The following is a 57671-nucleotide window of genomic DNA, read 5'->3' on the forward strand; positions in this document are numbered from 1 at the left end:
ATATTGGAAACAGCGCCGTGACTTCGAGCATTGAAGAAGAAGTTGAAAAAGCTGTTTGGGCTTGCCGCTGGGGCGCTGATACAATTATGGATTTATCTACCGGAAAAAACATTCATGAAACCAGAGAATGGATTATCAGAAATTCTCCGGTTCCAATTGGTACGGTTCCAATTTATCAGGCTTTAGAAAAAGTAAAAGGAATTGCTGAAGATTTAACTTGGGAAATTTTCCGTGATACATTAATCGAACAGGCTGAACAAGGCGTTTCGTACTTTACAATTCATGCTGGAGTTTTACTTCGTTATATTCATTTAACCGCCAATCGCGTTACGGGAATCGTTTCTCGTGGCGGATCGATTATGGCAAAATGGTGTTTATTTCATCATAAAGAAAACTTCCTGTATACGCATTTTGAAGAAATCTGCGAAATCATGAAGCAATATGATGTTGCATTTTCTCTTGGAGATGGCTTGCGTCCGGGTTCGATTGCAGATGCGAATGACGCAGCACAATTTGCCGAATTAGAAACGTTAGGCGAATTGACAAAAATTGCCTGGAAACATGATGTTCAGGTTTTTATTGAAGGTCCGGGCCACGTGCCAATGCACATGATTAAAGAAAACATGGACAAACAATTAGAACATTGCCATGAAGCGCCATTTTATACTTTAGGCCCTTTAACTACTGATATTGCACCAGGTTACGACCACATTACTTCAGCAATTGGCGCCGCTATGATTGGTTGGTACGGTTGTGCGATGTTGTGTTATGTAACTCCAAAAGAGCATCTTGGTTTACCAAACAAAAAAGACGTTAAAGACGGTGTAATCACCTATAAAATTTCTGCCCATGCTGCAGACTTGGCTAAAGGTCATCCCGGAGCACAATATCGCGATAATGCTTTGAGCAAAGCCCGTTTTGAATTCCGTTGGGAAGACCAGTTTAATTTGGCTTTAGATCCAGATACAGCTCGAGAATTCCATGATGAAACACTTCCGGCAGACGGTGCAAAAGTGGCGCATTTTTGTTCGATGTGCGGACCAAAATTCTGTTCTATGAAAATATCTCAGGAAATCAGAGATGTCGCGGCGGCTGAAAAAGGAATGCAGGAGAAATCAGAGGAATTTATTGAGCAAGGGAAAGAGATTTACATCTAAGAGAAAATAGATCCAAGAAGAAAGAGAAAAGATATGATTGTAATCTCTAATCCTTTTGCTGTCGCAGATGAAATCAGAATAATTCATTCTTTATTTGAAGAAGGATTATCGATGCTTCATATTCGGAAACCTGATTTTTCTGAATTGGAAATGGCGGATTTTATTTGTCAGATAAAATTGGAATTTCAGGCAAATTTGGTTTTACACAATCATCATCATTTAGCTGAAGATTTTGGTATTAATCGCTTTCATTTTTCTGAAAAAGAAAGAAAAAGCAATTTTGATCATCCTGCAAGGTTTTCAAAACCTTGTAGGTATAATTCAACATCAACACATTCTATTGAAGATTTTAATTCATTAGAAAGCAATTTTCATTATGCCTTCTTAAGTCCTGTTTTTAAAAGTATTTCGAAGGAAAATTATCATCCGAAAAAAGATCTATTCGAAGAAATAAAATCAAGAACAAATCACAAAACAAAAGTTGTCGCTTTAGGCGGAATTAATTCAGAAAACATTCAGGAAACTTTGGAAAAAGGTTTTGATGATGTCGCTCTTTTGGGAAGTATTTGGAATAACAAAAATCCATTAAATCAATTCAAATTATGTCAGCAAATCGCCCAATCGTACTCGCTATAGCAGGTTTTGATCCTTCGGGAGGCGCTGGTGTTTTAGCCGATGCCAAAACTTTTGAAATGCATCAGGTCACTGGATTTGCAATTACAACGGCAAATACCATTCAGACCGAAAATAAATTTTATGAGATTCAATGGACAAACTTAAGTTTCGTGATTCGCTCTCTTGAAACACTTTTCTTAAGTTATAAAATTGAAGTGGTAAAAATTGGAATTGTTCCAACTGTTCATTATTTAAACCGAATTCTTTCGACCATAAAACTTTTATCTCCGTCAACAAAAATTGTTTGGGATCCGGTTTTAAAATCGACTACCGAATTTGAGTTTATGACAATTGAAGATCATTTGAACTTAGACAAGGTTTTGTCCAAAATTGATTTGATAACGCCAAATTACAATGAAATCGAAATAATGTTTCCTAATTTTTTCATAAACAAAATTTGGCAACAAAATAAAATCCCAACTTCCATTTTATTAAAAGGCGGACACTCTACTTCAGAACCTGGTACAGATCGTCTTTTTCTAAAAAATAAAATAATTGATTTATTGCCCTCTGAAAAAAAATGCTTTGAAAAACACGGTTCCGGCTGTGTTTTATCTGCATCAATCGCCTCAAATCTTGCGTTAGGACAAACTTTGCCTGAAGCTTGTCACAATGCCAAAACCTACATAGAAAAATATCTAAGTTCAACCTCAACCTTAATAGGATATCACTATGTACAATAAACTGCAATACATTTCACAAGGAAATACAATCGAAGAACAATTGTATAATATTCATCAGGCGCTTGATGCCGGCTGTGACTGGATACAAATGCGATTTAAAAATCAGACCGCTAAAGATACTTTTGCCCTTGCAGAAGCTGTAAAATTTTTATGCGAAGAATATCTGGCGAATTTTATTGTAAATGATGATTTACATCTTGCCGAACTAATTGCGGCAGATGGAGTACATCTTGGTTTAACTGATATGAAAATTGATGAAGCCAGAGCTATTTTAGGAAACACAAAAATTATTGGCGGAACGGCAAATACGTTTGAAAACATTCAAAACCATGCAAAAAATGGCGCTGATTACATTGGTTTAGGCCCTTTCCGATTTACAAATACAAAAGAAAAATTAAGTCCGATTTTAGGTTTGTCAGGGTATTTTGAGATTCTCCAAAAAATGAAGAAAAATAAAATCACAATTCCTGTTTTTGCAATTGGCGGAATTACTTTAAAAGACATAAATCCGTTGATGGAAACCGGAATTTACGGTATTGCTGTTTCTGGGCTTATCACAGAAAATGATGAAAAGGAAAAATTAATTCAACAATTAAACGAAAAATTATATGCAAAAGTCATTGTTTAATATTGGTGATAAAACCTTCAAATCCCGCTTATTTATAGGAACGGGAAAATTTGGTTCAAATGAAGAGATGGAAAAAGCCATTTTAGCCTCAGAAAGTGAATTGGTCACAGTCGCTTTAAAACGCATCGATCTGGAAACCAATACTGATGCTATTTTATCGCATTTAAAACATCCAAATATTAATTTATTACCAAATACTTCGGGCGCAAGAAATGCGAAGGAAGCTGTTTTTGCGGCGCAATTAGCTCGTGAAGCATTAGAAACAAATTGGGTAAAACTAGAAATTCATCCTGATCCAAAATATTTAATGCCAGATCCAATTGAAACTTTAAAAGCAACAGAAGAATTGGCTAAACTTGGTTTTATTGTCCTTCCATACATTCACGCTGATCCTGTTTTGTGTAAACATTTAGAAAGTGCTGGAACTGCTGCAGTAATGCCTTTGGGTTCCCCAATTGGAAGCAATAAAGGTTTAAAAACTATGGATTTTTTAGAAATTATAATCGAGCAAAGTACAGTTCCGGTTATTGTTGACGCTGGAATTGGAGCTCCGTCCGACGCCGCAAAAGCAATGGAAATTGGTGCCGATGCTGTTTTGGTAAATACTGCTATTGCGGTTGCCGGAAATCCAAGTTTAATGGCTGAAGCATTTAGGGAAGCTGTCATTGCAGGAAGAAAAGCTTTTGAAGCTAAAGTAGGCAATCAACAGAATTATGCTGTGGGTTCTAGCCCGCTAACATCATTTTTGTATGAATAATTTTTAATCTCTCGCAGATTTTGCAGATTGAACAGATTTATTTGAATTAAAATGCGCAAAAAAAATCAATCCAATCTGCAAAATCCGCAAAAGAATATCTTATAAAAAGTAAGTATTTTCGTTAATTTTGATTTGAAATCAAAATCGCTATTATGTCAGAAAATGAAATTTCATATAAAGTTAGAGGAGCAATTTTTAAAGTTTATAACAATCTAGGTCCTGGACTATTAGAATCTGTTTATGAAAGTGCCCTTTTTTATCAATTAAAAAAAGATGGATTAGCAGTAATTAAACAAATTGATTTACCCGTGAAGTACGATGACATTTACTTAGATATAACTTTCAGACTGGATATTTTAGTAGAAGACAAAGTAATTATAGAATTAAAATCAGTAGAGGAGATAAAATCTATTCACTTTAAACAATTAAATACTTATTTAAAATTGACTAACAAAAAACTTGGATTGTTGGTCAATTTCAACTGTTCTAATATTCTTGAAAATATCCATCGCGTAGTTAATAAAATTTAATCTGTATGATCTGCAAAATCTGCGGGAAACAAATAAAAAATGAACACATTCAAATCTATTTTCGAGCAATATAATTGGGATGAAATCCAATCCAAAATATATAAAACCACATCAAAAGATGTCGAGCGAACTTTATCCAAAACCAAATACAATCTAGATGATTTTCTGATTTTGATTTCTCCTGTTGCTCAAAACTATTTAGAGCAAATGGCACAAAAATGCCACGAAATCACCAAAAAGCGTTTCGGAAAAACCATTCAAATGTATGCGCCGCTTTATTTAAGCAACGAATGTCAAAATATCTGCACCTATTGTGGTTTCAGTTTAGACAATAAAATCAAACGAAAAACGCTGACTGATTCCGAAATAAAACTCGAAGTTGAAGCTTTAAAAAATACTGGTTTTGACCACGTTCTATTGGTTACAGGCGAAGCGAATTATACGGTAAACATCAATTATTTCCTGAATGCTATTAATTTAATCAAAGAAGATTTTTCGATTATTTCTGTTGAAGTGCAACCACTTTCTACAGAAGATTATGAACGTTTACATAACGCTGGAGTTTATTCAGTTTTGGTTTATCAGGAAACCTATCATCAGGAAGTTTATAAAAAGTACCATACAAAAGGTAAAAAATCAAACTTCGATTATCGATTGGAAACGCCCGACCGAATTGGAACCGCAGGAATTCACAAAATTGGTTTGGGCGTTTTATTAGGTTTGGAAGACTGGCGGACAGATAGTTTTTTCAATGCTTTGCATTTAGATTATTTGCAGAAGAAATATTGGCAGACGAAATATTCTGTTTCTTTTCCACGCCTTCGTCCTGCTGAGGGAATTATTGAACCGAATTTCATAATGGACGACAAAGATCTAACCCAATTAATCTGCGCTTACAGATTATGGAATGAAGATTTAGAAATCTCCATTTCAACAAGAGAAAACGAAAAATTCAGAAACAATATCATCCCAATTGGTGTTACAAGTATGAGCGCAGGTTCTAAAACAAATCCGGGCGGTTATGTTGTCGATCCGCAATCTTTGGAACAATTTGAAATCAGCGATGAACGTTCTGCAGAAGAAATTTCAAAAATTATAAAAAAAGCTGGCTATGAACCCGTTTGGAAAGATTGGGACAAAGTTTATAGTTGAAACGTTTCAGGTTTCAGGTTTGTGAACTTAACATTTTACAATTCATAATTCATAATTAAAAAAATGAGTATTATACAAGAATTTCTCCGTTACAACAGACAAACTATTCTTCCTGAAATTGGCGATGAAGGTCAGGAAAAATTTAAAAAAGCACGAGTTTTAGTAATTGGTGCTGGCGGTTTAGGCTGTCCTATTTTGCAATATATTGCGACTGCAGGAGTAGGTTTTATAGGAATTATGGATTTTGATACTATTGAAATTCACAATCTTCACCGACAGATTTTATACACCGAAAATGAAATTGGCGAACAAAAAGCGATTGTTGCACAAAAAGTAGTTTCAAAATTAAATCCGTTGATTGAAGCTGTGGCGATTAATGAGAAATTAACCGCCAAAAATGCATCAAAAATCATTGAACAATTTGATATTATTGTTGATGGTTCTGATAACTTTTCAACTCGTTATTTAGTGAATGATATTTGTGTGAAACTAAAGAAATCTTTGGTTTACGGGAGTATTTTAAAATTTGAAGGACAAATTGCGGTTTTCAATCATAACGGGAGCAAAAATCTTCGCGATTTGTTTCCAGAAATGCCAGATCCGAAAGATGTTCCGAATTGTAATTTGAACGGCGTTTTAGGAACTCTTCCTGGGATTATCGGAAATATGATGGCGCACGAAACGCTAAAATTGATTTTAGAATTACCAACTTTAAAAAATGAACTTGTTATTTTTAATACGTTAAATTGGAATTTTACAAAGCTAAGTTTCTAAAAAACAACTTCATCACCAACAGCAATAATTCCCGAATTCAAACTCACAATATTGGTTCCGAATAAAACCGAATTATCGACATTTCTATATTTACTCAACGTTTTTAGAGGTTCTTTTTTTAAACGTCCATTTTCCGGATCATTGTTAACCATAACACATCTTCCGCAAGGTTTTATGTTTTTAAATTGAACTTCTCCAATTGTAAAAGTCTTAAAATCATCTTCTTCATGAGGATTTTTAGTGCTTACTACAATGTTTGGACGAAATCTTTTTATGGTAATTTTTTCGTCCAATTTATCATTTAAAAAATCAAGGCTTTCTGTTCCAATCAATAAATACGGGTAACCATCTGCCAAACTCACATTGAATGTTTCTTTTAATCTAGAGCTTTCATGTTTACGAGCTCCATTTCTTAATATTTTGACTAATTTACATTCAAAACCTAAATGTTGGCTGAACCATTTTGACGTTTCAGGGTTTACCTCAACAACTTCGCTTTTATCATCCCAAACATTTACTTCTATTGCGTTTTCTAAATGTTCGTTAATAGAAAATTGATGCTCTTGATTCTGAAAAGTAATGCTAATTTTTCCATTTGAAATCTGCGGATAAAACTGACTCATTATTCGATGTTCTCTCTGCGTCAGCATTTGATTTTCCGCATCAATCAACATATAACGGCGGTCGTTTTCAAATCCCATTTCTTCTGCTTTTGCAGATTCAAGACTTATTCCTGCCAAACTTTTTATCGGATAAATATAAATTTCTTTTACACTGTAAACTGCACTCATTTTTATTTACTTTTTAAAATGGACATAAATTCCTCGCGATCAATTTCCCGACAGCCTAAACTCTCTAAATGCGCATTATAAACTTGACAATCCAATAATTTGTAATTTTCTTTTTTCAAATATAACGCTAAAGCGATAAAAGCTGTTTTTGATGCATTTGAAACTTTAGAAAACATACTTTCTCCACAAAAAACATTTCCTTTTCCCAAATCTATTCCGTACAAACCACCAACTAAAACGTCATCCTGCCAAACCTCAACCGATTTTGCAAATCCTTCTTCATTCAGTTTGCAATAAGCTTCTATCATTTCATCAGAAATCCAGGTTCCGTTTTGTCCATCCCGTTTTATTTGCTGGCAATTCAAAATTACTTCTCTGAAATTTTTATTGTAAGTCACCTTGAACATTTTCTGATTCAGAATCTTCCGCATACTTTTAGATATTACGAGTTCATCAAAAAACAGAACCATTCTCGGATCTGGCGCCCACCACAAAATTGGTTCTCCTTCATTAAACCAAGGAAAAATACCGCTTTTATAGGCTAATTGTAAACGTTCTGAACTTAAATCGCCACCAATTGCTAAAATGCCTTCTTCATCAGCTTCCGTTACTGGAGGAAAAAATAAATCGTTGAATAAATAATACATTTTTTTAGTATTCAATAATAAAAATCCTAAATTTCAGGTTCTTGAAATTTCAAATAAAAAATTCCAAATCCCAAATTCAGTCGAATGAATTGGAATTTGGAATTTATCTTTTGGATTTTAAACCTTTATTAGAACGGTAAATCGTCTGGTTCGTCTTCGTTTATGCTTGTTGCTGGTGCAAAAGTTTCTGCAGCTGGCATTGGCGCGCCTTGTGCAGGACCTTCTGGTGCTAATCTTTCGATTCTCCAACCTTGAATACTATTGAAATATCTAGTTTCTCCTTGCGGATTAACCCATTCTCTTCCTCTTAAATTGATAGAAACTTTTACTGCTTCACCTAGTTTATAGCTGCTTAATAAATCGCATTTATCTTGTGTAAACTCGATTAAAATATGCTGTGGATACTGCTCATCTGTAGTTACTACTAATTCTCTTTTTTTGAATGAAGCACTAACTTGTTGCTCAGGATTTACCACTTTTACTTTTCCTATAACTTCCATCTTCTTCTATAATTAATTATTGTTTCTATTCTTATTTTTTGGCTAAAAGCACTTTCCAAGCCGAGGCAACATCGTCATTATTGAGATATTTTTTGGCTTCTAAGTGAATTTTTTCCTGATCGTCTGAGCTTAAAACGCCTTTCACAGAAAAATTTTCTTTCACAAATATACTAACTTCTTCCGTTGTAGGCAAGGACTCTATATTTCCTAATTTTCCGAGGTCATTCCCATTAAACACAGGGCTTTCCTTGATAAAATTCGGAATTGCATCTACTCCAACACCTAAAGTTGTAAGTGGTTTTGGCACTTCAAAAAGTCCTTCATTCGATCTTGAATACCAATTTGCTCCCAATCTTGAAACCAAATCAATTTTGTGCTGATCGATTGCTCCGTTTTCATCTAAAATTGATTCGTGGATATGCATTTTCACTACTTCGCACAAAACCAGATTTCCAGCTCCTCCTTCTGTTCCTAACGGAATAATCTGCGTAACCTTGCATTCAAACTGAACCGGAGATTCTTTTACGCGATACGGCTTTACAATATCAGACGGAATTTGAGTCAAACCCGCTTTTATAAATTCGTTTACGCCTTCTGCATATTCTGTACTTGCCAGCGAAGTCTGTTGTACAATGTCGAAATTAACCACATTTATTACAACTTCTTTTGTTGCTTCAACGTTGATTAAAGTGTGTTTTACCGTATTGTCGCGAACGCGTCTTGCAGGCGAAAAAACCAAAATTGGCGGATTAGCACTAAACACATTAAAGAAACTGAAGGGAGATAAATTAGGAATTCCTTTTGCACTAATTGTACTCGCAAACGCAATTGGACGTGGCCCTACTGAACTTTGCAGATAACCATGCAATTTTGCTGTTGGTATCTCTTTTGGATCGATGCTAATCATATATTTTCTTTTTAACCAAACCTCATTTTGGTAACTGCAAAAGTATAGAAATCGTTTAATTCGAAGAAATACTTTAGGACATAAAAACAAAAATCTTTCAGGAACTGCAAAATATAAAATGCGTATATTTCGTTATATTTATACCTCAAAAATTAATTTATGCATTTTTCTGAACGCAGAAATACAACTCGCTGGGTTATAATTCTTATTTCCTTTTTAATCATTACCTTGATTCTCTGGAACACCTATACTTTTTTTCAGATTTTCAAAAATGAAGAACGTCTGAAAATGAAGCTTTTTGCCGATGCACAAATTACAATTGTAAACGCAGACGAAAATACTGATGTTGAACTGCCTCTTCAAATTTTTAGCAATAACACTTCTATTCCCGTAGTATTAATGCTTTATGATAATGTTGTAAGTTCAAAAAATGTTCCTGATGAAATCTTGAATGACAAGAAAAAACTAAAAACTTTTTTAAAAAATTTAAGTAGCGAAAATGAACCCATAACTTTTGAATATGCACCAGGAAAGTATCAACATTTATATTATGGTAATTCGGCATTGCTTAACAAATTAAAATATTATCCAATTGCTTTATTGCTTATTGTTTTTCTATTTGTTGCTTTGATTTATAATTTTTACAAAAGCACGAAAATGGCCACTCAGAATAAACTTTGGGCTGGAATGGCAAAAGAAACGGCACATCAAATTGGTACGCCTTTATCATCCTTAATTGGCTGGATTGAGATTTTAAAAACAGAAGACATTGATTCATCGATAACTTCTGAAATCGAAAAAGATATTAACCGATTGCAAACGATTACGGATCGTTTTTCTAAAATTGGTTCTGTTCCTGTTTTAGAAACGCATGATATTGTTTCAGAAACCTTAAATGCGTTTAAATATTTGCAATCACGTTTTTCAAAACAAGTTGCTTTTTCATATCATACGCCAAACGAACCTATTATGGTACAGATAAATCCAATTCTTTACAGCTGGACAATCGAAAACTTGGTAAAAAATGCCATCGATGCAATGAAAGGAAAAGGAAATCTGGAACTGCAAATTGAACAGGATCTCCATCATGTAAAAATAAATGTAAAAGACTCTGGAACCGGAATTCCTAAAAAACAATTCAAAACCATTTTTGAAACTGGTTTTACAACCAAAAAACGAGGCTGGGGATTGGGACTTTCTTTAACTAAAAGAATTGTTGAAGAATATCATAGCGGCAAAATCAAAGTTTTACATTCTGAAATTGGAAAGGGAACTACTTTTCAGATTCAGTTAAATAAAAATTAATTTACACTCTAAGTATATCGTTTCAAAACCATAAAAAGCCTTTACAATTCTGTAGAGGCTTTTTTTTGCGCAAGTAATTCCACATCTATAAAAGTCTAAAATGTCTTATTGTGTTGTTTTTTAAACTTTTAAATACTAAGTAACGAGTTTTCATTTTCTAAGTTCGGTTAAACAAAAAAATTGAGAGATTTTTCTGTATTAACTATTAACCGAAAACTTTAAAAATGAAGAAAAATTTAAAAACCTATTTCGAGTCATGCTTATTTTGTGCATTACTTTACTAGCGTCAAATTGTGCAAATGAAGAAATCTCAGACAAGCAAAAAACAACTGTTGCAATTGACAAAGCACAAAAATGGTTTAACGCCTATAAGGCAACAGAAGAATTTCATCCGGCATTCAAAAACATTAATTATTATTGGGAAAATGCCTCTTTGGTCAAATTGGAAAATAATTCTATTGCAATTGCGATTCCGATGAAGGACAATCCTGAAAATCCCGATTATCATGGAAAGAAAATGTTATATTTATATCCAGCAGACAATGGATATAATACTGTAGTACATGAAATATTTCCAAAGTCAGAAACTGATTTTGGTGTTGAAAACAAAAAAGATGATTTTCAAAACTTAGATGTTTTTACTGGTTACATCCTAACATGGAATTTAACAGAAGGATTCGTAAAAGGAGCAGAATTTGAGAATGGCGTGGCTATTAAAAATATTTCATATGCGGCTATATTGTCTGACGATGAAAAAATCAAGGCATTTAATTTAACCCGCAAAGCACCTCCTAACTGGCAAATGGAATTGGATTCTGTAATTGTCACCGGAGGTAGCGGTAGTGGAGGATGCGCAGGATGTGGGGGCGTGATAAGAATTACCCCAACTATAGGCGGAGGCGGAACCGGAGGCGGAACTGGTGATTATATTGGTTCTCCAGGTGCCGGAGGAGATTCAAGCTCAGGATCAGGAAGTCAACCCATAGGCGATCCATGCAGCAGAATAAGAGAGCAGTTGACTAGTGCAAATTTTTTAGCCAAACAAGACGAACTTAAAAAGAAAACAAATTTAAAAGTAGAAACTGGATACTTGCAGAGTAAAAATGGTCCCTTTACCGCACTTAGTCCCGGTTCAGGTACTGATAATACAGATTCCTTAAATTTCCCATTCGATGCAAACACAATAGGTTATATGCATGCTCATCTAGACCCTTATGAAAAAGTAAAGGCAAATGGCGATATAGACCCTGTTGAACCTATAAGAATGCATTCGCCTGAAGATGTAAAACAGTTTATAATTTTGATTCTTAATGCAGGTAGAAACAGCATTCCTATTAGCGAAGTTTATGGAGATATGGTATCTAGCGCAGGAACTTATCAATTGAGATTTACAGGAAATATTGCTGATCTCAGTTCAAAAGCTAGCAGTATTAATTGGCGTGATGGTCTTGATAAAACTTACACAGAAATAATGAAAAAAAGTAGTAGTTTGGAAAAAGGATTTTTAAAATTTTTGAATGAACAAATAGGAATCAATGGCATCGAACTATATAAAATAGAATCTAGTGGAAACTCAAAAAAAACATTAGATGCTACTGGAAAAGTAACAAGTAGTAACTGTAAATAAAACCAAAATGAAAAAAATATTTTTTTTAGGATTTATAATCCTATCAGTGATATCCTGCAAGGCACAATCTATTCAACCAATTAAAAAAGCCATAGATTATAGACGAGCTGGGGGCATCCCAGACAATACTTATTTGAAGGATGTAAACAATTTGCTTACCAAATATATAGGTACTTGGAAAGGAACTTACCAAGACAAAAACTATACATTATATATTACGAAAGCAACTTCAAAATATGAAACGATAACTTGGGATATGTTATTGATTCGCTACCTAATCACTACCAGCAACGGCAATGTATTAGAAAACACACAGAATCTTCCCGATAATAATACTTATATTATTGAAGGTTCTTATTTTGGCAAGGATCTAGCAGTTTATGCATTGGATTTTACTGGCAAAAATGCAATGTGCGGTAATGCGGGAACAATATTTATACGTACAAAAAATGCAACAAATACTTTAATGTCATTTGGTTTTGAACCAAATAAAACAATGATTTCAGAAGACACTTGCCCTGGTTTCAAAACCGCTGAGCTAACTTTTCCGAAAGATGGCTTGATGCTAACAAAACAATAGTTTATTCCTAAATCCTCAAGTATAAAATACTTGGGGATTTTTAAATACGACAAGAACTTAATGAATTTAATAACTTAACAGAATGAAAAAAATATTTATACTATTATTTTTAATATTATATCAAAATAATTTTTCACAAAATAGCGATATCGATCGATTGTATGAAATTTCTTTTTGTGGAAAACCACAAACCATTCAATTTATTGAATATAGCAATGGCACAGCCGAGGGATGTTTACGAACTGAACTTTCAGAAGAAATACCATATAGAAAAGATAGAGAAATTATAAAAGAAATAAGTCTTGACAATACACTTGCTAAAAAAATAATAGTCGAATTAAAAAATGCAGGAATTGAAACTTTAAAAAAGTGTAATGAAGATGCTGATTGTGAAGCATTAGGTTTTCTAGATGGTGATTATCTATCAATTAATATTCAAATTAAGAATATCAATAAACACATTGAGTTTTCAGAAATCTATCCTGAATCACAAACTAATGGAAAAATTGAAGAAATTGAATTAAGAAGAAAGGTTCAATCTTTGGCGACAATTATTGACAAAGAAATAGATTTAGAAAAACAATTTTCAGATCTAATTAAGAGCTTGAAAAGAGGAAAGTATTGCTATTGGTCAGGAATTTCAAAAATATGTATAAAACACAAATAATTTATACTCGCTGAATATTTGTATTTCTTTTTAGAAATTCTACTCGTTAGATTACATAACATATTAGGAGGATATTCAAAAAACATGTAAAATAACATAGTATTTAAACTAAAAAAAACCTCGAAAAAATATTTTCGAGGTTTTTTTAGTTTTATAATTTTACTTAAAGATTCTCCGTTATACTCTTTGCCAAAGCTTCAAACTCCTCTTTAGTAAGTGAAACTTTATCTATGAAACGCATTTCATCCATATGATTCAACGGAATCAAATGCACATGCACATGAGGAACTTCTAATCCAACAACGGCAACTCCTACTCTTTTGCACGGAACTGTTTTTTCTAAAGCAATTGCTACTTTTTTAGAAAACTTCATCAAGCCTAAATACAGTTCATCATCCATATCAAAAATCTTGTCGATTTCTTGTTTCGGAATACAAAGCGTGTGTCCTTTTGCGTTCGGATTTACATCTAAAAAAGCCAAAAAGTTTTCATCTTCAGCGATTTTATATGCAGGAATTTCTCCGTTTACTATTTTAGTGAATATTGATGCCATTGTTTATTTATTTAATCGTTGATTCGTTTAACCGATTAAACAATTAACCGATTAAACAAAAGAAAATTTAGTCTCTTGAAATTTCAAGAATTTCAAATTTCAAAACACCATTTGGAACTGTAATTTCGGCTACTTCTCCAACAGATTTTCCAAGCAAACCTTTTCCAATAGGAGAAGTCACTGAGATTTTTCCAGTTTTCAAGTCGGCTTCGCTTTCAGCTACAAGCGTATATTTCATTTCCATTCCGTTACTTTGGTTTTTAATTTTTACATTAGATAAAACCAATGCTTTCGAAACATCCAATTGTGATTCGTCAATTAATCTTGCATTAGAATACACTTCTTCCAGCTTAGCAATTCTCATTTCTAATAAACCCTGTGCTTCTTTTGCTGCATCATATTCTGCGTTCTCAGATAAATCACCTTTATCTCTCGCCTCTGCTATATCTTGAGATGCCTTTGGACGCATTACACTTTTTAAATGCTCCAATTCATCTTTCAACTTTTTTAATCCTTCTGCTGTATAATAAGATACTTTACTCATAACTTCATCGTTTATATAAATACAAAAAATCCCATCGGGACGGGATTTTGTATTACAAATATACTATTATTTTTAATAGAACATAATTATATGTTAATCATATAAAAATCAAAACTAAATATTTTATTTTTGTTTCATTAATCCTTACTAAAAGAATGAAAAAAATCTGGCTCTTAATCGTCTTTGTTTGTGCACTTTCTGCTTGTAGCGACAGTGAGCGCAGCAATAAAAATCCTTACATTCCTAATTACTCTGTTAATTTGTCTGTAGATATGAATTTGCCTGCTTATTCCAACCTTAAATTTGTAAGTAACGGAGTTATTGTTCCAAATTTTGGAGCAAAAGGAATTATCATTTTTAATGCTGGAAACTCTTATAATGCTTTTGATGCCGCGTGTCCAAATCAGGAAATTAATTCTTGTACAGCAATGACAATTGATGGCATATATGCAGTTTGTTCTTGTGACAAAGTACAATACAGCTTATTTACGGGACTTGGCTCAAAAGAATATCCGCTCAAACAATATAAAGTCGAAGTTGTAGGATCTGTGATTCACGTATATAATTAAAAAGAAAAAGCCTGAAAGTTTAGATTTTCAGGCTTTTTCTTTTTTTAGAATTTCAAAGTCAATCCGGCTAAGAAATTAATTCCTGCCTGTGGATAATAATACGGATAAACATCCCACATGTATCCGTTTGAAACATATTTTTTATCTAAAATATTATTTACCATACCTGTAATCATAATCGATTTGAAAACCGATTTAGGCTTAATTTCATACGAAACATTCAAATCGTTCACAAAATAATCGGCCAGTTTTGCTGATGGCAATTCAATATTATTCATGTATTGTTCTCCAACATATTTCTGCAATAATGAAATATGCAGATTCTGAATCGGGCTGTAAACAATTATATTTCCGGCAATAACTTCTGGTGAATAAGCAATTTTAGTTGTTCCGTAATTTTGGCCTTCAACAGCTAAATCAACATTTTTATTACTGCTTAAAGTAAAGTTTGGTCGAAGAATAAATTGTTCCGAAAGTTTAATTGTAGCATCAAATTCAAATCCTAAACGGTAACTTTTGTCTGTATTAGAACGAATTGGCGCTCCAACATCATCAAGCGTTCCTGTCAAAATTAACTGATCTTTGTAGGCCATATAATAGAAATTAGAATTCAACTGAAAATTCTCTGAGTTAAATCTCCATCCTAATTCAAAATCATTCAATTTTTCTGGTTTTACATTTCCACCTTCATAATCGGTTCTGTTTGGTTCACGATTCGCACGAGCGTATGAAAAATATAAAGTGTTTTTATCATTAAAAGCATAATTCAAACCTGCTTTTGGATTAAAGAAATTGAAATTATCATCAACTAAACCTGTTTCAGCACTATTAGCTTTATATTTTACATTTCTATATTGAAGATCTCCATAAAAGCTCAATTTTTCTGTAAACTGATAATTCGCTTTCGCGAAAATATTTCCATCTGTTTTTGTCGAAAAATCATCGTAATAATGATCTCCCAATTCTGAGTTTGAAGCATATCTCGCCCAAATCACTTTTCCGTAATGATCGCCTTCGTATTTATTCCAGCCTCCGCCAAAAATAACATCCAGTTTTTCATCTTTATATTTTACAGAAAAAGTAGTTCCGTAAAAATCATTATCCAACCATTTTTGACGAACCAAATCTGTCGTTGTAACTGCTCCAACTGGATCTAGATTATAATCGGCCATATCGGCATCTTCTTTATAATTTTCATAGTAGCCTTTTCCTTTTGTATAATGAACAGCCAAATTGCTGCTCCATTTATCTGAAAATGATTCACTCCAATGCAATTGATAATGGTCTTGTTGGTAATTATCAGTTTCATTATCGTAAAAACGAACATTTCCTGATTCATCAGTGTACATTCCAGCTGAGTTGAAAGTACGATTTTCGTTCATAGTTTCAGCGTCAATTCCGTTCCAGGATTGATATGTTTTTTCAGTTCCACCAAAAACTAAAGCTTTGATTAATGTTGTTTTTCCAACATAAGTTCCTTGTAGAAAATACGATTTTAAATCAGAACTTGCTCTGTCTATATAACCGTCAGATTTAATTCTGGATAAACGTCCAGCCAATTCAAAATGGTCGTTTAACAAACCTGTACTGAATTTTACTGTGTTTTTCTGCGAATTAAAACTTCCAAAAGAGCTTGAAATCTCTCCATTAGCCTTAGATGCATAATTATCTGTCAACATGTTTAAACTTGCTCCAAAAGCTCCAGAACCATTTGTTGATGTTCCTACTCCTCTTTGCAATTGCAGACTTTCTACAGAAGAAGCAAAATCAGGCATATTTACCCAAAAAGTTCCTTGACTTTCGGCATCGTTGTATGGAATTCCGTTGATCGTAACATTCACACGAGTTGCATCGCTTCCGCGGACTCTGATTCCGCTATAACCAATTCCGTTTCCAGCATCAGAAGTTGTTACTACAGATGGAAGATAATTCATCAAAGTAGGAATATCTTGTCCAAGATTTCTGAATTTGATTTCTTTTTTATCCATATTACTAAAAGAAACCGGAGTTTTTGAAGTCACACGAACCGCAGAAACCAAAACATCATCAAGCTTATTAACTTTAGTAGAATCCTGCTCTTGTGCGAAAGAAAATAGTGTGAAGAAACCAGAAGAAAGAAGAAAGAAAATAGATTTGGTTCTGCTCATTTTTTGAACCTTAGAACCTTTGTAACTTAGTACCTCAGTACCTTTAAAAATAGTTTTCATTCGTAAAAAATTACGAATAAAAGGGGGAATTATTCTTTGTTAAATTAATAAATTGTTTCACGACAAAATAAAGTGTGCACGCTTAATAGTGTCGTTTTTTCCCTTAGCAACATTACTCGCTCAGGTTCTTTGGGTATGATCTCAGCTCGTTATTTAGAGCACCCCTTTGAGACAATGCAAATGTAATGTTAAAAAATCAAACTCCAAAAAAACAAATTCCAAATTCCAAAAAAGTCATTTTGATTTTTGGAATTTGGAATTTAATCTAAGTTTGGTTTTCGTCTTGATTGTTTTATTTCAGAAACATTCTTTTTGTCTTTAATTCTCTTTTTAATTACAGATTTCGGGACTTTTGTAGCTTTTCTGACTTTCGGAACAAACAATCCTTTTTTTATGATTTCCAAAAATCGTTTGGTAACTATATCTTTATTTTTAAGCTGACTTCGATCTTCATCACAATTTAAAATTAAGATATTTTCAGAAGTTAAACGTGCTGCAATATTAGTTTGCAAAAGCAGTTTTTCTTCATCAGACAAAGCTTGTGAAACATTCAGATCAAAAGACAAAACTACTTTTGATGAAACTTTGTTCACGTTTTGTCCGCCGGCGCCACTGCTGCGAACGGCTTTAAAACTTAATTCTGATATAATTTTATCAATATCCATTATTGTGGCTGATGTGGTGCTTTTAACAAATCATTTACCGTTTTCACCGGATTAAAAGTAATTAACGGAACAGCAACAAAAATAGTTAACCAATGCGCCATTGACCCATTCCATAAACCTGGAAGTTCATAATTTTTCACCGTTTTGCCTTCAACACTTTTCTCTACTATAAAACCTGCTTTATGATCTACAAACTGCTGCAAATCAAATTTTTGATTTTTATAATTTCTAATTCCGCAAACTAAATCTACTGGATTAAAATGTGTCGATTCAGCTAAAATCTTAGCCTGTTTTTTATCCGATAAATCAACTTGAGATGTTTCAACAATCTGAAGTGATTTTATTCCTTTATTGCTCATAACCCAAAACGGTCCTCCCCCTGGTTCTCCTTCATTTTTTACCATCCCACAAACTCTAATCGGACGATCTAAAAGTTCTTTTACTTTGCTGATTTTATTATCAAAAGTAAACATACTGAAATCACTTGAGATTTCGATATTTAACTCTTTAGTCAAAAAAAGAACTATTTCATTTAATTCTTTTTCTCCTATTTTTTGTTCATCAATCGCATTCAAATAACCGAAAACCTTTTGTTGTGCTTCGATCAAAATTCCTGCCAGTGCTTTTTTATACAAAGTAATTTTGTCGATATGATTCTGAATCACATTGTCAATATTTTTAATAAAAATAACATCGGCTTCTAATGTGCTTAAATTCTCAATTAATGCACCATGTCCGCCCGGCCTGAAAACCAAAGCTTCATTTTTATCTCTTACTAATCTGTTTTTTGTATCAACCGCAATCGAATCGGTACTTGCATTTTGATACGAATAACCAATATTTATTTGAATTCCAGAATCCTTCTCTACTTTTTCTTTAAGAACCTCAATTTCTTTTTCGAATAATTCCTGATGCGCTTCGGTTACAGTAAAATGAAGGTTCGAAACTTGATTTGAAGATGCATAATGTACACATTCGTTCAAATGTTCTTCAATCGGATTTGCGATATGATCTTTATATTTATGAAAAGGCAATACTGCTTTTGGTTTATCTGCGAAAGCAAAATAATCCTGCGAAAGCAATGTTTTTATAAAATAATAATTTTTGTAATCGCGCTCTAAATTTTCAAAATCAGGATAAATCGATCTTAGCTTTTTATCAACTGCCTTAAAAAAAGGAAACTTGTCCATTCCAACAATAAAAATCGGAAGTTCTTTGTCCTTTTGTCTGTTTATATAAGCGTTTATTGTTTCTTTTTCAATATCAAAGTCATTCAAAAAAGCTCTTAAAAACTTAAACATTCTTGTTGCAGCTCCAGAAGCGGGAACAAATTTTTTAATTTTCAGATTTTCTTTTTGAGCGTCAAAAAAGGCAGCTTTTCCTTCAAATTCTATTTCTGAAAAAGCCAAAATCCCATTTTCTGTTGTTGCTGGGCTTACTAAATTGCTTTTTGTAATTCCTTTTTTGAAAATTTTTAATTGTTTCAAAACACTTTCAATAGAAATTCCTTGCTCATAAAGCTGCACAAAATCTTCTGACGAAAAACCACGTTCTTTAGCAATAGTAAGCTCTTCAATAATTGCAGTTGCTTTTGCTAAACGACTTTCTTTATTCCCTGAAAGAATTATAAAGGGCTTTTTTGTTTGTATCAAGCTTTGTTTAAAAACAGAAAAAACAGTTTCTCTGCCGTCTGGTGTATCTCTAATATCATCTTTTTCCCAAGGAACATCAATATCTGTCAGAAAAAACAAATCATATTCGTGTTCCAGCGCTGCTTCATTTAAAAGCGGATCACAGAAACCGTAATACATTTCAGAGAAAACTTTGGTCACCATCAAATTCGTATCGCAGAACAAATATTTTTTTGCCTGAGAAAGTTTTTCATTTTCCAAAGCGGTTTGTCCGTATGCAATAGGCATCATATCATCAGCCACACAAATGTGCTGGTTTTCCTCCCATTTTTCTTGTAAATAGTCGCGTGCAAACTCAGGAACCCATTCGGTTTCGTAATATTCTGCAAGCTGTTTTGCTAAAGTTGTTTTTCCTGTACTTTCAGGTCCGAACAAAGCAATTTTTATGATAGTTGTTTTTTGCTGTCTAAGATTTTTCTCCATTCTAAATAAGCTGAAATAGCCAAAATTGTAAAAATTAAATATTGAAGTGACAGCATCCCTAAGCCGCGATAAGCATAAAGAGGCACAACAATTATATCGCCAATAATCCAAAGTGTCCAGTTTTCGATTTTTTTCCTGGCCATGTACCACATTCCCGCAAAAAATATTCCCGACGAAATCATATCGACATAATTGTCTGGATTGATTGTATAGTCAAAATATTTATAAATGCCGAAAACTACAAAAACGGTTACAATAAATAGTACGATTCCGATTATTTTTTCATTAAAACTTGTACGAGTTATAGGTAAATTATCCTCAACGGAACCACCACGCGCCCATACATACCAGCCATAAATACTCATAATGGAGAAATAACCATTGATAATCATATCGCCAATATAACCCGCAATGTATAGCAAATACACCGAAATTACTGTTGCGATAAGTCCCGTTGGATACACCCAGATATTTTCTTTTTTAGCAAACCAAACGCTTAAAATCCCGCAGACAAAAACTAAAAATTCTAAAATAATATGCCACAGTGGAGCATTCTTATAATTTTCGAAAAAAAAATCTATCATTTGGTTAAACTGTTTTTGGTTTTTTATGATTCAAAAAAATGGCTGTCGTTCTCGAAAGCAGTTCCAATAACTACTAAATCAGCACCAGCTTTATACGCATTTTGAATTCCGTGCAAATCTACAATTCCTCCGCCAACAATTATAGGAATTTCTATATTTTGCGCAATTAACTGTATCATTTCCAGAGGAACTGCATTTTTAGCACCGCTTCCGGCTTCTAAATACATTAATTTATTCCCTAACATTTCACCCGCTTGTGCAGTAGCCAAAACCAAATCGAAATTTTCACGGTTTAGCGGTTTTGTTTTACTAACGCGTGCAACTGCAGTTTCATTGCCGCTTTCAATCAAAATATAACCTGTAGAAATTACTTCAAGATTTGTTTTTTTCAGAATTGGCGCCGCCTGAACCTGATATTCAATCAAATAATCCGGATTTCTGCCTGATAATAATGACAGAAATAAAATAGCATCGGCTTGAGGCGAAATCTGCGACGGATCGCCTGGGAATATAACAACCGGAAGTTTTGTTTTCTGTTTTAACTGGGTAATCAAATCTTCTAAAATTGTAGCTTGCACAATGCTGCCGCCAACAAAAATATGTGTAGCAGGAGACTGATTTATTTTATCTATTAAATGATCCAAGTTTTCCAAAACAATTTTATCAGGATCTAAAAGAACTGCCAGCAATTTGCGGCCCTCTTTTTTGGCTTCTAAAATTTGTTGATGGATATTAAGTACTTTTTGCTGCATAATGGCCGTAAAAGTAAAAGTTTTTAATGTAGAAGAACTATTTTGAATAAATTATATTTGTACAGCTGCTTTTGATAACCAAAGAAACAAATGTATGATTGCTCCTGAATTATTAGAAAAATATGGCGTTGTAAAGAAGTTGTTCGACAAAAATGAAATTATTTTTGAAGAAGGAATTTTTCCTGCAAATTATTATCAGATTCTTTCGGGCGAAGTCAAAATGAGCAATTATAATGATGAGGGACGTGAATTTATTCAGGGAATATTTTACAAAGAACAATCTTTTGGCGAACCTCCTTTGTTTTTAAACCAAAAATATCCGGCAAATGCAATCGCGGTTGATAACAGCGAAATTCTTCTTCTTCCAAAATCAAACTTTATGAAACTGTTAGAAGAAAATCCAAAAATAAGTATCAAAATAATCGAGAATCTAGCACAGCGATTGTACTATAAATCCGTTATGGCTGCAGAGATTTCAACGCAGGAACCAGAACATCGGGTTTTGAAATTAATCGATCACGGAATTGCTTATTTCAATTTCAAAAAAGACACAAACGGCTACCTCATCAATTTTACCCGACAACAAATTGGAGATTTAACGGGATTACGTGTTGAAACAGTAATCAGAACAATAAAAAATTTGGAGAAAAAAGGCGAATTGAAGATTATAAACCGAAAAGTATATCGATAAAAAAGTTCTTGTTTTATGATTAAAATCATAAAACCGAGCAGTATTGTGCCTGTACCTTTGTTGGTATAAAAATCACAATATCATGACACTATATCAATCAACATTCGACATTTTTAACAAAAATTACATGGGTTCTGCTGCAATGGCAGTAATTGGGCAAAGTTGTTTAGGCGGCGCTGCAGCAATGTACGTTTTATCTAATGGAACTTCTATTTTTCAAATGATTCAGCTGGCTATTATCGTTTTAGCTTGTATCTTTGTAAACACTTCAATTTTGGCACAAATGAAACACAAGGTAGTTTTTAACCTTTTGATTCTGAGTTCAGTTTTAAGTGTATTGTTTATTTTATTAAATACTCTCATTCTGTGAAAAAGCAAATAGAAAATAGAGATGATGTTTCTCTTCTAGTGCATCAGTTCTATGCTAAAATAAGAGCCGATGAAGAAATCGGCTTTTATTTTAATAAAATGATTTCTGATTGGGATGCCCATCTCGAAAAACTAACTGATTTTTGGGAAACTAATTTATTTGCGATTCGCAAGTATAAAGGAAATCCACATGCAGTTCATAATGAAGTCGATGCCTATTTTGATGGAAAAATCACAACAAATGAATTCGGAATCTGGCTGAATCATTGGTTCCAGACTATCGACGAACATTTTGAAGGTGAAAATGCTGATACATTAAAAAGACGTGCCCGAAAAATGAGCACTTTCCTGTATATGAGTATGTTTCAGCATCGAAAAAAAGAGAGCGAAGTTTAAATTGAAAACTGCTACTGAAACTAAAGTCTATTTTTCAAAAGCATAAACCAAAGTAAACTTACCTTCAAAATTATCTGATTTTATTTCTTCATAATGCACATTAAAATCTTTTACCAAAACATCAAAATGAAGGCTTGCCTCAGTTTGACCTTCATTTAAAGAAAAGTTTTTGACTTTGATATGATCTTTAAAACTGATTCCTTTTTCGTTTCTGATTTTAAAGATTGCTTCTTTGGCTCCCCAAATCACGGTAAGTTTTTTTATGTATTCTTCTTTTGATGACGGATCTAAATATTCACTTTCATAATCCGTAAATTTATCCCCGATTCGAATGATTTTTTCACGCTGCAATTCCATGTCAATTCCTACCGTTTCATGGCTTATGATAATAGCTGCAAAATGGTACGAATGCGTTATTGAAATATGATTGTGACAATCAAAATAAGGTTTCCCGAATTCGTCGTAATGCAAATCTTTATCGGTAAAACCCATTTCCTGAATCAGCATTCGAACGCTCAAAAAAGCACGCTGATGCATTTGTGATTTCATTCCGTCTAGTCTTCGCTGCGTTTTTTCTTTTAAAGTTACGCGACTATACAATTCCTCAAAAGACTCGGTTATTTCCCAAATTAAAATTTTAGTGGTTTCGTTGAACTGTATGGTTTGAAATAAAGGCATTACGTTTTTAATTATGAATTATGAGTTGTGAATTATGAGTTTTTAAACCATATAAGTGATGTTCGAAATATAACTGCTGGTTCAAAAAAATGTATTAAGTAAATTTAAGCAATTCGAAACAAAGCACATTACAAAGAATCCTTTTTTAAATGAACTTACATCACTTATATGATTTAAATCATTTTATAAACTAATATTCTAAAGATTAAGAATTTAAAGATTTCACAAATCTTAGAGAAAGTAGTAAAAATAAAAAGCTATTCCTTAAATTTGCAAAAATTTTACAATTATACAAATATAATATAAATGAGTACATCGACTACGCCTTATGTGGCTTTCAAAGTAAAAGACATTTCTCTAGCGGCTTGGGGAAGAAAAGAAATTGAATTAGCTGAAGCTGAAATGCCAGGTTTAATGGCACTTCGCGCTGAATATAAAGACGAACAACCTCTTAAAGGTGCTCGTATTGCTGGATGTTTGCACATGACAATTCAGACTGCAGTTTTAATCGAAACTTTAATCGCCCTAGGTGCTGAAGTTACTTGGTCTTCTTGTAATATTTTCTCTACTCAGGATCAGGCTGCTGCTGCTATTGCTGCTGCTGGAATCTCAGTTTATGCTTGGAAAGGTCTTGACGAACAATCATTTGACTGGTGTATTGAACAAACTTTATTCTTTGGTGAAGACAGAAAACCATTGAACATGATTCTTGATGATGGTGGAGATTTAACTAATATGGTTATTGATCGTTACCCAGAATTAGTTCCTGGAATTAAAGGTCTTTCTGAAGAAACTACAACTGGTGTTCACAGACTTTACGAAAGAGTAAAAGCTGGAACTCTTCCAATGCCTGCAATCAACATTAATGACTCTGTTACTAAATCTAAATTTGATAACAAATACGGATGTAAAGAATCTGCTGTAGATGCTGTACGTCGTGCAACTGACTTAATGTTAGCTGGAAAAAGAGTTGTTGTTTGCGGATACGGTGACGTTGGAAAAGGAACTGCTGCTTCTTTCAGAGGTGCTGGTTCTATCGTAACTGTTACTGAAATTGACCCAATTTGTGCTTTGCAAGCTGCAATGGACGGTTATGAAGTTAAAAAATTAAACACTGTAATTGCTAATGCTGATATCATCATTACAACTACTGGAAACAAAGATATCGTTCTTGGAGAGCACTTCGAGCAAATGAAAGACAAAACTGTTGTTTGTAACATCGGACACTTTGATAACGAAATTGACATGGCTTGGTTGAACAAAAACCACGGTGCATCTAAAATCGAAATCAAACCACAAGTTGACAAATATACAATCGCTGGAAAAGATATCATCATTTTGGCTGAAGGTCGTTTAGTAAACCTTGGTTGTGCTACAGGTCACCCAAGTTTTGTAATGAGTAACTCATTCACAAACCAAACTTTGGCTCAAATCGAATTATGGAAAAACAGCGCTGCTTACAACAACGACGTTTACATGTTACCAAAACATTTAGATGAAAAAGTTGCTGCTTTGCACTTAGCTAAATTAGGCGTTGAACTTGAAGTTTTAAGAGAAGATCAAGCTGCTTACATTGGTGTTGAAGTTCAAGGTCCATTCAAACCAGAGTACTACAGATACTAATCTATTTTAGATTTAAAGATCTTTTAGATCTAATTACATATTCAAACCCGACAGATTTTAAAAATCTGTCGGGTTTTGTTTTTTTAATTTAATTAAGACATTTCTTCTGTTTTTCTTAAATATAAATATATTTTTGGGACACCAAAAACCAATTAATGAAAACACGTTTTATTCTATTACTATTATTAATCTTTGCTTTTCCTTTTTTTGCAATTGCCCAAAATTCTGATATGTCTAAACCTGAATTGCAACACACCATGTATCCATGGATGGAGCCAAAGCTTCCTAAAAAAATAGATAGCAACAAAAACCTTTATAAAGGTAAAGTACAAAGAGCAAAAAACAGACTTGCAAGAGAAGAACAAAAACTTATAAAACTTGGGCAAAAAGAATGGGAAATAGAATTGGATTTAAGAGCGCAGCTTGAAAATCTGAGACAACTTGAAAATTCTACAGAAAAAAGTGGCGATCCCGATTATCAAAAAAATATTGAAAAAGCCAAAATACAAATAGCTAAATCTCAAGAAAAGTTAAATAAGGCTAAAACTGAAGTAGCATTAAGCACCAAAATACTTAATGACTGTGAAATAGCCTTAAAGGATGCCAGACTTGTAAAATACGGTTCTTAAAAAATATTTCAAACCCGACAGATTTTTAAAATCTGTCGGGTTTTGTTTTTTAATGACGAATCTTTTCGAAATAGAAAAAAGATTTTATCAAAAAATATACTTTGTAAAGAATAACTGCTTAATTTTAAGAAATCAAATAAGTTCCTATTTCTCAACTACATAAACACTGTACTCTTGAAAAAAACTTCTTATTTATTCGTCTTCTTATTTTTAATGTGTCTTCCGCACATTCTTTTTTCTCAGGAAAAAAAACCTAAAGTCGTTTTAGTATTAAGCGGAGGCGGAGCAAAAGGAATTGCCCATATTCCGCTTTTGCAAAAACTGGATTCTCTGCACATTGTTCCAGATCTTATTGTTGGAAACAGTATGGGAAGCGTCATAGGAGGCTTGTATGCTATGGGATATTCTGGTGATAGTATTGAAAATTTAACTAAAAGTATTAGTTGGGATAAACTACTTGGTGGAGGCCAGTCGTTACGATCTGTGAGTGCCGAAGAAAAAAGAGAATTTCAAAGATATGTAGTGGGAATAGGTGTTAAAGACGGAAAACTTAACAGCGTTGGTTCTCTGCTAAATGATCAGAATCTAAGAGAATATCTTTCTGAATTGACCTTTCCTGTATATAATGTTAGGGATTTTGACAGCCTTCCGATACCTTTTAGAGCTATGGCTACAGACTTAGCAGAGGGCAAAGAAGTCATTTTAAGCAAAGGCAGTTTAGCTTATGCCATGCGGGCCAGTATGTCCTTGCCTGCGATTTTCAAACCGATGCCTTACGAGAAAACAGTGTTGGTAGACGGAGGTGTATTAAATAATTTCCCGACTGACGTTGCTAAACAAATGGGTGCCGATATCATTATTGGAAGTGACGTAGGAGGCGGAATGGAACCAACAGATAAGCTAAATAATCTGATGACGATTTTGATGCAAACGAGTATGTTTCCGAGTAACATTAAAAATCCCGCAAATCGTGATCTTTGCACAATATTAGTTGATCATTTACCCAACTTGCGCTTCTCAACCGCTGATTTTGCAGACAGCGACGAAATCTACAAAGATGGCAAAATAGCAACAAATCAAAATCTTCCGGCATTAATTGCTTTATCAGAAAAACTTAAAGCATTTCCGCAACGAACTCATGCATTGCCTGATATGCCTAAAGAATTTGTTCTAGATACAATAGTTTATAAAAAAATAAGTCCAGAAAACCTTCCTTTAGTAGTAGGAAGAGCAAACCTTAAAACGCATGTAAAATACACTACCAAAGATTTAATAGCAGGCATTAACAGAGCCATGGGAACCAATCTTTTTGACGAAATTACATACAGCTATTTCGTCAAAGACGGGAACAAACTCGGAATTAACTTGTTTGGATTTGAACGCGCCAAAAATCAGCTCAATACATCAATCCATTATGATACTTATAGAGGTGTTGGAATTATTTTTAATTACACCGGAAGAAACATTCTTGCAGACGCCTCCCGCCTACTGGTAACGGTCGATATTGCAGAACAGCCAAAAGCCAGAATCAATTATCAAAAGAATTTTGGAGGACATCGAGAATGGTGGTGGGCAACTGAAGCTTATGGCGCCTTATTGCGACAAGAAATTTACATAAATGGCAAAGCCTCAGACAATATACTTTATAATACTTTTGAATTCAACAATGAAATAAACAGAAACTTAAATTCCCTGAAAAGCTATTTTGGCTTTGGTCTAAACTATCACTACACCAATTTAAAACCAAAATACGATCGTGAATACAATCCAAATTCTATTTCACTAACGAATTACAGTTTTAATAACATCGAATTCAACATGCATTATTCCTATAATGACATGGATAAAGTTTTTTTCGCTACGAACGGAACCATTATAAAATCAAATGTTTCCCGATCATTTCTCACTGACATTGAAGCTTCTTTCTCTGATCCCGATTTAACAAGTGTTTCGGGTTCAACAAATGGTTACACAAAATTTGGTTTTGGCATCGAAAAAAGACTGCTCTTAAAAAAGAAAATTACCGGAATTGTTGGGTTTGATTCTTATTTTATTTTTCAGGATAAACTTAAAAATGATCAAATTCCGTTTTCAGGATTCGGTTATGCTTCAAAGTATTTCTTAGGCGGAATTATTCCGAGTTCTGGCAGTAATCGTTTTTCCTTTGCAGGTCTGCACGAAGACGAACTCAACGTCACACAATATATGGGACTAAAACTCGCATCTCAAGTAAATATTACTGGAAAAGTTTATCTGACGCCTCATTTTAATATTGCAAGCGTCGGTTTTGACACTTTTGACGATTATATCGACCACGCATTTAGTCCAAAAGGAAATTGGGATGAAAATTTAGAACCTAGTCTCGTAATATCAGGAGGCGCCGCAATTTCTTATCAATCTATTTTAGGTCCAATTCATTTTGACACTTCCTGGATAAATAATATTGATAAAGTTAGATTTTTTTTCAGCGTTGGATTATCTCTCAATCCGTAGTAGGTTTTAAAAGTTTTTTTTAAAAATCTAAAATTATCAGGGCGTGCCATTATTTAAAAAAAGGCCTAAATATACTTCGCGCGCATGAGGCCTTTTCTTAAATAATGTCGGGCTATCCGCGCTACTTCGGTAGCCTGCTCCTATCCCTCACGCACACGTAGACTAAGAACTTTAAATATTCTGATATTATTTCATGGCTCCAGAAATTTTAAGTTTAAATTTGAAGCTCCAGAACATCAAAAAAAAATTATGATCGAAAAAGTTTTATGTGAAATACATGGTTCAAAAGAAATGACTTTTGCCTGCATTCACATTGCAATGGCAATAGATTCAAAAGAAAAAGTAGGTTTTTACTATTCAGAAGTCAAAGAAGATCTTCCGCAAATTGCCTGGTGCGGACAATGTGAACAATGGCTTCTTGATAACGGTGAAGAATGGACTAGCGTTTTTCAAGCCAAAGCCGATTTTAAAATGTTGTGCCTTGATTGTTTTGATGAGGTAAAAAACAATGAAACAGAAATTCATATTCGATAAATAAATTCTTTTCGGTTTCAAACAAAGCTTAACTTTGTAAAAAACGTTAACCATGAAAAACTTTTTATTTTTATTCATTGCCATCATCTTCGAAATCATAGCGACTTCGGCATTAAAAAAATCTGAAGAATTCACTAAATTAATTCCGAGTATTATTACCGTTATTGGTTATTGTGGCGCATTTTATTGTTTGAGTTTTGCCATTAGAACTATTCCTGTTGGTTTTGCTTATGCGATTTGGTCTGGCGTTGGAATTGTTTTAATTACCGCAATCGGTGCTATTTTCTTCAAAGAAATACCAGATTTACCAGCGATAATTGGTTTAAGTTTAATTGTAATTGGTGTTATTATAATTAATGTTTTTTCTAAAACTGTAGCGCATTAATTTTTTAAAATGAATTTCAAAAAAGCTACAATTTCAGATCTTGCAGAAATGAAGGAATTGTTTGTCCAAACTATTAGATCTGTCTGCAAAAACGATTATAATCCAGCTCAAATTGAAGCCTGGACTTCCGGTGCAAAAATTACACAACGATGGAGTGATGTTGTCGAAAAGCAATTTGTTTTACTTGCCATTATTCAAGATAAAATCGCGGGTTTCGGAACTTTGAAAGACAATAATTACATTGATTTTTTCTTCATTCATAAAGATTTCCAAAGACAAGGAATTGCCAACAAAATCTTTACCGAATTAGAACTCGAAGCTAAAAAACATAATTCAAAAATTATAACTTCTGACGTAAGCATAACCGCAAAACCCTTTTTCGAAAAGAAAGGATTTGTTGTAAAAATCGAACAAAAAAATAGGATAAAAGGCGTCGAAATCATTAATTATAAAATGGAAAAAGAAATTAAATATTAGTTTGAAGTTTGAAGTTTAAGGTTTCACGTTCCAATGTAACTTGAAACCTGAAACCTGAAACAAAACAAACAAAAATCTATTTCCGCAAGTTTCGGATTTTATACCCGCAAAAACCAATCGATCTTTGCCTTATAAAATGGAATAAAAATGAACACACAAGAAACCATTAATTATAATCGCATCGCTGAAGCCATCGATTATATCAAAGCAAATTTTAAAGATCAGCCCAATCTTGATGAGGTTGCGGAGAAAGTGCATTTGAGTCCGTTTCACTTTCAGAGGCTTTTTAGCGATTGGGCAGGCACAAGTCCGAAGAAGTTTTTACAGTATACGAGTTTGGAACATGCCAAGAAATTACTCAAAGAAAATCAGGCAACCATTTCTGAAACCGCTTTTGAAACCGGACTTTCAGGAACCAGCCGACTTCACGATTTATTTGTAAATATTGAAGGAATGACTCCTGCAGAATATAAAAACGGTGGAAAAAATCTGGAAATAAACTACAGTTTTGCCGAAAGTCCGTTTGGGAATATAATTGTCGCATCAACTCAAAAAGGCGTTTGTTTTATGGCTTTCGCCGAAGAAGAAGCAATTGGATTTGAAGATTTGAAACATAAATTTCCGAATGCCTCTTTCTCTCGAAAATTAGATTTGGCACAACAAAATGCACTCTTTATTTTCCAAAATGACTGGAGCAAATTATCCGAAATTAAACTTCATTTAAAAGGAACTGATTTTCAACTTAAAGTCTGGGAAACCTTGCTTAAAATTCCGATGGGACAACTTTCTACTTATGGTTCCATTGCACAAAAAATCGATAAACCAAATGCTTCCAGAGCAGTCGGCACAGCGATTGGAAGTAATCCTGTTGCATTTCTAATTCCGTGTCATCGCGTCATTCAATCTTCAGGAATTTTTGGAGGTTATATGTGGGGAAATACCCGAAAAACCGTCATTATTGGTTGGGAAGGCGCGCAGATAAATTCCGAATTCTAATTCACACAAAGTATATCCGTAGAGACGCACAGCAGTGCGTCTAACATCACGTATTTCCTCACAGAATCTTTGTCAACAATCTTTGCGTAGACGCACTGCTGTGCGCCTCTACGATGAAACAAATACAAATGATTCGTCAACACACATTTAAATTACCTCTAAAAATTTTTTATGCAAAATATACAATCAAAAATTGCTTCTCAAAACTGGGAAAGCATCACCGAATCTATGCACGAAAATGGCTTCGCAATAATTCCAAACGTACTTAATAACAAACAATGTGAGGACCTAAAATTTGATTATGACAATCCAAATCTATATCGAAAAACAGTTGTTATGGAACGCTATCGTTTTGGTTTGGGCGAATATAAATATTTCAATTATCCGTTGCCGGATTTGATTCAAAACTTACGTCCTTCTATTTATCCGAAATTGGCGCCAATCGCAAATGCATGGATGAAAGCGCTGAATATTAATACTGTTTTCCCAGAAAAACACGAAGAACTATTAAAACAATGCCACGACAATAATCAGTTAAAAGCAACAGTTTTGATTCTTAAATACGGTAAAAGCGGATTCAATACTTTGCATCAGGATTTATATGGCGATGTATATTTCCCCATTCAAATTGTGCTTTTCCTTTCTGATCCTGAAGAAGATTATTCAGGCGGAGAATTTGTATTGACACAACAAACACCAAGAGCACAATCAAAAGCAATTGTATTGAAACCAAAAAAGGGAGACATTTTAGTTTTCACAACCAATTTCAGACCTGTAAAAGGAACAAAAGGTTATTATCGCGTGAATATGAAACATGGTGTTAGTGAAATTCATTCGGGTGAACGATATACATTAGGGATAATTTTTCATGATGCATTGACTTAGTTTTAATCTCGCAAAGTCGCGAAGACGCAAAGGAATACATCTTACTTTGTGTTTTAAGTTTTTTAAATAAAAACTTTGCGTCTTCGCGACTTTGCGAGAGATTTACTCACTTGCTTTTAGGCACGTAGTTGTGCGTCTATACGTCAAAAAATATCCATAAATAAATGACAAAACATTATGAAATATCTGATTCACATCTTCGGAATAAAATTAAAAATGCAGAAATTTGTTTCGGTGGAAACCAAAAATTAAAAATCTACGGAACACTAAAATGTTCTTCGGGAAAAAGAATGAAACGCGAAAATCGAGTTTTCTTTTTATCTGAAAATGAAGCTAAAGAAAATGGTTTCAGACCTTGCGGACATTGCATGAAACCCGAATATCAAAATTGGAAAAATGGACTTATTTAATCCTGAAACTGACGAAAACACCAATTTACTTCCGAAAGATGGAACTGTAAATTATTACGGAAAATTGTTTTCCAGAGCAGAAGCAGATTTTTATCGCGATATTTTATTAAATTCTATCGAGTGGAAAAATGACGAAGCAATCATCTTTGGAAAATTAATTTTAACCAAACGAAAAGTGGCTTGGTACGGTGATCAAGAATTTGAATATACATACTCAAATACCACAAAAAAAGCACTTCCGTGGACTCCGGAATTATTAAAATTAAAAGCTTTTATTGAAGAAAAAACGGGAGAAACTTTCAATTCTTGTTTACTAAATCTATACCATTCTGGCGAAGAAGGAATGGCCTGGCACAGCGACGCAGAAAAAGATTTAAAAAAGAACGGCGCAATTGGTTCAGTAAGTTTTGGCGCGGAAAGAAAGTTTGCTTTCAAACATAAAGAATCGAAAGAAGTTGTTTCTCTAATTTTAGAACATGGAAGTCTATTAGTAATGAAAGATGAAACGCAGACACATTGGTTGCATCGTTTGCCTCCAACAAAAACAACACAAAAACCTAGAGTAAACTTGACTTTTAGAACTATTGTGCGATAAATTATTTCTTCTTTTTTGGAGCAACATTTTGGTAAGAAAGCAACAAAGCATCTTCAAACATTTCTGATCTTACTTTTGAAAGTTCTACAATTGTCCAGCCTTGTTTTCCCCATTTGTTCGGAATTGGATAAAAAATCATTTCGCTTGAAGCACAAAAAACAGATTGATCGATTTCATTTAACTTCAAGACTGCACGATTATTTTTTTCATCAAAAGTGGCAAATATTTTTTTGTTGATGCGAAAAGATGTTTTCTCGAAGTGTGGTTCCTCAGTTGCATTTTCGAATGACAAAGCCATTTTTTTAAAATTTTCAAAAGAAACCATAATCGCAAGTTTTAAAATTAAACCTTATTTTACCAACCTTGATTCAACCCATTTTTTAAGATTTCATCATATTTTTCTTTATCGAAAGAATATAAGTTTGGGGCTTTGTGCGCAACATTACTTTTCTTTTCGTCGAGCTTTTTCAGGATTCCAATGTTGGTTATTTTTCTGAGAAAATTTCGGCGATCCAGCTTTTTATCCAAAATCGTTTCATACAATTTTTGAAGTTCTGGAATCGTGAATTTCTCAGGAAGCAAATTATAACCAATTGGCATTAAATTTAATTCTGTTCTCAAAGTATCCAATGCTTTATCCAGAATTTCTTTGTGATCTAAAATAAGTTCAGGAACTTCTTTATGATCTATCCACTCCACAATTTCACGATCGCTTGAAGGTTTTGGAATCGTTTTTAAAAAATCGACCAAGGCATAATAACCAATTGTAACAAAACGACGCAAAAGCCATTTCCCTTTTGCTTCTTCAATTTCTAAATACTCTAATACTTTTTTATCAAAGTGCTGATCGTTTCGTTTTACCTTTCCAAAAGTAGCAAATTGCCTTAAAAAAATCCCATCGACACCAGTTCTGTCATTTAAAACAGTTACTGCAGCAGTATCAATATCCTGATCTACAGGAATAAATCCTCCTGGCAATGACCATTTTGGATTTCTGTCCACTTTGATCAGCAAAACCTTTAGCTGATTGTCGTGAAAGCCAAAAATGACACAGTCAATCGACAGCCCAGGCTGATAATTTTCATTATTCTCTATGATGTCTTTTAACATTTTTGACATTTAATTGCCTCTTTTCATTATTAAATAACGGTGCAATTTAGTGCATTTTTATAAAAACAAAACAATTTGGCAGTTGTTAAATAAGTGTGGCTATTACAATTTTAACTTAAAATTAAAATCAAATATAAAAAAAATAAGTACATTGCGTCATAATAACACATTTAAATAAATTTGTTATTATTTTAAGATAAAAGAAAGTAAATTATTACAATTGTTTTGTGATTCAGTAAATCAGCGTGAGAGATATGAGCACTAATCCATTAAAAGACATAAATAAAAAAATAAGAACCAAAATCTGGACTTCTTTCGGATTTGTTTCGAAAACTTATTTATTGGAAGAATCAATAAAATACAGCCAGCAACAGGAAAAAATTTTCAACGAAATGATTGTTGAAACTGAGGCTAAAGATAAAAAGGCAAAACGCGAAGCTTTTGATAAAGCATTGTACGCATCATATAAAGGAATTGGCGCTATGGATTTTATAAATACTGTTTTGAAATAATTCAAAAACCTTTATAAATCCATAACGCCAATTTAAAATTGACTTCTACTATTGTACTAATTCAAAGTCTGCTCTAAGTTTTATATCTGCTGACGAAGCTCCAATCATTACTTCGAAATCTCCTGGTTCAGCAACCCATTCTAATTTATTGTTATAGAACGAAAGTTTTTCTTTGTCAATTGTAAATTCAATTGTTTTAGATTCTCCCGCATTTAATTTCACTTTTTGGAAATCTCTTAATTCTAAAATTGGACGAACTACAGATCCAAATTTATCTTTCAAATACAACTGAACAACTTCTTCTCCCGCAACTTTTCCAACATTTGATAATTGGAAAGAAACTTTAATGGTTTCGTTGCTTTTGATTTTTGTAGAAGAAAGTTTCAAACCAGAATAATCAAATTTTGTATAACTCAAACCATATCCGAATGGGAATTTAGGAGAGTTTTTCAAATCAATATAAGCTGAAACATAATTCTTTGAATCTTCATTTTTAGCTGGTCTTCCAGTACTGAAATGATTGTAGTAAATTGGAATTTGACCAACTTCTCTTGGGAAAGTCATAGGCAATTTTCCTGATGGATTATAATCTCCAAATAAAACATTTGCGATTGCATTTCCTGCTTCTGTTCCTAACCACCAAGTGTAAACAATCGCCGGAACGTTGTCTGCTGTCCAGTTAAAAATAAGAGGACGTCCTGCATTTACTAAAACTACAACTGGTTTTCCTGTGGCTTGAATTGCTTTTACTAAATCTTCCTGAACACCTGGCAAATGCAAATCGCTTCGGCTTTTTGCTTCACCGCTCATATCACGTCTTTCACCAATACTCAAAATAACAACATCAGCTTGTTTTGCAGTTGCAACTGCTTCGGCAAAACCATCTTTATTATCGCCATCTACTTCACAACCTTTAGCATAAAGCAATTTGGTATTTTTGCCTACTTTATTCTGCAGACCATCCCATTGAGAAACCACCCATTTATCATAATCAACATCTGGAAGTTCTACAGACCAAAATCCCATATTGGCTTTGTATTCTTTTACCATTGGACCAATAAATGCAATAGTTTTTAAGTTTTTAGAAAGCGGTAAAGTCTGGTTTTCATTCTTTAATAAAACAATACTTTTTTGTGCTACGTCAAGTGCTGCTTTTCTGTTTTCTGGATTCGCCAAAACTTTTTCTGCTCTTTTGTCATCAGAATATTTGTAAGGATCATCGAATAAACCTAATTCAAATTTCTTACGTAAAATACGTTTTACTGCATCATCAATTAAATCAACAGAAACTCTTCCTTCTTTTACTAATTCTGCTAAATTTTTACGATACGCATTACTTTCCATATCCATATCACTTCCTGCAGTAATAGCAGAATAAGCAGCTTCTTTAAGATCTTTTGAATAACCGTGCGCTACCATTTCGCCAATTGATCCCCAGTCTGAAACTACGAAACCTTGAAAATTCCATTTTCCTTTTAAAATATCGCGTTGCAAATGTGCATTTCCTGTTGCTGGAATTCCATTTAAATCATTAAATGAATTCATAAACGTTGCCGCACCAGCATCTAAAGCTGATTTAAAAGGAGGTAAATACGTTTCTAAAAGCATTCTTTCGCTCATATCAACTGAGTTGTAATCTCTTCCGCCAACACCTGCGCCATAAGCCGCAAAGTGTTTTACGCAAGCCATAACAGAGTTTAAATCGCCTAATTTGTTTCCTTGAAAACCTTTTACGCGTGCATAAGCAATTTTAGTACCTAAGTACGTATCTTCTCCGGCACCTTCCATAACTCTTCCCCATCTTGGATCGCGGCCAATATCGACCATTGGCGCAAATGTCCAGTGGATACCGCTTGCTGCAGCTTCTGTCGCCGCAACTCTAGCTGCTAATTCAATTGCTGCTAAATCCCAGCTCGCTGCTTCAGCTAACGGAATTGGGAATGTTGTTTTGTAACCGTGAATAACATCCTGACCAAACAACAACGGAATTTTTAAGCGAGACTGCATCGCTAATTCCTGATATTGTCTTGTATATTTTGTTCCGATGATATTCAGCATCGAACCGATTAAACCTTGTTTAATTTCAGATTGTTTATTCGGATTTATCGTAATTGGTCCTGTTGCCTGATTATCGCCTGTGTATTGATTCAGCTGGCCAATTTTTTCTTCAATAGTCATTTTCTTCAACAGATCATTCACTTTTTGATCTATTGTCTGCTGTTGCGCTGTCGCAAAAAACGTAGCCATCAGCAAGGCAAATGTGGTTAATTTCTTCATGAATTTAATTTTGATTACCAAACGTAAGTTGCTACAGCACCTTCGTTTAAAGTAGTTGAAATTTGTTTTTGATTGTATTTGATATTGAATGTTTCTGCTGAAGTTCCATCATTTTCTACAATTAGAACAATTTGTCCCGACGGAGTTTTGAAAGCAACGTTGTGTAAATTACCGGCAATATTACTTCCAATTCGTACTGATCCTTCAGGAACAAATTTTGAAGCGTGACCAATTAGGTAATAACCTACTTCTCGCTTAATATTCTGGTTTTGATCAATCATCAAAGCACCTTTACAAGTAGAACAACCTCCTGGAGTAAATGGTTTATAATATTCATCATTTGCCAATCCCCATGAAAGTGCAATTTTGCTCCAGTTTCTCATTGAACCAATTACAACATTTTTTACACCCCATTTCAAATCATTTTCAAAACTGCTTTTTGATCCTGTGTATTGTTCTGTAAAATATAAATCTTTGTCTGGAAATGCATTGTGAACCGTTGTTAAAGCACTGATATCACCTTCGTACAAGTGAAACGCTGAACCAGTCACAAAAGGATTTGCTTTTGTATCTTTTAAAATAGTCAAAGGATATTCTGGTTTGTTGCAATTATGATCATAGACAATAATTTTAGTTTTTATTCCTGCTGCTTTAAACGCAGGTCCTAAATTATTTCCAATAAAATCTGCTTGCTGTTCAGCCAACATCAACATACTCGGATTATTTCCTGGGTGCAACGGTTCGTTTTGAGGTGTAATTGCATCGATTACAATTCCTTGTGCTTTCATTGCCTGAATATATTTCACAAAATATTCAGCATACACCTGATAGTATTTTGGTTGTAAACTTCCACCTTTTGAGCTTCCGTTATCTTTCATCCAAACGGGCGGCGACCAAGGCGAACCCATAATTTTGATTTTCGGATTTATAGCTAAAATCTCTTTTAAAACCGGAACCACATCTTTTAAATCTGGACCAAGGTTGAAATGTTCCAGTTTCAAATCTGTTTGGCCTTCTGGCATATCATCATACGAAAAAACCACCTCATTCAAATCTGAAGCACCAATACTGATTCTTAAATAACTTATACCTACAGCATCATTTTTTCTTGAAAAAAGCTCTTGAAGCAATGCTTCTCTTTTTGCTTTATCCAATTTCAAAATCGTCTGAGCACTTCCTCCTGTTAAAGAAAATCCAAAACCTTCAATGGTTTGAAATTTTTGAGAAGCGTCAACAGTGATAGTCTGATTTGAATTTACATCAGAATTAAAAATCAAATCTGGCTGTTTTTTCAATTTTGATGATTCATCTGTAGTTGTAATCCAAGATTCAGCTTTTCCAGAATTGGAAACTGTGCTTTTTGAAGAACCACATTTTATTTGAACTGCAATTAAAGGCAGCAAAAGTAAAATTTGGAGTTTTTTGTTGATGTTTTTCATTTTAATCTATTTCTATTAAAACAGGTAAATGATCCGATGGATATTTTAAATCTTTAGAATCACTTAAAACTGCGTGTTTATAAATCTTAAGTCCGCTATTTTTTGAAACAAAAATGTAATCAAGTAATAAGGTTACAGGTTTGTCGTGTTTAAAATCATTGAATGTTCCAGATGGTCCGAAAGGTTTTTCTACTGAAACATCTTTCGTGTCATTCATCACTTTTTTTATTTCGGCAATTTGTTTTGTCTCTGGTTCCGAATTAAAATCTCCCATTAAAAAAACAGGGTATTTTTTAGTATTTATTGCTTGAATTTTTGACAAAACAAGTTCAACACCTTTCACTCTTGCCACCTCGCCCATATGATCCAGATGCAGATTAAAAACATAAAATACCTTTTTGGTTTTTAAATCTTTAAAAAGACCATAAGTACAAACTCTATTGCAGGCTGCGTCCCAACCTCTGGAAACTACACTTGGTGTTTCTGATAACCAAAATGTATTGGATTCCTGAACTTGAAAACGATCTTTTTTATAAAATATCATAGCTGCTTCTCCCGTTCCTTTTTCCTCTCTTCCAATTCCAAATCTGGCATAATCTGGCAAGGCCGATGCAATATCAATTACTTGATTTGGCAATCCTTCTTGAATTCCAAAAATATCCGGACTATAAAATTGCATTTGAGAAGTAAAATACTCCTTTCTATTTGCCCAAGCATTTTCTCCATCTGAAGCAACATCCAAACGAATATTATACGTCATCAATTTCAGATTCTGACCAAAAAAAGATTGACTTGCCAAAACAAGCATTACTGCTAAAACTATTTTATTTACTGTTTTCATATTTAAAAAATTTAATCTCGTAAAGCTAGGTTTTCCGAGGCTTTACAAAAAATAAATCATTTAAAAATTATGTTAATTATATACCCTAACGTAATCAACTTCGAAAGTTGCACTTGTAAAATTAGGGTCAACTTTTCCTCCAAAGTTTCCGCCCATGGCTAAATTCAAAATCAAGAAAAAGTTGGCATTAAATGGTGTCGAACTGCTGTTTGCGTAAGTGTAAAACAAATTATCATCTACATAAAACTTTATGCTTTCTGCACTCCATTCTGCTGCATAAACGTGAAATTCTGTTGCTGAATTTGGAACTGTCGTAGTAGCCGTATCAGGCGTATTTCCAGAACGTCCAGGCGAATGCAAAGAAGAATGATTTACGTTTGGATTATTTCCAACTGATTCTAAAATATCGACCTCACCACAAGCTGGCCATGGCGCCGTATCAATATTGTCACCAAGCATCCAGAAAGCTGGCCAGGTTCCTCCGCCTACTGGCAACTTTGCACGAACTTCAGCGCGACCATATTTAAATGAAAACTTTCCTTTTGTAAGTATTCTTGTCGATGTATAATGGCTTCCCATATACTCTTCTTTTATTGCTTTGATTTTTAGCGTTCCGTTTGAAATAATTACATTTTCAGGACGAGTAGTATAATATTCTAATTCGTTATTTCCCCAACCGTCGCCAGTTCCTGTATTATAACCCCATTTAGCGCTATTAGGAGCTCCGTCTACATCAAACTCATCTGCCCAAAGTATTTTTCTTGCAACAAAAACATTTACAGAAGTTGTCGTGCTTACAAACTGTAATCCGTTATAGGCTGAAACAATAATTGGGTATGTTTTAGTTCCTGAAGCTGTAAATTCATAAGTAAAATCACCCGTTGAAATTTCTTTTAACTGATTATCAATCACTACCTTATAAGATGTAGCATTTGATGCTGAAATGGTAAGTTTTACCTTTCCGCTTCCGTCGCCATTGGGCTTTTCGGCTGTTTTTCCAACAACGTCCACCTGAACAGAAAGATTTGACGGACCAGTTACAACAGGCGCATCGCCTCCGCCATCATTACCGCTACTGCAGGATTGACAGACGAATAACAAGGCTATTAAAAAGCTTGCTTTTTTTATTAAAGTATTTAGTTTCATTGGTTTTAGTTATTTAGTTAGTTTTTTTAGCTTATTTTTTTCCTTCCGAAAAATCCAAATAATTCAAATTGAAGCCTCCTTTTTCAAAAACTGCTTTTATTTTATTTGTTCCAGCCTCTAATTGAACTCCAGTTAATACAACTGTTTTCCATTTGTCGTTTCCTCCGGTTGCAGGAAGTACAATTGATTCTGATTTTTTTCCGTTTGCCGTTTCAAAATGAAGTTTGCCTTCTGATTTTTCGCTTGAATAACGAATCGCTACTTTATAAGTATTTTGTTTTTTGACTTCAGAAGTAAATTGCAGCCATTCGCCATCTTCAATAAAAGAAACCTGATAACCATTTGATCCAGAATCCTTGCATGGCAAAATATCTACACCATCATTTCGCATGGTATTTCCTTTATTCCAATCGTCAAATTTTCCAGTTTCAACTCTGTAGTTTATAAAATCTTTATCTGAATAAGCGTATCCATTTGTTCCAAGATCATATTGCGTTGCAGCAATTTTTCCAGGAATTACATGTTTTTTATATGGTTTTGTATCGTTTGTTTGTACTTGTCTGAACATTGCATCAATTACATCTGGTTTAACTGTTACGTTTTCCATTTTGTAATTTTCGGCCATTTTCATTAAGGCTTTTTTTGCAAACTCAGGAGTTGGTTTTTGTCCGCCATCTTTCCAATATTTTAATAAAACATCATATTCAGGAATTTTGGTTACCGAAGTTACTCCCGCAATATTTTCTATTTTTTTCATTGGCCAAAATGCCCATCCAATATTATTGCTTTCTACTAAAGTCAAAGCGTCTTTGAACCAAACATTTGAATTTTCTCCACTTTCGCCCATCCAAATTGGCACATTATATTCTTTTCTGTAATCCAGCATTTTTTGGATAGAACCTTGAGTAGTATAATTCCAATATTTGTGGAAACTCAACGCCATATTATCATCCCATAAAGGAAAAATTCCGTTGTAATTATTCCCCCAGCAATTTCCTTCGATAATTATCATATGGTTTGGATCTACTTCGCGAATTGCTTTTGTTACTGCAACCATCAAATCTCGCAATGGTCCGTTTGAATTTTCATCACAGCCATTTTTATTGGTTCCTGTAAAATTCCAGTTTGGTTCGTTGATAATATCATACGCGCCAATCCATTGATTGTCTCTATAACGAGAAGCCAACTTTTTCCATAAAGCAATCATTTTTTTCTGATTGGCTTCGCTGTTCCAAAGTGATGGTTTTGTAGTATCATAATCCGAAATTGCGGCATCATTTCCTTGGCCTCCCGGTGCGGCGTGCAAATCTAAAATCAAATACATTTTATTTTCGGCACACCATTTCAATAGATTATCTGTGATAGTAAAACCTTCTTCAATCCATGTTATTTCTCCATTTTTTTCTTCCTGAATTGATGGCGTATAAAGATTGTAATGCATTGGAAGGCGAACAGAATTAAATCCCCATTTCGCCAATGAATCAATATCTCGTTTTGTGATTCCGTTTGCTTTATAGGCGGCATAAAATTCCTTAGTTCCTTGTTCTCCAACAACGTCCTGAATTTTTTGTTTGATTTGATATTGCGGACTAGCAAATGGCTGTGTCTGCAACATATATCCTTCCTGGACCATCCAGCCTCCTAAACCAAGACCTCTTAAGATTATATTTTTGCCGTTTCCGTCAACAATATTCTGTCCGTCTCTATGTAAAAAGCCTTGTCCGAAAGAAGCGATTGAAAACAAAAGCTGGAATGCTATAATTATTTTTTTCATCTGAAAATTGATTTTATTTTCTTTTGATTATTTCCAAGTATAAGTTCCAACTGCTCCAGCATCTAGAGACGATGTAACCCATTTATCATTGAATTTGATATTGAAAGTTTCATTAGCTGTTCCATCATTTTCAACAATTAAAACTTTTGATCCAGATGGCGTAATGAAAGCAGCAGTTTGAAGATTTCCACTGTTATTACTTGCAATTCTAACAGAACCAGCAGGAACAAATTTTGAAGCATGGGCAATAATGTAATAAGCAACATTACGCTGAATGCTCTCACTCGAATTTATCGTTAAAGCACCTTTACACATGCTGCATCCTCCATCAGTATGAGGTCTGTAACCACCATCATTCGCTAAATTCCATTCTAGTGCGTTTCTACTGTAATTACGCATTGAACCGATAATTACATTACGAACATGCCATTTTAAATCACCACTAAAACTTCCTTCAGAAGATGTCCATTGTTCAGTGAAATACACATTTTTAGTTGGATAAGAACTGTAAACATTTGTTAAGGCACTAATATCTCCAGCATATAAATGGAATGCTGAACCGTCTACGAAAGGAAAAGCATCGGCGTCAGCCAAAATTGCTTTTGGATAATTTGGATTGTCACAATTATGATCGTAAGCAATAATTTTTACATTAAGATTTGCCGCTTTAAAAGCTGGGCCTAAGTTGTTTTTAATAAAAATAGCCTGATCTGCTGCAGACATATACATACTCGGATTGTTTCCGTCATGCAAAGGCTCATTTTGAGGTGTTACGGCATCAATTGTAATTCCCTCAGCTTTCATTTGCTGAATATATTTTACAAAATATTTTGCATAAACATCATAGTACTTTGTTTGCAATTTTCCCCCTTTAAAACTATCCACATCTTTCATCCAAACTGGAGCTGACCAAGGCGTTGCCAAAATCAAAATCTTCGGATTGATAGCCAGAATTTCTTTCAAAAGAGCAATTACACCCGCTTTATCTTTATCTAAACTAAATTTTGCAAGCGTTAAATCTGTATCTCCTGTTGGAAGATCGTCATAAGTAAAAGGAGTTGCATTCAAATCTGATGCTCCAATACTGATTCTTAGGTAACTTATTCCTATTGAGCCTTCTCCAGAACCAAATAATTCCTGTAAAAGAGCACTTTTTTTAGCTGCTGTCAATTGATTGATCATGTCAGCGCTTCCACCTGTTAAAGTATAACCGAAACCATCTATTGTTTGGTATTTTTGAGTGGCATTAACTTCGATATTGGCATTAGTATTTACCACTGTTCCAAATCCTAAAGTTGTTGCTTGTTTGGCTAAAAGAACACTTTGATCTCCTTTTGTCAGCCAGAAATCAACGTCGTTTGTAACTGTCACAGGAGGAGTTACAACTGGAGGAGTTACAGGTGGTGGATCAGTTGCATCGTTTGAAGATGAACATTTTACCTGAGCAAATACTGCTAAAGCAAAAAATAATGCTTTTATAGTGGTTTTAAAATTAAGATTCATTTTTATAGTTTTTTAGTTAATAGACGGCTAGTAAACAATCGTTTGTATAGCGTGTGCCGGGATAGTAATAGTAGTTTTTAAAGTGCCGTTAGTTAAATTATAAACAACATTTTTATCGGATTGATTCATAACAATAGTGGCAATTTTTCCGTCAGTATTTTTAAACGACGTACTCAAAAGGGTTTTATCACTAATGGTCTGAGTTATGCGCTTAGCATTTGCGTGAATGAATTTTGAGAAATGTCCAATATAATAATACATTGGCGTATAGATTAATTCATCTTTTGTAACATCAGCGTGAATTGGTGCAAAACAGAAATTACCTACATGATTTGGTCCTCCATTTTGATCTAGAAGAATATTCCAATCTGTCCAGCCTACAGTTCCGTTATTAAAATCATTAATCATATTTAGGCCATAACGTTCTGCATTTCCCCAAAACTGAAATCTTGAAGCATCAAATTTTTCGACGCAGCCTTCAGTAAACAAAAGTCCTTTATTTGGAAAAGCTTTGTGAACTTCTCCAACTGATTCAAATCTTGGTGGGCCGCCGCTCCAGGTTTCATACCAGTGAAATCCAATTCCCCAAGCAAATTTTGCAACTTCAGGATCGGAGAAAACCAGATTAGCTCTTTTTTCGAGCATTTCGCCGCGATTATGATCCCAGATAATTACATTTTTAGAAGCAAGTCCTTCTTTTTGTAAAGTAGGCCCAAGGAAATTTTTCAAGAAATCTCTTTCGGCTTCAGGTGTATAAATACAAGATTCCCATCTTTGTTTTGCCGCTGGTTCATTTTGGATGGTTAATCCCCAAACCGGAATACCTTCTTTTTCATATTCTCTAATAAATTTCACATAGTAATTAGCCCAAGATTGTGCAAATTCTGGCAACAAAACGCCGCCGTGCAAAATATCGTTATTGTCTTTCATGAAAGCTGGGGGACTCCACGGACTGACAAATAAGGTTAATTTCCCGCCGGCTGTTTCGATTGCTTTTTTAAGAAGTGGAATTCTGTATTTTCGATCGTGGTCAATGCTGAAGGTTTTCAATTCCTTGTCACCTTCTGCAATATAAGTGTAGCTATCACTGCTGAAATCACAGCTGTGTATGTTTGTTCTGGCTAATGAGTAGCCAATTCCTTTATTTTTATCGTAATAAGCGTTTAGAAATTCCTGTTGCTTTTTTGGAGATAACTTAGCAAAAACTTCGGCGCTTGCGTCTGTAATTGCGCCACCAATTCCGAGGAAAGTCTGATCTGTATGTTCAGAATCTATATTTATAGATACTGATGTAGTTGTTTGTTGTGATGTGTTGTTTGAAATGAAATTATTTGATAATGATAATTTCAAATCGGTATTTTCGGCTGTAGTGTAAACCTGAATTTTTTTATTTGATTTGGAACCAGAAACCGCAGAAGCATCTGCAATTTTTGATGAATTACAACTAAATTGCAGTAATAGTATTGGGGCGATTAAAATGCTGCTTATGACTTTCATTGTACTTTCAAAAAAAATGATTTAATTAAAAAGTAAATTGAGGGTCGATACGGATGATTCAAATCAACCCTCATCATTTACAAATAAAATATTAATATACAAGCGTTTGTATTGCATGCGCAGGAATCTTAACTACAGTCTTTTCAGCAGCTATAATTAAGTTATAAGTAATCTCTTTATCTGATTGATTCATGACAATTGTTGCCATTGTACCATCAGTATTTAAAAATGAAGTGCTCAATAATGCACTTCTGCTTACCGCAGTACTAACTCGTACCGCGTTTAGGCGAATAAATTTTGAGAAATGTCCGATGTAATAGTAAGACGGTGTATAAATTAATTCACCAGTCGTTGTATCAGCATGGATTGGAGCGAAACAAAAATTACCAACATGATTAGGACCTCCATTTTGATCCAAAAGGATATTCCAATCAGTCCAGCCGGCTGTTCCGTTATTGAAATCATTAATCATAGAAATACCGTATCTTTCGCCGTTACCCCAAAACTGATATTTTTTGGCATCAAATTTTTCAACACACCCTTCTGTAAACAAAAGACCTTTGTTTGGATAAGCTTCATTTACTTTCGCTACGTTGTCAAACATTGATGCTCCTCCAGACCAGTTTTCGTACCAGTGAAAACCCATTCCCCAAACATATTTTGAAGCTTCTGGATCAGAGTAGATAACATTAGCTCTGTAATTCATCAAATCACGGTTATGATCCCATGCAATAATTTTTACATTACCTAATTTTTCTTTTTTCAAAGTTGGTCCAAGAAAATTTTTGATAAAATCTCTTTCAGCCTCAGCAGTATAAATACATGATTCCCAAGTTTGAACCGCCATTGGCTCATTTTGAGTTGAAGTTCCCCAAATTGGGATTCCTTCTTTCTCGTAAGCTTTTATGAATTTTGCATAAAAATTAGCCCACGTCTGATAATATTCAGGCAATAATTTTCCGCCTTTAAGAACATTTTTGTTGTCTTTCATGAAAGCATTTGGCGACCATGGAGCAACGTAAGTTGTTAGTTTTCCACCTGCTTTTGCAATTGCTTGTTTAATTAACGGAATACGAAATTGTCTGTCATGATCAATAGAAAAAGTCTTTAAATCTTTATCGCCTTCTTCGATATAAGAATAGCTTCCACTGCTAAAATCAGAACTTTGTATCGTTGTTCTTAGCAAAGAATAGCCTATTCCTTTTTGTTTATCGTAGTAAGCATCTAAAAATTCAGCTTGTTTCTCTTTTGAAAGTTTAGCAAAAATTTCTGCACTTGCATCTGTGATAGCTCCACCAATTCCCATAAAAGTCTGGAACTTTTTTGATGGCTCAACAAAAACTGAAGATTCTATTTCAAGAGGTTGTTTTGATGCTGAAAAAGTCAAATTATCAGTAGAGGTTAATCTTAAATTAGAATTCTCAGCTGTAGTATATACGGTTACTTTTTTTCCGTTGGTTGTAAATTCATTTTTTGCTTTAGGCTGGGCAAAAGCTGCCACTGAAAACAAAAAACATAGAATCTTAAAACTATTATTTTTCATTCTTTCCTTGTTATATTAATTATAAATACAAGTTCTCAGAAACTCATTTTCTGACAGCTTAAGGAAGGATTTAAAAAATAGCCCATACTCATAACGATTATGGGCTATTTACAACCAAACTTAAACTTAACTTAAACTTTATTATTTTCCTCTCATTTCTATTTTGCTTACAGTAATTCCGTCCTTAGTAAACGTATTACCTCCACATCTGATAAGAAGATAAATTTTTCCTGTTGTATCAAATTTAACAACGTTTTTAACTGTCCCTGTAGCATCATTTTTAACACAACCTACAGAAGATAGCCAACCTGAAAATGCTGCTTTTGCACAACCATCCCACGTGCTTAATCCCATAACTTTATTGTCTTTGTACTCTACACCAGACTTAGGAACTGATTTACCTGCATAAACTTCAAACCAAGTTTCATCAGAACCGCTAGGGCAAGAAACTAACATGTCAATTGTGTATTCTTTATCCTTAACAACATCAATTGCCTGATAAATTCCTTCTTGAGCCCATCCACCAGGTGAATGAAGTGTAGCGCTTTTGTTAGCGAAAGACCAAAAAGCTGCTCCATTTGCACTAAGATTACATACTGTCCATTGTGCCTGATCGGCTGCAGTTTCAAATTTACCTCCTTTTACAAGGTTACCTTTCACAGGATCAGAAGTAGCTACTACAAGTGGTAAAGATGCTTTTCCTGTTGCTCCTCCAGCACCAATTGCTGTATGTGTTATCGTATAAGCTCCTGCATCTGGTAATGAAATAACTTGAGTATTTTTTCCAATCAAAGCTCCGTCTCCTGTGTCCCATTTCGAACCAATAACACCTTTAGTCTGTGCAGTCATCAGATAAGTATTTACTGCACCAGCAACTGGAGTAATAGTAAATGAAGCATCAACGTTAGATGCTGTTAAACCATTTCCGCTTCCAGCGTCATCATCACAGCTTGATAATGTTCCTAATGCTACTGCTAGCATTAGGAATACATTTTTCTTTAAATTTATATTTAGGTTCATCTTTTTTGGTTTTTGGTTAATCGTTTATTGATAGTTAGGATTTTGTTTCAATTTAGTACCTGTCAATTCCACAAAAGGTATTGGGAAAATTTCATCTGTACCAGCATTGAAACCTCTGTCAGCTAAAGCTGTAGCAGCATCACCCCATCTTACTAAGTCAAAGAATCTGTGTCCTTCTCCTGCAAGCTCCATTCTTCTTTCCTGTTTGATAGCAGCTAATGTTACAGGAACTGGTGCTAATCCAACTCTTGCTCTAACAGCATCTAACAAGGCTTGAGCTCTTGGCCCAGATCCTAACGCTTCAGCTTCCAATAAATAAGTATCAGCAAGTCTGATGATATATGAATCTTGTTTGTAGTTTAACTCTGCAGCTCCACCACCAGTACGAACGTCAGACATTCTAGGCAAGAATTTATTCAAGAAATATCCTGTATCCTGGTTAGCAGCAATGTAATCTGCTTTTCCAGCAGCTTTTAACGCTTTTACATCTAAGATAGTCGCAGCAAATCTTGGATCATCTTTCATTGCATCATACAATTTTTGCGTTGGAACGCTAAAACTCCATCCTGAAGGAAGGTCTGGTGCATCAGAATTTGCTGCTCTTGTATAACTTCTTGGTCCAACCATAACATTTAATGAGTTTCCTTCGTCTCTTCCAGATCCCCAGAATCCCCAGTCAGAGTTACCAGCACTACTGTGGCTTACCTCAATAAGTGATTCTGTATTGAATTTATTAGAAACAACCCATAAATCACTGAATTTAGCTAACAACTTATTACCATATTGATTAGTACCTCCTGGCGTACCATTTACTTCTGCAAGAACTGCAGCTGCTTCAGCCTTTTTACCGTCATATAGATATACTTTTCCTAATAAAGCCTGTGCACCACCTTTAGTCATACGTCCAGCTTCTGTAGTAGCAGGAACAGTTCCAGGTAAAACCGGAATTGCTTCTCTTAAATCTTTTTCAATTTGAGCGTATACATCTTCTGGCTTAGCCTGCTCTGGACTGTAAATATCTGAAGATGTTAATGGTTGTAAGATTAGAGGAATATTTCTAAACATTCTAACCAAGTTAAAATAATACAGTGCACGTAGCGATTTAGCTTCTGCTGTAAATCTAGCTCTTACAGCATCAGACATTGTAGCGCTTGGCAACTTAGACAATAAAACATTTGCTCTGTAAATACCCTGATAGTGATCATTCCAGAAACTTGCTGGGATGAAAAGAGCCGTAAGAGAATGGCTCGAGAAATTTTGAATACCTTGACCGTCAGTAGCACTACCACCTCCTGCCCAGAAATCATCTGAACCAGCATTCATCATTGCTACAATGTTTTCGAATCCACCAGTATTTTTTCTTAATGGATCATATACTCCTACTAATGCAGCATAAGTTTCTGACTCATTTGAGTAATACGTTTCTGCATTTAATTTTCCCTTTGGAGTAGTTGTTACAAAATCTTCTGAACAAGATCCTATTGCAGCCATAGCGACCGCACAGAATATATATTTAAATTTTATTGTTTTCATAATGCTAATATTTATTAAAATTGAACGTTAACTCCGAACATTATCGTTCTTGCTTGTGGATAAACTCCTTTATCTACACCAAATACTTGTCCTCCAATTTCTGGATCGTAACCTGTGTATTTAGTAAATGTGATAAGATTTTCACCATTTAAGTAAAAACGAATTTTATCAGCTCCAACATTAGATGATATTTTTAATGGTAAAGTATATCCTAATTGAACAATTTTCAAACGCACATAATTACCGCTTTCAAGATAGAAGTCTGACATTGAGCTAAAGTTTCCATTAGGGTCACTATTAGTCAATCTTGGATAATCATTTGATGTACCTTCACCTGTCCAACGGCCTAAAGCAGTTGTTTGATAGTTAGCATTCAATATATCTAACCTTCTTAATCCTTGGAAAATTTTGCTTCCTGCAGAACCTTGAGCGAAAGCCATGAAATCGAAGTTTTTGTAATCAAGATTTACAGTAAGTCCAAATGTAGATTTAGGGATATTTGTTCCTAAAAATTCTTTATCCTTGTTACGATCAATTACACCATCTCCATCAACATCAACCCAACGGAAATCCCCTGGTTTAGCATTTGGCTGAAGTAAAGCACCAGCTGAATTTTTGTATGCTGCAACTTCTGCTTCATTTTGGAAGATTCCATTAGTTTTCATACCATAGAACTCATTGAAAGAGTGTCCAACTTGTATTCTTGTAACAGGTCCCATTGATTGAAAACTTGCATCTCCATTGATGAAATCAGTATTTGTGTTAATATAAGTCACCTCATTTTTCAATGTAGCGAAGTTTCCAGTAATACCTAAATTAAAATCTCCAAGTTTCTTTTTATAGTTTAATGAAATTTCAAAACCACTATTGTTCATATCAGCAATGTTAGCAGAAGGCGATTCAGCTACACCAACATAACCAGGAATTACAACATCTCTTAAGATTCCGCTAGTTTTCTTTTTAAAGTAATCTAATGTTAAATTGAAATCGTTAAATAATCTTGCATCAAGACCAACAGTTGCCTGAGAAGTCTCTTCCCATCCTAAATCTGGATTTGGTAAAGTTGAGTTAGCATAACCTGTTGTAATGTTACCTGAATTTCCAATAGTATAGTTGTATCCTCCAACAACAACAGGAAGATATTTATAAGGATCAATATTATCATTTCCTACAACTCCGTAACCACCGCGTAATTTCAAACTATTTACTGATTCATTTTCTTTCCAGAATCCTTCTTTTGAAATTACCCATCCTACTGAGAATGAAGGGAAAACTCCCCACTTTTTATTTTCTCCAAAACGGTTAGAACCATCACGACGAACAATACCAGTAAAAAGATATCTCTCTTTGTAATCATAATTTACACGTGCAAACAAAGAAGCCAATTTATGAACATCTTTATCACTAGACCAGCTTGTTCTGTCTGTTTGAGGCACATCAAAACTAAAAGATGCATCACGATAATTTGTAATTGGCAAACCATACATCGTAGTACCTATTGTACCACCAATATTTTCAGATAAAGCTTCCTGACCAAGTAAAACACTTACATTGTGATCTCCGAATTTATTCGAATAATTAAGTGTGTTTTGAAGTGTCCATGCAAATGTTTTCTCATTGTTTTGCGTGTAATTATTTCTCGCAGAATTAACGTTATTGCTTAAGAAAAATGAAGGTGTGAAACCTTGGCTTCCCCAGTAAGAAATTTTTCCTCCAAGAGTCGTTCTGAATTTCAAATGACTTGTTATATTAGCTTCCATATAAGCATTACCAACTAAATCATCAGACCAGTTATAACCGCCTAATCTTGTTTGAGTATATGCGATTGGATTTGTCATCTCCTGACCTACCCATGGTGAAATACCATAAGGATGACCATTTGCATCACGAATAGCCAATGGGTTATTGTATGGAGCTGTTGCTGCAAGTGCAGGATCTGTTACAACTAATGGAGTTGTTGGATCTAAGTTAATTGCAGAACTTAAAGGTCCTCCAAACTCACTGTTAGTATTTCCTAAACTTTGTGATTTTTGTCTTGTGAATCCAAAAGTTTGTCCAAACGTAAAATAATCAGAAATTTTGTGAGTCGAGTTTAAACGGAAATTCTTTTTGTTATAACCAGAAATGTCTGTTGTAACAATACCTTCTTGGTCTTGAATACCAAACGAAGCGTAAAAAGTAGATTTTTCGCCACCACCACTAATACTTAATTCGTGATTGTATCTGAATGCTTGATTGTTAAAAATAGCATCTTGCCAATCAGTACCTTTTCCTAAGGCAGCAGGATTTGCATATCTGATAGGATTTCCATCAGCAGCTAATTTTTCATTCATTATTGTTGCATACTGCTCTGCATTTAATAAATCTAATTTTTTAGAAGGTGCAGAAACTCCAGCAAAACCATTATAGTTTACAGTAATTTTACCTGATTTACCTTTTTTAGTTGTTACTAAGATAACCCCTGTTGCAGCACGAGTTCCGTAAATTGCAGCAGAAGCAGCATCTTTAAGAACCTCAATAGACTCAATATCAGACTGATTAATAAAACCAGTAGCTCCAGCATCAATTACAATTCCATCAACTACCCAAAGTGGATCGTTACCACCTTCTCTAAATGTAGTTATACCTCTAATACGTACTTTTGCAGTAGATCCAGGCTGACCTGATGTTGAAGCTACAGAAACACCTGCTGCTCTACCTTGTAAAGCTTGCTCAACACGACCATTTGGAACTTTTTCAAGATCTGCAGCTTTAACACTAGAGATTGCTCCAGTAACTACTGATTTCTTTTGAGTACCGTATCCAACCACCACAACTTCATTTAAAGATTGAGATTCTGGCTTTAATTGAATTGTAATTTTTGATCTGCCATTTACAGCTTCACTAACTGTAGTATATCCAATAAAAGTAACTGTCAAAACACCATTTGAAGGAGCTTGGATTTGAAATTTCCCATCAAAATCTGATGCAGTTGATTTATTAGACCCTTTTAATGCAATAGTTGCACCTGGAACTGGCATCCCACTTTCATCATTAATCATCCCGTTTACTGTGACATCCTGAGCCACAGCCATAACCGAGAATAACAAAGATGAAACACAAAAAACAAGTAATTTTGTTAATTTCATTTTTCTAAAAATTTTGGTTAATTAATTAGTAATTTAATGCAATAATAATGTTATTTTTTTACTATCAACAAGTAAAATTCACTACAAAAACACATCAAAACAAATTTTTATACATTACAAAAACACATCATTTTTTTTTTAATTATTTGATTTTTAATTATTTAAAAATTAAATTTAAGATGTTAGCAAAATGTTAATTATAAAAATAAACACTACAGTTGTATAAGATTGCTTATTTTTATGAATAATATCGCTTTCTACAACGAAATAGTAGAGGAAAAACTATTGTAAAACACTACAAACAAAGCATTTACCATTCAAAATTTAAAAAATCTAAAAAAATTTATGAAATTGATGAAATCATATTTTATTATTACTTTTTTTACATTATTCACAATAACTTTTTTTGGCCAAGTCAAGAACATTGGGCTTCCAGACGTAAGAAATTACAAACGAAATGAATATAAAGGAGGAACACAAAACTGGAATATAGGACAGGACAAAAACGGAAACCTATATTTTGCAAACAATAATGGGCTTTTACAGTTCGATGGCTCCTCTTGGAGAAAATATCCGCTTCCTAATTTAACTTCTGTGAGATGTCTAAAAATTGCAAATGATGGGAAAATTTATGTGGGTGGTTATAACGAATTTGGATACTTCAAACCAAATGAAAAAGGAAGACTTAAATACACATCATTATCGCAGCAAGTAGACAAAAACAAAATCAAAATAATAGACTTCATCTGGAAGATTCATTCATTTGAAAATCAGACCATTTTTCAGTCATTTGCAAGAGCTTATATTTTTAAAAACAACAAGCTTACTATATTAGAAGCTCCTAAACGCTTTCAGTTTTCTTTTGTCGTTAATAATAAACTATATTTTCAAGACATTGAAAAGGGAATATTAGAATACCGAAATGGAAAGCTTTACTCACTCCCAAATACTACAAGCTTAAACAATACAGAGATTTGGGGAATGTATAATTTAGCAAAAGGTAAAACACTAATCATAACCTTAGAAAAAGGATTATTCGTTTACGAAAACAACACCGTAAAACCTTGGGATACCGAAGCCAATAATTTTGTCAAAAAAAACAACTCACTTGGAGGAGTAACGATAAATAACAACTTCATAGTTTTAAATTCGGTATTAGACGGAATCGCGATCTGTGATTATAATGGCAAAATAATTCAGCATCTTAATCGTAAAAAAGGCCTTCAAAACAATACCGTTTTAACTTCTTTTATAGACAACAAAAACAATCTTTGGCTTGGTCTTGATAATGGTATTGCATTTGTAAACGAAGGATCTCCGTTTACTTATTTTGGTTTCAGTTATGACATTAGTACTGTTTATGCTTCAGTAATTCATCAAGGCAATCTATATGTAGCAACAAATCAGGGAGTATTTTATCACGCTTGGAACAATAGCTTTAAAGAAGATACTTTTAAACTTGTTCAAGGAACGACAGCACAATCCTGGAATGTTCAAATAATTGACAATGAATTAATTTGTTCCAATAACCGTGGAGCTCTTGTAATTAAAGGAGGCGTTGTTACTAATGTGATCGATTCAAAAGGATATTTTGGGTTTAAGAATATTCCAAATCATCCTGGATTTTATATTGGCTCTAATTATGACGGATTTGCTGTTTTTCAAAAAACGCCAGCCGGATTAGTGCATAAAAATCAAGTAATAGGATTTGATAAATCTTCAAACAACTTCGAGCTTGACGATTCGTATTTATGGCTTAAAAAAGACGAATCAATCTACAGAATGGCTTTAAGCAATGATTTGAAACGATTTTCATCTATTAAAAAAATCGATCGATTAACATCAAAATATAAAAATATCGGAAGTATCCAAAAAATTGATAACCAACTGTACTTTCAGACCAATAATCATTTTTATAAATATTCAAAAGAACAGGATTTATTTTATGAAGATAAAAACTTATCTAAATTGTTTAGGAACATTCCTATTATTAATAGTTTAAGTGAAGATTCGCAATCTAACTTATGGTATGCTTTTGACGAATCTATTGGGGTTTTAATGAAAAAAAACAACTACTATACTAATATTGTAGCGCCTTTTTCGAACCTAACAGGAAATTTGGTAAGCAACTATTTATCTGTCAATACAATCGACAAAAAAAATATTTTTATAGGATTAACCGATGGACTGGCACATTACGATTCTGAATTACTGAATAATTCTGTGACGAAACCAAAAGCCTTTATCCGTAGTTTTTCATTTCCCGGCGATACTATTATTTTAGGAAATAATCAGAACAAAATTGAGAATATCAGAGTTCCTTATTCTTCCAATCATGTACGTTTCACGTTTTCGTCACCTACTTATGAGAATCTAGAAAATGTCGAATTCTCTTATCAGTTGGAGCCTTTCGATGATAAATGGAGCAACTGGTCTACAATTTCTATAAAAGAGTACACAAACCTTCGAGAAGGCGAATATACAATGAATGTGAAGGTCAGAAATAGTTACGGAATCCAATCAGAACCATCAACAATTTCATTTATCGTTTCTCCACCTTGGTACCGACATTTTTTAGCGTTGATGATTTATTTTATTTTAATAATTATCGCCATCTATGTGATTTCGGATAGAATTAAAATGAAAATCAGAAAAAACAAATATTACGAAACCATCGAACAACGTCGTTTATATTTAGAAAAAGAATCCAGAATTAGACAGGAACAATACGATCTTGAAAAAGAAATTGAAAAACTAAAAAACGACAAGCTTCAAATTAAAATTTTAGCAAAAGATAAAGAACTTGTAAATAATTCACTTCAGGTTGTAAAGAAGAACAAAATCTTAAATGGAATTATTCACAAATTGAAAGAAATTGACGTTGAAGCTCTGGATGATTCAACTAAATTCCAAGTAAGCAAACTTAACAAAAGCATTGTAAAAGAAGTAAATACAGATAAAAGCTGGAAAGATTTAGAAAAACACATTAAAAACGTTCATTTTGAGTTTTTAAAGCGACTTAAAGAAAAATACCCAACTATTTCACCTCGCGAGCTGGACTTATCAACTTATTTATTGATGAACATGTCCACTAAAGAAATTGCCGAAATTATGAATATTTCGACAGGAGGTGTTGAGCTAGCGCGATACCGTTTGAGAAAAAAACTCGGACTGAATAAAAAAGAAAATCTGATTGGTTTTTTAATGAGTATCTAAACAAAAAAAGTCATCAGCCGCGGCTGATGGCTTTTTTATTATGAAATATATTCTAATGTTCGTTCCAAAGCCATTCCTCTGGAGCCTTTTATTAAAATAGTATTATCGTTAAATTTAAGCGTTTTTAAATAAGCAGAAAAATCATCAAATGCCTCATAAAAATGAAGATTATCACTTGAAATTTTATTTTCGTAGAATGATTTTCCAATTAAATAACAAACAGATTTATCCTGATTAGATAAAGAATCAACAATCGCTTTATGTTCTTGTGGACCTTCAGCACCTAATTCAAACATGTCGCCTAAAATCATTACTTTATTCTGACTATCTAACTGCAAAAAGTTAGCTATAGCAACAGCCATACTACTTGGATTTGCATTATAAGCATCTAGAATAATTTGGTTTGAGCCTTTTTTCAATAATTGCGATCTATTATTCTCCGGAATATAATTTTCAATTGCTTCTTTAATTGCCGCATCAGTTACTTTAAAGTAATGACCTATAGAAACTGCTGCATTTATGTTATTTGAATTATACAAGCCAATTAAATGCGATTCTACACTAAAGTTTTCATAATCGATCACCACAAAAGGATTTGCTTCAATCTTTTTGATATTTAAATCTGCTTGTTTATTATTTAATCCAAAAGTAAATGATTTTATTCCTATCGCTTTTTCAATTTGAATTGGATCATCAAGATTTACAAATACAGCTTTATTATTTTCTGCAAGATATTTATACATCTCACTTTTTCCTTTTATCACGCCTTCTACTCCACCAAAACCTTCTAAGTGCGCTTTTCCGAAATTGGTAATGTAACCATAATCCGGTTGTGCGATTTCACATAAAAATTCAATTTCCTTTTGATGATTTGCTCCCATTTCTACAATTCCGATTTCAGTTTCTTTTGTAAAAGAAAGTAAAGTTAATGGAACACCAATATGATTATTTAAATTTCCAATTGTGGCTTTTGTTTTGTATTTTTTAGATAAAACGGCATTAATAAGCTCTTTCGTTGTTGTTTTTCCGTTACTTCCCGTTAAAGCAACAATAGGCAATTTCAAATAAGCACGGTGAAATTTAGCTAATTCCTGAAGCGCTTCCAGACTGCTTTTAACCAAAATTGTTCTCTCGTCAATAAAGTACGATTCATTGTCTATAACAACAAATAATGCGCCTAATTTCAAGGCTTCTTGAGCAAAAGTATTAGCGTCAAAATTCTCTCCTTTAATAGCAAAAAACATCGAATCCTTTTCAATCTTTCTAGTGTCAATTGAAAGCGATTTACATTGCAAAAACAGATTATGAATGTCTTGAATATTCATTTATATTATTTTTAATAGATGATAAAAGTAGAAAAAAAACAATAAAAAAATTCCAAATTCCAGACTGAATATTCAGCTTTTGGAATTTGGAATTTTTTTATATTGGAATTTCTAAATCTTAATTCCTTGGTGATTTTCTTCTTTCAGATTTAGATCCTACTCTAGACATTGCACATCTGAAACCAATGTAATCAGTTGCCATATCTTGAGGGAAATATCTTCTTTGAGCTGGATCTAACCAGTAAGCTCTATCTCTCCAAGAACCTCCTTTGTAAACTCTTACTTTATCATCGATTAAAGTAGTACGTTTACTAGAGCTGTCATATTTTCTAATCATTTTTCCTAAACTGTCAGTTGTAACATTATGTTTAGGAGAGTTGTACATTGCTTGGTCAGCTTTTGGTCCAGACTCTGAATCTCCGAAGTCAAAATATCTAGAAGATTGTTTATCACCATCTCTATAATTGATATTGTCACTTGTGCTAAAGTTTTGTCTTAAATATGTTTCTTGCTCATCAACCGGAACCTGAGCAATTTCTCCTGGAAGGTTTCTTGCTACAACTTTACCGTTGCTTAAAGTATCATATTTAATGTTAGCTGTAGAAACGATTTCAATTTTACCGTCTTTACCAATTTTATTTTTAGCATATTGATTCCCTCTGTAGTAGTTGAAGTCATTTGCTTCGTTATCAATAATAGGTCTGTAAACATCGGCTACCCATTCTGCAACGTTACCTGCCATGTCATACAATCCGAAATCATTTGCAGCATAGCTTTTTACTTTATTAGTAATATCAGCTCCGTCATCAGACCATCCAGCAATTCCACCGTAATCTCCGTTTCCTTGTTTAAAGTTAGCCAATTGATCACCTCTGTTTTTACGTTTAGCTGAACGAGTGTAATCTCCAGACCAAGGATATTTCTTTTGTCCTTTATATATATTGTATTCTCTTTGTCCAACATCAGCTGCTGCTGCATATTCCCACTCAGCTTCAGTAGGAAGTCTGTATTCAGGTAAAATAACTCCTGAAGAACGTTGTGCATATACGTTTTTCGCTTCTGGAACTACACCATCTTTACCTGCTTTTGGTCTTCTTCCGTTAGGATTTTTCTTCAATACAATTTCTTCACTACCTCCATACTGTGTAGAAGGAGATGCCAAGTAAGCCTCAGTATTAAACAAACTTTCAGCAGTAACCTCGTTAGTTTTGGCACCTTTTTTAATGTATCCGTCTTTTTCTAAAACAGCTTCGTTTACACGGTCTGTTCTCCATTTGC

General features: G+C 33.8%; 55 protein-coding genes (2 of these 55 running past the window's edge). 28 read left to right on the forward strand and 27 right to left on the reverse strand.

The genetic code is table 11. The features are described from left to right. The 8 genes from thiC to ACNFIH_RS09680 all read left to right on the forward strand — a co-directional run. A protein-coding gene (gene thiC / locus ACNFIH_RS09645; protein ID WP_426486448.1) for a phosphomethylpyrimidine synthase ThiC crosses the window boundary here: on the forward strand, positions 1-1157 show its 3' portion. Its footprint begins 667 nt before the window's first position; the window shows 1157 of its 1824 coding nt (coding positions 668-1824); its start codon lies beyond the left edge, outside the window; the stop codon is at positions 1155-1157. Positions 1158-1190: 33 nt separating this feature from the next. Continuing rightward, complete coding sequence (locus ACNFIH_RS09650) at positions 1191-1793, forward strand: thiamine phosphate synthase (RefSeq protein WP_426486449.1); 603 nt, start codon at positions 1191-1193, stop codon at positions 1791-1793. Further along, complete coding sequence (locus tag ACNFIH_RS09655; protein WP_426486450.1) at positions 1760-2515, forward strand: hydroxymethylpyrimidine/phosphomethylpyrimidine kinase; 756 nt, start codon at positions 1760-1762, stop codon at positions 2513-2515. Before ACNFIH_RS09650 ends, ACNFIH_RS09655 begins: the two co-directional genes overlap by 34 nt. Next, positions 2505-3143, forward strand: coding sequence for a thiamine phosphate synthase (locus ACNFIH_RS09660; protein ID WP_426486451.1), 639 nt, complete (start codon positions 2505-2507; stop codon positions 3141-3143). The genes ACNFIH_RS09655 and ACNFIH_RS09660 overlap by 11 nt, the downstream gene beginning before the upstream one ends. Next, the gene (locus ACNFIH_RS09665) at positions 3124-3900 is read left to right on the forward strand and encodes a thiazole synthase (RefSeq protein ID WP_426486452.1); all 777 of its coding nucleotides are present in this window, start codon (positions 3124-3126) and stop codon (positions 3898-3900) included. The genes ACNFIH_RS09660 and ACNFIH_RS09665 overlap by 20 nt, the downstream gene beginning before the upstream one ends. Before the next feature lie 152 nt (positions 3901-4052). Beyond that, positions 4053-4430, forward strand: a complete 378-nt coding sequence (locus ACNFIH_RS09670) for a GxxExxY protein (RefSeq protein ID WP_426486453.1) — start codon at positions 4053-4055, stop codon at positions 4428-4430. 39 nt (positions 4431-4469) lie between these two features. Beyond that, positions 4470-5582: a 2-iminoacetate synthase ThiH gene (gene thiH, locus ACNFIH_RS09675; RefSeq protein WP_426486454.1), complete on the forward strand. Its 1113-nt coding sequence runs from the start codon at positions 4470-4472 to the stop codon at positions 5580-5582. 63 nt (positions 5583-5645) lie between these two features. Further along, entirely contained in the window at positions 5646-6356 is a 711-nt protein-coding gene (locus ACNFIH_RS09680) for a HesA/MoeB/ThiF family protein (protein WP_426486455.1), read from the forward strand. Here the strand turns inward: ACNFIH_RS09680 and ACNFIH_RS09685 are convergent. From ACNFIH_RS09685 to ACNFIH_RS09700, 4 genes are all read right to left on the reverse strand, one after another. Continuing rightward, positions 6353-7147, reverse strand: a complete 795-nt coding sequence (locus ACNFIH_RS09685; protein WP_426486456.1) for an MOSC domain-containing protein — start codon at positions 7145-7147, stop codon at positions 6353-6355. The genes ACNFIH_RS09680 and ACNFIH_RS09685 overlap by 4 nt on opposite strands. 2 nt (positions 7148-7149) lie before the next feature. Beyond that, complete coding sequence (gene aat / locus ACNFIH_RS09690; RefSeq protein ID WP_426486457.1) at positions 7150-7794, reverse strand: leucyl/phenylalanyl-tRNA--protein transferase; 645 nt, start codon at positions 7792-7794, stop codon at positions 7150-7152. Positions 7795-7922: 128 nt separating this feature from the next. After that, entirely contained in the window at positions 7923-8294 is a 372-nt protein-coding gene (locus ACNFIH_RS09695) for a DUF3127 domain-containing protein (RefSeq protein ID WP_035645378.1), read from the reverse strand. 31 nt (positions 8295-8325) lie between these two features. After that, positions 8326-9201: a flavin reductase family protein gene (locus ACNFIH_RS09700; RefSeq protein ID WP_426486458.1), complete on the reverse strand. Its 876-nt coding sequence runs from the start codon at positions 9199-9201 to the stop codon at positions 8326-8328. 159 nt (positions 9202-9360) lie between these two features. On the opposite strand from ACNFIH_RS09700, the gene ACNFIH_RS09705 reads away from it, so the two are divergent. From ACNFIH_RS09705 to ACNFIH_RS09720, 4 genes are all read left to right on the forward strand, one after another. Continuing rightward, on the forward strand, positions 9361-10506 hold the full coding sequence (locus ACNFIH_RS09705; protein WP_035645383.1) for a sensor histidine kinase: 1146 nt from the start codon (positions 9361-9363) through the stop codon (positions 10504-10506). Positions 10507-10762: 256 nt separating this feature from the next. Further along, a complete protein-coding gene (locus ACNFIH_RS09710) occupies positions 10763-12133 on the forward strand; it encodes a hypothetical protein (protein WP_426486459.1) in 1371 nt (456 codons plus the stop codon). A gap of 7 nt (positions 12134-12140) precedes the next feature. Further along, positions 12141-12713 carry a DUF6705 family protein gene (locus tag ACNFIH_RS09715; RefSeq protein ID WP_426486460.1) on the forward strand — a complete coding sequence of 191 codons (573 nt, stop codon included), beginning with the start codon at positions 12141-12143 and terminating at the stop codon, positions 12711-12713. A gap of 82 nt (positions 12714-12795) precedes the next feature. After that, the gene (locus tag ACNFIH_RS09720; protein ID WP_152560988.1) at positions 12796-13380 is read left to right on the forward strand and encodes a hypothetical protein; all 585 of its coding nucleotides are present in this window, start codon (positions 12796-12798) and stop codon (positions 13378-13380) included. A 163-nt stretch (positions 13381-13543) separates the two neighbouring features. On the opposite strand, the gene ACNFIH_RS09725 is transcribed toward ACNFIH_RS09720, so the two are convergent. Together ACNFIH_RS09725 and greA are read right to left on the reverse strand one after the other, a co-directional pair. Then, positions 13544-13933 carry an HIT family protein gene (locus ACNFIH_RS09725; RefSeq protein ID WP_035645390.1) on the reverse strand — a complete coding sequence of 130 codons (390 nt, stop codon included), beginning with the start codon at positions 13931-13933 and terminating at the stop codon, positions 13544-13546. Positions 13934-14000: 67 nt separating this feature from the next. Continuing rightward, positions 14001-14477, reverse strand: coding sequence for a transcription elongation factor GreA (gene greA / locus ACNFIH_RS09730; protein WP_029271926.1), 477 nt, complete (start codon positions 14475-14477; stop codon positions 14001-14003). A gap of 155 nt (positions 14478-14632) precedes the next feature. Here greA and ACNFIH_RS09735 point away from each other — a divergent pair, with 155 nt between their 5' ends. Then, entirely contained in the window at positions 14633-15046 is a 414-nt protein-coding gene (locus tag ACNFIH_RS09735; protein WP_426486461.1) for a Rieske (2Fe-2S) protein, read from the forward strand. A 44-nt stretch (positions 15047-15090) separates the two neighbouring features. Here the strand turns inward: ACNFIH_RS09735 and ACNFIH_RS09740 are convergent, their stop codons facing one another. From ACNFIH_RS09740 to ACNFIH_RS09760, 5 genes are all read right to left on the reverse strand, one after another. Beyond that, positions 15091-17253 (reverse strand): TonB-dependent receptor, encoded by a 2163-nt coding sequence (locus tag ACNFIH_RS09740; protein ID WP_426486462.1) that lies wholly within the window; start codon positions 17251-17253, stop codon positions 15091-15093. 260 nt (positions 17254-17513) lie between these two features. Beyond that, positions 17514-17918: an alternative ribosome rescue aminoacyl-tRNA hydrolase ArfB gene (gene arfB / locus ACNFIH_RS09745; protein WP_426486463.1), complete on the reverse strand. Its 405-nt coding sequence runs from the start codon at positions 17916-17918 to the stop codon at positions 17514-17516. Next, positions 17918-20032 (reverse strand): DUF4301 family protein, encoded by a 2115-nt coding sequence (locus tag ACNFIH_RS09750; RefSeq protein ID WP_426486464.1) that lies wholly within the window; start codon positions 20030-20032, stop codon positions 17918-17920. The genes arfB and ACNFIH_RS09750 overlap by 1 nt, the downstream gene beginning before the upstream one ends. Beyond that, entirely contained in the window at positions 19993-20616 is a 624-nt protein-coding gene (pnuC, locus tag ACNFIH_RS09755; protein WP_035645401.1) for a nicotinamide riboside transporter PnuC, read from the reverse strand. The genes ACNFIH_RS09750 and pnuC overlap by 40 nt, the downstream gene beginning before the upstream one ends. Positions 20617-20639: 23 nt before the next feature. Beyond that, positions 20640-21368, reverse strand: coding sequence for a geranylgeranylglyceryl/heptaprenylglyceryl phosphate synthase (locus ACNFIH_RS09760; RefSeq protein ID WP_426486465.1), 729 nt, complete (start codon positions 21366-21368; stop codon positions 20640-20642). 94 nt (positions 21369-21462) lie between these two features. On the opposite strand from ACNFIH_RS09760, the gene ACNFIH_RS09765 reads away from it, so the two are divergent. The 3 genes from ACNFIH_RS09765 to ACNFIH_RS09775 all read left to right on the forward strand — a co-directional run bounded on the left by ACNFIH_RS09765 (position 21463) and on the right by ACNFIH_RS09775 (position 22824). Next, positions 21463-22059 (forward strand): Crp/Fnr family transcriptional regulator, encoded by a 597-nt coding sequence (locus ACNFIH_RS09765; protein ID WP_426486466.1) that lies wholly within the window; start codon positions 21463-21465, stop codon positions 22057-22059. A gap of 82 nt (positions 22060-22141) precedes the next feature. Further along, positions 22142-22429 carry a hypothetical protein gene (locus ACNFIH_RS09770; protein ID WP_035645408.1) on the forward strand — a complete coding sequence of 96 codons (288 nt, stop codon included), beginning with the start codon at positions 22142-22144 and terminating at the stop codon, positions 22427-22429. Continuing rightward, a complete protein-coding gene (locus ACNFIH_RS09775) occupies positions 22426-22824 on the forward strand; it encodes a group III truncated hemoglobin (protein WP_426486467.1) in 399 nt (132 codons plus the stop codon). Before ACNFIH_RS09770 ends, ACNFIH_RS09775 begins: the two co-directional genes overlap by 4 nt. A 27-nt stretch (positions 22825-22851) precedes the next feature. Here the strand turns inward: ACNFIH_RS09775 and ACNFIH_RS09780 are convergent, their stop codons facing one another. Beyond that, a complete protein-coding gene (locus ACNFIH_RS09780) occupies positions 22852-23502 on the reverse strand; it encodes a 4'-phosphopantetheinyl transferase family protein (protein WP_426486468.1) in 651 nt (216 codons plus the stop codon). A gap of 306 nt (positions 23503-23808) precedes the next feature. On the opposite strand from ACNFIH_RS09780, the gene ahcY reads away from it, so the two are divergent. The 10 genes from ahcY (at position 23809) to ACNFIH_RS09830 (ending at position 32529) form a co-directional block, all read left to right on the forward strand. Then, positions 23809-25125, forward strand: coding sequence for an adenosylhomocysteinase (gene ahcY / locus ACNFIH_RS09785; protein WP_426486469.1), 1317 nt, complete (start codon positions 23809-23811; stop codon positions 25123-25125). Positions 25126-25280: 155 nt separating this feature from the next. After that, entirely contained in the window at positions 25281-25754 is a 474-nt protein-coding gene (locus ACNFIH_RS09790) for a hypothetical protein (RefSeq protein WP_426486470.1), read from the forward strand. A gap of 174 nt (positions 25755-25928) precedes the next feature. Further along, entirely contained in the window at positions 25929-28247 is a 2319-nt protein-coding gene (locus ACNFIH_RS09795) for a patatin-like phospholipase family protein (RefSeq protein ID WP_426486471.1), read from the forward strand. A gap of 249 nt (positions 28248-28496) precedes the next feature. Then, a complete protein-coding gene (locus tag ACNFIH_RS09800; protein ID WP_142450336.1) occupies positions 28497-28781 on the forward strand; it encodes a hypothetical protein in 285 nt (94 codons plus the stop codon). Positions 28782-28833: 52 nt separating this feature from the next. Further along, entirely contained in the window at positions 28834-29166 is a 333-nt protein-coding gene (locus ACNFIH_RS09805; protein WP_426486472.1) for a DMT family transporter, read from the forward strand. 9 nt (positions 29167-29175) lie between these two features. Continuing rightward, positions 29176-29643: a GNAT family N-acetyltransferase gene (locus ACNFIH_RS09810; RefSeq protein ID WP_426486473.1), complete on the forward strand. Its 468-nt coding sequence runs from the start codon at positions 29176-29178 to the stop codon at positions 29641-29643. A gap of 147 nt (positions 29644-29790) precedes the next feature. Then, a complete protein-coding gene (locus ACNFIH_RS09815) occupies positions 29791-30639 on the forward strand; it encodes a bifunctional helix-turn-helix domain-containing protein/methylated-DNA--[protein]-cysteine S-methyltransferase (protein WP_426486474.1) in 849 nt (282 codons plus the stop codon). 171 nt (positions 30640-30810) lie between these two features. Beyond that, on the forward strand, positions 30811-31524 hold the full coding sequence (locus ACNFIH_RS09820; RefSeq protein ID WP_426486475.1) for a 2OG-Fe(II) oxygenase: 714 nt from the start codon (positions 30811-30813) through the stop codon (positions 31522-31524). Between the two features lie 164 nt (positions 31525-31688). Then, the gene (locus ACNFIH_RS09825) at positions 31689-31934 is read left to right on the forward strand and encodes an Ada metal-binding domain-containing protein (protein ID WP_426486476.1); all 246 of its coding nucleotides are present in this window, start codon (positions 31689-31691) and stop codon (positions 31932-31934) included. Then, complete coding sequence (locus ACNFIH_RS09830) at positions 31921-32529, forward strand: alpha-ketoglutarate-dependent dioxygenase AlkB family protein (RefSeq protein ID WP_426486477.1); 609 nt, start codon at positions 31921-31923, stop codon at positions 32527-32529. Before ACNFIH_RS09825 ends, ACNFIH_RS09830 begins: the two co-directional genes overlap by 14 nt. Before the next feature lies 1 nt (position 32530). Here the strand turns inward: ACNFIH_RS09830 and ACNFIH_RS09835 are convergent, their stop codons facing one another. After that, positions 32531-32854 carry an MmcQ/YjbR family DNA-binding protein gene (locus ACNFIH_RS09835; RefSeq protein ID WP_426486478.1) on the reverse strand — a complete coding sequence of 108 codons (324 nt, stop codon included), beginning with the start codon at positions 32852-32854 and terminating at the stop codon, positions 32531-32533. A gap of 29 nt (positions 32855-32883) precedes the next feature. Then, positions 32884-33639, reverse strand: a complete 756-nt coding sequence (locus ACNFIH_RS09840; RefSeq protein ID WP_035646782.1) for an NUDIX hydrolase — start codon at positions 33637-33639, stop codon at positions 32884-32886. Positions 33640-33893: 254 nt separating this feature from the next. Here ACNFIH_RS09840 and ACNFIH_RS09845 point away from each other — a divergent pair, with 254 nt between their 5' ends. Then, complete coding sequence (locus ACNFIH_RS09845; protein ID WP_035645445.1) at positions 33894-34151, forward strand: hypothetical protein; 258 nt, start codon at positions 33894-33896, stop codon at positions 34149-34151. Between the two features lie 48 nt (positions 34152-34199). On the opposite strand, the gene ACNFIH_RS09850 is transcribed toward ACNFIH_RS09845, so the two are convergent. The 11 genes from ACNFIH_RS09850 to ACNFIH_RS09900 all read right to left on the reverse strand — a co-directional run bounded on the left by ACNFIH_RS09850 (position 34200) and on the right by ACNFIH_RS09900 (position 51852). Beyond that, entirely contained in the window at positions 34200-36428 is a 2229-nt protein-coding gene (locus ACNFIH_RS09850; RefSeq protein WP_426486479.1) for a glycoside hydrolase family 3 N-terminal domain-containing protein, read from the reverse strand. Positions 36429-36442: 14 nt separating this feature from the next. Further along, positions 36443-37867: a glycoside hydrolase family 30 protein gene (locus tag ACNFIH_RS09855; protein WP_426486480.1), complete on the reverse strand. Its 1425-nt coding sequence runs from the start codon at positions 37865-37867 to the stop codon at positions 36443-36445. Position 37868: 1 nt separating this feature from the next. Beyond that, a complete protein-coding gene (locus ACNFIH_RS09860) occupies positions 37869-38708 on the reverse strand; it encodes an endonuclease/exonuclease/phosphatase family protein (protein ID WP_426486481.1) in 840 nt (279 codons plus the stop codon). A 72-nt stretch (positions 38709-38780) separates the two neighbouring features. Then, complete coding sequence (locus ACNFIH_RS09865; RefSeq protein ID WP_426486482.1) at positions 38781-39854, reverse strand: glycoside hydrolase family 16 protein; 1074 nt, start codon at positions 39852-39854, stop codon at positions 38781-38783. Positions 39855-39885: 31 nt separating this feature from the next. Next, a complete protein-coding gene (locus ACNFIH_RS09870) occupies positions 39886-41628 on the reverse strand; it encodes a cellulase family glycosylhydrolase (RefSeq protein WP_426486483.1) in 1743 nt (580 codons plus the stop codon). Positions 41629-41655: 27 nt separating this feature from the next. Continuing rightward, complete coding sequence (locus tag ACNFIH_RS09875) at positions 41656-43131, reverse strand: glycoside hydrolase family 30 protein (protein ID WP_426486484.1); 1476 nt, start codon at positions 43129-43131, stop codon at positions 41656-41658. 27 nt (positions 43132-43158) lie between these two features. Next, a complete protein-coding gene (locus ACNFIH_RS09880; RefSeq protein WP_426486485.1) occupies positions 43159-44628 on the reverse strand; it encodes a glycoside hydrolase family 30 protein in 1470 nt (489 codons plus the stop codon). Positions 44629-44719: 91 nt separating this feature from the next. Then, on the reverse strand, positions 44720-46171 hold the full coding sequence (locus ACNFIH_RS09885; protein ID WP_426486486.1) for a glycoside hydrolase family 30 protein: 1452 nt from the start codon (positions 46169-46171) through the stop codon (positions 44720-44722). Between the two features lie 141 nt (positions 46172-46312). After that, positions 46313-47191 (reverse strand): hypothetical protein, encoded by an 879-nt coding sequence (locus ACNFIH_RS09890; protein WP_426486487.1) that lies wholly within the window; start codon positions 47189-47191, stop codon positions 46313-46315. Positions 47192-47215: 24 nt separating this feature from the next. Continuing rightward, a complete protein-coding gene (locus ACNFIH_RS09895; RefSeq protein ID WP_426486488.1) occupies positions 47216-48724 on the reverse strand; it encodes a RagB/SusD family nutrient uptake outer membrane protein in 1509 nt (502 codons plus the stop codon). 14 nt (positions 48725-48738) lie between these two features. Continuing rightward, on the reverse strand, positions 48739-51852 hold the full coding sequence (locus ACNFIH_RS09900) for a SusC/RagA family TonB-linked outer membrane protein (RefSeq protein ID WP_426486489.1): 3114 nt from the start codon (positions 51850-51852) through the stop codon (positions 48739-48741). 354 nt (positions 51853-52206) lie between these two features. Here ACNFIH_RS09900 and ACNFIH_RS09905 point away from each other — a divergent pair, with 354 nt between their 5' ends. Beyond that, a complete protein-coding gene (locus ACNFIH_RS09905) occupies positions 52207-55068 on the forward strand; it encodes a triple tyrosine motif-containing protein (protein ID WP_426486490.1) in 2862 nt (953 codons plus the stop codon). Positions 55069-55106: 38 nt separating this feature from the next. Here ACNFIH_RS09905 and ACNFIH_RS09910 read toward each other — a convergent pair whose 3' ends face one another. After that, entirely contained in the window at positions 55107-56393 is a 1287-nt protein-coding gene (locus ACNFIH_RS09910) for a UDP-N-acetylmuramoyl-tripeptide--D-alanyl-D-alanine ligase (RefSeq protein WP_426486491.1), read from the reverse strand. Between the two features lie 118 nt (positions 56394-56511). Then, positions 56512-57671, reverse strand: partial view of a gliding motility lipoprotein GldJ gene (gene gldJ, locus ACNFIH_RS09915; RefSeq protein ID WP_426486723.1) — the 3' portion only. 526 nt of this gene lie beyond the right edge of the window; the window shows 1160 of its 1686 coding nt (coding positions 527-1686); its start codon lies beyond the right edge, outside the window; it ends in the stop codon at positions 56512-56514.

Origin of the sequence: Flavobacterium sp. 2 (assembly GCF_049949195.1) — a bacterium.
GTDB lineage: Bacteria > Bacteroidota > Bacteroidia > Flavobacteriales > Flavobacteriaceae > Flavobacterium.

Coding starts and splice junctions, on each gene's coding strand:
- ACNFIH_RS09650 (WP_426486449.1), top strand. CDS start 1,191: ATGATTGTAATCTCTAATCCTTTTGCTGTCGCAGATGAAATCAGAATA.
- ACNFIH_RS09655 (WP_426486450.1), top strand. CDS start 1,760: ATGTCAGCAAATCGCCCAATCGTACTCGCTATAGCAGGTTTTGATCCT.
- ACNFIH_RS09660 (WP_426486451.1), top strand. CDS start 2,505: ATGTACAATAAACTGCAATACATTTCACAAGGAAATACAATCGAAGAA.
- ACNFIH_RS09665 (WP_426486452.1), top strand. CDS start 3,124: ATGCAAAAGTCATTGTTTAATATTGGTGATAAAACCTTCAAATCCCGC.
- ACNFIH_RS09670 (WP_426486453.1), top strand. CDS start 4,053: ATGTCAGAAAATGAAATTTCATATAAAGTTAGAGGAGCAATTTTTAAA.
- thiH (WP_426486454.1), top strand. CDS start 4,470: ATGAACACATTCAAATCTATTTTCGAGCAATATAATTGGGATGAAATC.
- ACNFIH_RS09680 (WP_426486455.1), top strand. CDS start 5,646: ATGAGTATTATACAAGAATTTCTCCGTTACAACAGACAAACTATTCTT.
- ACNFIH_RS09685 (WP_426486456.1), bottom strand. CDS start 7,147: ATGAGTGCAGTTTACAGTGTAAAAGAAATTTATATTTATCCGATAAAA.
- aat (WP_426486457.1), bottom strand. CDS start 7,794: ATGTATTATTTATTCAACGATTTATTTTTTCCTCCAGTAACGGAAGCT.
- ACNFIH_RS09695 (WP_035645378.1), bottom strand. CDS start 8,294: ATGGAAGTTATAGGAAAAGTAAAAGTGGTAAATCCTGAGCAACAAGTT.
- ACNFIH_RS09700 (WP_426486458.1), bottom strand. CDS start 9,201: ATGATTAGCATCGATCCAAAAGAGATACCAACAGCAAAATTGCATGGT.
- ACNFIH_RS09705 (WP_035645383.1), top strand. CDS start 9,361: ATGCATTTTTCTGAACGCAGAAATACAACTCGCTGGGTTATAATTCTT.
- ACNFIH_RS09710 (WP_426486459.1), top strand. CDS start 10,763: ATGCTTATTTTGTGCATTACTTTACTAGCGTCAAATTGTGCAAATGAA.
- ACNFIH_RS09715 (WP_426486460.1), top strand. CDS start 12,141: ATGAAAAAAATATTTTTTTTAGGATTTATAATCCTATCAGTGATATCC.
- ACNFIH_RS09720 (WP_152560988.1), top strand. CDS start 12,796: ATGAAAAAAATATTTATACTATTATTTTTAATATTATATCAAAATAAT.
- ACNFIH_RS09725 (WP_035645390.1), bottom strand. CDS start 13,933: ATGGCATCAATATTCACTAAAATAGTAAACGGAGAAATTCCTGCATAT.
- greA (WP_029271926.1), bottom strand. CDS start 14,477: ATGAGTAAAGTATCTTATTATACAGCAGAAGGATTAAAAAAGTTGAAA.
- ACNFIH_RS09735 (WP_426486461.1), top strand. CDS start 14,633: ATGAAAAAAATCTGGCTCTTAATCGTCTTTGTTTGTGCACTTTCTGCT.
- ACNFIH_RS09740 (WP_426486462.1), bottom strand. CDS start 17,253: ATGAAAACTATTTTTAAAGGTACTGAGGTACTAAGTTACAAAGGTTCT.
- arfB (WP_426486463.1), bottom strand. CDS start 17,918: ATGGATATTGATAAAATTATATCAGAATTAAGTTTTAAAGCCGTTCGC.
- ACNFIH_RS09750 (WP_426486464.1), bottom strand. CDS start 20,032: ATGGAGAAAAATCTTAGACAGCAAAAAACAACTATCATAAAAATTGCT.
- pnuC (WP_035645401.1), bottom strand. CDS start 20,616: ATGATAGATTTTTTTTTCGAAAATTATAAGAATGCTCCACTGTGGCAT.
- ACNFIH_RS09760 (WP_426486465.1), bottom strand. CDS start 21,368: ATGCAGCAAAAAGTACTTAATATCCATCAACAAATTTTAGAAGCCAAA.
- ACNFIH_RS09765 (WP_426486466.1), top strand. CDS start 21,463: ATGATTGCTCCTGAATTATTAGAAAAATATGGCGTTGTAAAGAAGTTG.
- ACNFIH_RS09770 (WP_035645408.1), top strand. CDS start 22,142: ATGACACTATATCAATCAACATTCGACATTTTTAACAAAAATTACATG.
- ACNFIH_RS09780 (WP_426486468.1), bottom strand. CDS start 23,502: ATGCCTTTATTTCAAACCATACAGTTCAACGAAACCACTAAAATTTTA.
- ahcY (WP_426486469.1), top strand. CDS start 23,809: ATGAGTACATCGACTACGCCTTATGTGGCTTTCAAAGTAAAAGACATT.
- ACNFIH_RS09790 (WP_426486470.1), top strand. CDS start 25,281: ATGAAAACACGTTTTATTCTATTACTATTATTAATCTTTGCTTTTCCT.
- ACNFIH_RS09800 (WP_142450336.1), top strand. CDS start 28,497: ATGATCGAAAAAGTTTTATGTGAAATACATGGTTCAAAAGAAATGACT.
- ACNFIH_RS09805 (WP_426486472.1), top strand. CDS start 28,834: ATGAAAAACTTTTTATTTTTATTCATTGCCATCATCTTCGAAATCATA.
- ACNFIH_RS09810 (WP_426486473.1), top strand. CDS start 29,176: ATGAATTTCAAAAAAGCTACAATTTCAGATCTTGCAGAAATGAAGGAA.
- ACNFIH_RS09815 (WP_426486474.1), top strand. CDS start 29,791: ATGAACACACAAGAAACCATTAATTATAATCGCATCGCTGAAGCCATC.
- ACNFIH_RS09820 (WP_426486475.1), top strand. CDS start 30,811: ATGCAAAATATACAATCAAAAATTGCTTCTCAAAACTGGGAAAGCATC.
- ACNFIH_RS09825 (WP_426486476.1), top strand. CDS start 31,689: ATGACAAAACATTATGAAATATCTGATTCACATCTTCGGAATAAAATT.
- ACNFIH_RS09830 (WP_426486477.1), top strand. CDS start 31,921: ATGGACTTATTTAATCCTGAAACTGACGAAAACACCAATTTACTTCCG.
- ACNFIH_RS09835 (WP_426486478.1), bottom strand. CDS start 32,854: ATGGTTTCTTTTGAAAATTTTAAAAAAATGGCTTTGTCATTCGAAAAT.
- ACNFIH_RS09840 (WP_035646782.1), bottom strand. CDS start 33,639: ATGTTAAAAGACATCATAGAGAATAATGAAAATTATCAGCCTGGGCTG.
- ACNFIH_RS09845 (WP_035645445.1), top strand. CDS start 33,894: ATGAGCACTAATCCATTAAAAGACATAAATAAAAAAATAAGAACCAAA.
- ACNFIH_RS09850 (WP_426486479.1), bottom strand. CDS start 36,428: ATGAAGAAATTAACCACATTTGCCTTGCTGATGGCTACGTTTTTTGCG.
- ACNFIH_RS09855 (WP_426486480.1), bottom strand. CDS start 37,867: ATGAAAAACATCAACAAAAAACTCCAAATTTTACTTTTGCTGCCTTTA.
- ACNFIH_RS09860 (WP_426486481.1), bottom strand. CDS start 38,708: ATGAAAACAGTAAATAAAATAGTTTTAGCAGTAATGCTTGTTTTGGCA.
- ACNFIH_RS09865 (WP_426486482.1), bottom strand. CDS start 39,854: ATGAAACTAAATACTTTAATAAAAAAAGCAAGCTTTTTAATAGCCTTG.
- ACNFIH_RS09870 (WP_426486483.1), bottom strand. CDS start 41,628: ATGAAAAAAATAATTATAGCATTCCAGCTTTTGTTTTCAATCGCTTCT.
- ACNFIH_RS09875 (WP_426486484.1), bottom strand. CDS start 43,131: ATGAATCTTAATTTTAAAACCACTATAAAAGCATTATTTTTTGCTTTA.
- ACNFIH_RS09880 (WP_426486485.1), bottom strand. CDS start 44,628: ATGAAAGTCATAAGCAGCATTTTAATCGCCCCAATACTATTACTGCAA.
- ACNFIH_RS09885 (WP_426486486.1), bottom strand. CDS start 46,171: ATGAAAAATAATAGTTTTAAGATTCTATGTTTTTTGTTTTCAGTGGCA.
- ACNFIH_RS09890 (WP_426486487.1), bottom strand. CDS start 47,191: ATGAACCTAAATATAAATTTAAAGAAAAATGTATTCCTAATGCTAGCA.
- ACNFIH_RS09895 (WP_426486488.1), bottom strand. CDS start 48,724: ATGAAAACAATAAAATTTAAATATATATTCTGTGCGGTCGCTATGGCT.
- ACNFIH_RS09900 (WP_426486489.1), bottom strand. CDS start 51,852: ATGAAATTAACAAAATTACTTGTTTTTTGTGTTTCATCTTTGTTATTC.
- ACNFIH_RS09905 (WP_426486490.1), top strand. CDS start 52,207: ATGAAATCATATTTTATTATTACTTTTTTTACATTATTCACAATAACT.
- ACNFIH_RS09910 (WP_426486491.1), bottom strand. CDS start 56,393: ATGAATATTCAAGACATTCATAATCTGTTTTTGCAATGTAAATCGCTT.